The sequence below is a fragment of the Mesorhizobium sp. LSJC280B00 genome (assembly GCF_000502835.1).
In the GTDB taxonomy this organism is placed as follows: domain Bacteria; phylum Pseudomonadota; class Alphaproteobacteria; order Rhizobiales; family Rhizobiaceae; genus Mesorhizobium.
Map to the genome: position 1 here is coordinate 1 of NZ_AYVL01000029.1, position 57,671 is coordinate 57,671.

General features: G+C 60.1%; 43 protein-coding genes, 16 pseudogenes and 1 other annotated feature (1 of these 60 running past the window's edge). Of the genes and pseudogenes, 36 read left to right on the plus strand and 23 right to left on the minus strand.

The genetic code is table 11. The features are described from left to right. Positions 1–460 (minus strand): annotated as a pseudogene (locus tag X773_RS67720) (response regulator); the annotation flags it as partial. Positions 461–539: 79 nt separating this feature from the next. On the opposite strand from X773_RS67720, the gene X773_RS77605 reads away from it, so the two are divergent. Beyond that, positions 540–815, plus strand: coding sequence for an acyl carrier protein (locus X773_RS77605; RefSeq protein ID WP_023679571.1), 276 nt, complete (start codon positions 540–542; stop codon positions 813–815). A 105-nt stretch (positions 816–920) separates the two neighbouring features. Here the strand turns inward: X773_RS77605 and X773_RS67730 are convergent, their stop codons facing one another. The 3 genes and pseudogenes from X773_RS67730 to X773_RS67740 all read right to left on the minus strand — a co-directional run bounded on the left by X773_RS67730 (position 921) and on the right by X773_RS67740 (position 2,531). Then, the gene (locus X773_RS67730; protein WP_023679572.1) at positions 921–1,538 is read right to left on the minus strand and encodes a hypothetical protein; all 618 of its coding nucleotides are present in this window, start codon (positions 1,536–1,538) and stop codon (positions 921–923) included. Beyond that, entirely contained in the window at positions 1,538–1,717 is a 180-nt protein-coding gene (locus X773_RS67735) for a hypothetical protein (RefSeq protein ID WP_031194388.1), read from the minus strand. The genes X773_RS67730 and X773_RS67735 overlap by 1 nt, the downstream gene beginning before the upstream one ends. Further along, positions 1,714–2,531, minus strand: a pseudogene (locus tag X773_RS67740) (IS6 family transposase). Before X773_RS67740 ends, X773_RS67735 begins: the two are co-directional and overlap by 4 nt. Before the next feature lie 278 nt (positions 2,532–2,809). On the opposite strand from X773_RS67740, the gene X773_RS67745 reads away from it, so the two are divergent. From X773_RS67745 to X773_RS67750, 3 genes and pseudogenes are all read left to right on the plus strand, one after another. Then, on the plus strand, positions 2,810–3,187 hold the full coding sequence (locus tag X773_RS67745) for a hypothetical protein (RefSeq protein WP_023679574.1): 378 nt from the start codon (positions 2,810–2,812) through the stop codon (positions 3,185–3,187). A gap of 244 nt (positions 3,188–3,431) precedes the next feature. Continuing rightward, positions 3,432–3,592 (plus strand): annotated as a pseudogene (locus tag X773_RS0139250) (DUF1403 family protein); the annotation flags it as partial. Between the two features lie 44 nt (positions 3,593–3,636). Beyond that, positions 3,637–4,246: pseudogene (locus X773_RS67750) on the plus strand (IS6 family transposase); the annotation flags it as partial. 228 nt (positions 4,247–4,474) lie between these two features. On the opposite strand, the pseudogene X773_RS67755 reads toward X773_RS67750, so the two are convergent. Next, positions 4,475–6,468: pseudogene (locus tag X773_RS67755) on the minus strand (potassium transporter Kup). 503 nt (positions 6,469–6,971) lie between these two features. Between X773_RS67755 and X773_RS75235 the strand changes: the two are divergent. Continuing rightward, positions 6,972–7,871 (plus strand): annotated as a pseudogene (locus X773_RS75235) (IS3 family transposase); the annotation flags it as partial. Then, positions 7,223–7,339: a sequence feature (AL1L pseudoknot), on the plus strand. It overlaps the preceding pseudogene by 117 nt. Here X773_RS75235 and X773_RS75240 read toward each other — a convergent pair. Next, positions 7,850–9,266: pseudogene (locus X773_RS75240) on the minus strand (IS30 family transposase). The pseudogenes X773_RS75235 and X773_RS75240 overlap by 22 nt on opposite strands. 63 nt (positions 9,267–9,329) lie before the next feature. On the opposite strand from X773_RS75240, the pseudogene X773_RS67760 reads away from it, so the two are divergent. The 3 genes and pseudogenes from X773_RS67760 to virD4 form a co-directional block, all read left to right on the plus strand. Further along, a pseudogene (locus X773_RS67760) lies at positions 9,330–9,611 on the plus strand (integrase core domain-containing protein); the annotation flags it as partial. 478 nt (positions 9,612–10,089) lie between these two features. Then, complete coding sequence (locus X773_RS67765; RefSeq protein ID WP_023803973.1) at positions 10,090–10,683, plus strand: hypothetical protein; 594 nt, start codon at positions 10,090–10,092, stop codon at positions 10,681–10,683. 246 nt (positions 10,684–10,929) lie between these two features. After that, positions 10,930–12,675 carry a type IV secretion system ATPase VirD4 gene (gene virD4 / locus X773_RS67770; protein WP_023679579.1) on the plus strand — a complete coding sequence of 582 codons (1,746 nt, stop codon included), beginning with the start codon at positions 10,930–10,932 and terminating at the stop codon, positions 12,673–12,675. 769 nt (positions 12,676–13,444) lie between these two features. Here virD4 and X773_RS67780 read toward each other — a convergent pair. Continuing rightward, positions 13,445–13,938, minus strand: a pseudogene (locus X773_RS67780) (winged helix-turn-helix domain-containing protein). A 1,291-nt stretch (positions 13,939–15,229) separates the two neighbouring features. On the opposite strand from X773_RS67780, the gene X773_RS67790 reads away from it, so the two are divergent. The 18 genes and pseudogenes from X773_RS67790 to X773_RS75255 all read left to right on the plus strand — a co-directional run. Then, positions 15,230–16,015 carry a type IV secretion system lytic transglycosylase VirB1 gene (locus tag X773_RS67790; protein WP_023673708.1) on the plus strand — a complete coding sequence of 262 codons (786 nt, stop codon included), beginning with the start codon at positions 15,230–15,232 and terminating at the stop codon, positions 16,013–16,015. 74 nt (positions 16,016–16,089) lie between these two features. Next, on the plus strand, positions 16,090–16,395 hold the full coding sequence (gene virB2 / locus X773_RS67795) for a pilin major subunit VirB2 (RefSeq protein ID WP_245274807.1): 306 nt from the start codon (positions 16,090–16,092) through the stop codon (positions 16,393–16,395). Continuing rightward, entirely contained in the window at positions 16,395–16,721 is a 327-nt protein-coding gene (locus tag X773_RS67800; protein WP_023679584.1) for a type IV secretion system protein VirB3, read from the plus strand. The genes virB2 and X773_RS67800 overlap by 1 nt, the downstream gene beginning before the upstream one ends. After that, positions 16,721–19,090 (plus strand): VirB4 family type IV secretion/conjugal transfer ATPase, encoded by a 2,370-nt coding sequence (locus X773_RS67805; protein ID WP_023679585.1) that lies wholly within the window; start codon positions 16,721–16,723, stop codon positions 19,088–19,090. Before X773_RS67800 ends, X773_RS67805 begins: the two co-directional genes overlap by 1 nt. 13 nt (positions 19,091–19,103) lie before the next feature. After that, the gene (locus X773_RS67810; RefSeq protein WP_023673704.1) at positions 19,104–19,787 is read left to right on the plus strand and encodes a type VI secretion protein; all 684 of its coding nucleotides are present in this window, start codon (positions 19,104–19,106) and stop codon (positions 19,785–19,787) included. 58 nt (positions 19,788–19,845) lie between these two features. After that, entirely contained in the window at positions 19,846–20,733 is an 888-nt protein-coding gene (locus X773_RS67815) for a type IV secretion system protein (protein ID WP_023679586.1), read from the plus strand. A 27-nt stretch (positions 20,734–20,760) separates the two neighbouring features. Next, entirely contained in the window at positions 20,761–20,919 is a 159-nt protein-coding gene (locus tag X773_RS75250; protein ID WP_081731114.1) for a type IV secretion system lipoprotein VirB7, read from the plus strand. Further along, positions 20,916–21,629, plus strand: a complete 714-nt coding sequence (locus X773_RS67820; protein ID WP_023679587.1) for a type IV secretion system protein VirB8 — start codon at positions 20,916–20,918, stop codon at positions 21,627–21,629. Before X773_RS75250 ends, X773_RS67820 begins: the two co-directional genes overlap by 4 nt. After that, positions 21,626–22,510: a TrbG/VirB9 family P-type conjugative transfer protein gene (locus tag X773_RS67825; RefSeq protein ID WP_023679588.1), complete on the plus strand. Its 885-nt coding sequence runs from the start codon at positions 21,626–21,628 to the stop codon at positions 22,508–22,510. The genes X773_RS67820 and X773_RS67825 overlap by 4 nt, the downstream gene beginning before the upstream one ends. Next, entirely contained in the window at positions 22,503–23,642 is a 1,140-nt protein-coding gene (virB10, locus tag X773_RS67830) for a type IV secretion system protein VirB10 (RefSeq protein ID WP_023679589.1), read from the plus strand. Before X773_RS67825 ends, virB10 begins: the two co-directional genes overlap by 8 nt. Beyond that, entirely contained in the window at positions 23,626–24,666 is a 1,041-nt protein-coding gene (gene virB11, locus X773_RS67835; RefSeq protein WP_023673699.1) for a P-type DNA transfer ATPase VirB11, read from the plus strand. The genes virB10 and virB11 overlap by 17 nt, the downstream gene beginning before the upstream one ends. 716 nt (positions 24,667–25,382) lie before the next feature. After that, positions 25,383–26,069: a response regulator transcription factor gene (locus tag X773_RS67840; protein WP_023679590.1), complete on the plus strand. Its 687-nt coding sequence runs from the start codon at positions 25,383–25,385 to the stop codon at positions 26,067–26,069. A 177-nt stretch (positions 26,070–26,246) separates the two neighbouring features. Continuing rightward, a pseudogene (locus tag X773_RS67845) lies at positions 26,247–26,771 on the plus strand (IS6 family transposase); the annotation flags it as partial. An 80-nt stretch (positions 26,772–26,851) separates the two neighbouring features. Then, entirely contained in the window at positions 26,852–27,325 is a 474-nt protein-coding gene (locus X773_RS0139290; RefSeq protein WP_031212619.1) for a transposase, read from the plus strand. Further along, complete coding sequence (gene tnpB / locus X773_RS67850; RefSeq protein ID WP_023679592.1) at positions 27,306–27,659, plus strand: IS66 family insertion sequence element accessory protein TnpB; 354 nt, start codon at positions 27,306–27,308, stop codon at positions 27,657–27,659. Before X773_RS0139290 ends, tnpB begins: the two co-directional genes overlap by 20 nt. A 54-nt stretch (positions 27,660–27,713) precedes the next feature. Beyond that, positions 27,714–29,285: an IS66 family transposase gene (locus X773_RS67855; protein ID WP_023679593.1), complete on the plus strand. Its 1,572-nt coding sequence runs from the start codon at positions 27,714–27,716 to the stop codon at positions 29,283–29,285. Positions 29,286–29,365: 80 nt separating this feature from the next. Next, positions 29,366–29,531: pseudogene (locus tag X773_RS76740) on the plus strand (IS6 family transposase); the annotation flags it as partial. A 172-nt stretch (positions 29,532–29,703) separates the two neighbouring features. Beyond that, a pseudogene (locus tag X773_RS75255) lies at positions 29,704–29,862 on the plus strand (ATP-binding protein); the annotation flags it as partial. An 868-nt stretch (positions 29,863–30,730) separates the two neighbouring features. Here X773_RS75255 and groL read toward each other — a convergent pair. The 12 genes and pseudogenes from groL to X773_RS67910 form a co-directional block, all read right to left on the minus strand. Next, complete coding sequence (gene groL / locus X773_RS67865) at positions 30,731–32,395, minus strand: chaperonin GroEL (RefSeq protein ID WP_023679595.1); 1,665 nt, start codon at positions 32,393–32,395, stop codon at positions 30,731–30,733. Between the two features lie 63 nt (positions 32,396–32,458). Next, a pseudogene (locus tag X773_RS75260) lies at positions 32,459–32,653 on the minus strand (co-chaperone GroES); the annotation flags it as partial. A 1-nt stretch (position 32,654) separates the two neighbouring features. After that, positions 32,655–32,924, minus strand: a pseudogene (locus X773_RS0139295) (co-chaperone GroES); the annotation flags it as partial. A gap of 430 nt (positions 32,925–33,354) precedes the next feature. Next, a complete protein-coding gene (locus tag X773_RS67870) occupies positions 33,355–34,338 on the minus strand; it encodes a beta-ketoacyl-ACP synthase III (RefSeq protein ID WP_023679597.1) in 984 nt (327 codons plus the stop codon). After that, positions 34,335–35,600 (minus strand): adenosylmethionine--8-amino-7-oxononanoate transaminase, encoded by a 1,266-nt coding sequence (locus X773_RS67875; RefSeq protein WP_023679598.1) that lies wholly within the window; start codon positions 35,598–35,600, stop codon positions 34,335–34,337. The genes X773_RS67870 and X773_RS67875 overlap by 4 nt, the downstream gene beginning before the upstream one ends. Further along, a complete protein-coding gene (gene bioD / locus X773_RS67880; RefSeq protein WP_023679599.1) occupies positions 35,600–36,235 on the minus strand; it encodes a dethiobiotin synthase in 636 nt (211 codons plus the stop codon). Before bioD ends, X773_RS67875 begins: the two co-directional genes overlap by 1 nt. Before the next feature lie 11 nt (positions 36,236–36,246). Next, positions 36,247–37,386: an 8-amino-7-oxononanoate synthase gene (locus X773_RS67885; RefSeq protein WP_023679600.1), complete on the minus strand. Its 1,140-nt coding sequence runs from the start codon at positions 37,384–37,386 to the stop codon at positions 36,247–36,249. Continuing rightward, positions 37,383–38,381, minus strand: coding sequence for a biotin synthase BioB (bioB, locus tag X773_RS67890; protein ID WP_023679601.1), 999 nt, complete (start codon positions 38,379–38,381; stop codon positions 37,383–37,385). Before bioB ends, X773_RS67885 begins: the two co-directional genes overlap by 4 nt. 95 nt (positions 38,382–38,476) lie before the next feature. Further along, positions 38,477–39,331, minus strand: a complete 855-nt coding sequence (nadC, locus tag X773_RS67895) for a carboxylating nicotinate-nucleotide diphosphorylase (RefSeq protein WP_023679602.1) — start codon at positions 39,329–39,331, stop codon at positions 38,477–38,479. Continuing rightward, a complete protein-coding gene (locus X773_RS67900) occupies positions 39,331–40,872 on the minus strand; it encodes an L-aspartate oxidase (protein WP_023679603.1) in 1,542 nt (513 codons plus the stop codon). Before X773_RS67900 ends, nadC begins: the two co-directional genes overlap by 1 nt. Further along, a complete protein-coding gene (nadA, locus tag X773_RS67905) occupies positions 40,869–41,843 on the minus strand; it encodes a quinolinate synthase NadA (RefSeq protein ID WP_023679604.1) in 975 nt (324 codons plus the stop codon). The genes X773_RS67900 and nadA overlap by 4 nt, the downstream gene beginning before the upstream one ends. A gap of 66 nt (positions 41,844–41,909) precedes the next feature. After that, positions 41,910–42,878 (minus strand): membrane protein, encoded by a 969-nt coding sequence (locus X773_RS67910; protein WP_023679605.1) that lies wholly within the window; start codon positions 42,876–42,878, stop codon positions 41,910–41,912. A gap of 172 nt (positions 42,879–43,050) precedes the next feature. Between X773_RS67910 and panB the strand changes: the two genes are divergently transcribed. The 6 genes and pseudogenes from panB to X773_RS77610 all read left to right on the plus strand — a co-directional run. After that, positions 43,051–43,911, plus strand: coding sequence for a 3-methyl-2-oxobutanoate hydroxymethyltransferase (gene panB / locus X773_RS67915; RefSeq protein ID WP_023679606.1), 861 nt, complete (start codon positions 43,051–43,053; stop codon positions 43,909–43,911). Continuing rightward, positions 43,908–44,844 (plus strand): annotated as a pseudogene (panC, locus tag X773_RS67920) (pantoate--beta-alanine ligase). The gene panB and the pseudogene panC overlap by 4 nt, the downstream one beginning before the upstream one ends. A gap of 95 nt (positions 44,845–44,939) precedes the next feature. Further along, positions 44,940–45,674 carry a LuxR family transcriptional regulator gene (locus X773_RS67925; RefSeq protein ID WP_023679607.1) on the plus strand — a complete coding sequence of 245 codons (735 nt, stop codon included), beginning with the start codon at positions 44,940–44,942 and terminating at the stop codon, positions 45,672–45,674. Positions 45,675–45,767: 93 nt separating this feature from the next. Continuing rightward, on the plus strand, positions 45,768–46,418 hold the full coding sequence (locus tag X773_RS67930; RefSeq protein ID WP_023679608.1) for an acyl-homoserine-lactone synthase: 651 nt from the start codon (positions 45,768–45,770) through the stop codon (positions 46,416–46,418). A gap of 528 nt (positions 46,419–46,946) precedes the next feature. After that, on the plus strand, positions 46,947–47,258 hold the full coding sequence (locus X773_RS75270) for a DUF2285 domain-containing protein (protein ID WP_245274808.1): 312 nt from the start codon (positions 46,947–46,949) through the stop codon (positions 47,256–47,258). Positions 47,259–47,744: 486 nt separating this feature from the next. After that, positions 47,745–47,889: pseudogene (locus tag X773_RS77610) on the plus strand (LysR family transcriptional regulator); the annotation flags it as partial. Here the strand turns inward: X773_RS77610 and X773_RS67940 are convergent. Further along, entirely contained in the window at positions 47,876–49,081 is a 1,206-nt protein-coding gene (locus tag X773_RS67940; RefSeq protein WP_023679610.1) for a beta-ketoacyl-[acyl-carrier-protein] synthase family protein, read from the minus strand. The pseudogene X773_RS77610 and the gene X773_RS67940 sit on opposite strands and share 14 nt — an antisense overlap. Next, on the minus strand, positions 49,082–49,357 hold the full coding sequence (locus tag X773_RS67945) for an acyl carrier protein (protein ID WP_023679611.1): 276 nt from the start codon (positions 49,355–49,357) through the stop codon (positions 49,082–49,084). It lies immediately after the preceding gene. Positions 49,358–50,129: 772 nt separating this feature from the next. Here X773_RS67945 and X773_RS67950 point away from each other — a divergent pair. Then, positions 50,130–51,470 (plus strand): IS1380 family transposase, encoded by a 1,341-nt coding sequence (locus X773_RS67950; protein ID WP_023679612.1) that lies wholly within the window; start codon positions 50,130–50,132, stop codon positions 51,468–51,470. Between the two features lie 249 nt (positions 51,471–51,719). Here X773_RS67950 and X773_RS67955 read toward each other — a convergent pair whose 3' ends face one another. Continuing rightward, a complete protein-coding gene (locus X773_RS67955) occupies positions 51,720–52,010 on the minus strand; it encodes a hypothetical protein (protein WP_023679613.1) in 291 nt (96 codons plus the stop codon). Between the two features lie 643 nt (positions 52,011–52,653). On the opposite strand from X773_RS67955, the gene glmS reads away from it, so the two are divergent. Further along, positions 52,654–54,477, plus strand: coding sequence for a glutamine--fructose-6-phosphate transaminase (isomerizing) (gene glmS, locus X773_RS67960; protein WP_023679615.1), 1,824 nt, complete (start codon positions 52,654–52,656; stop codon positions 54,475–54,477). Between the two features lie 721 nt (positions 54,478–55,198). Further along, positions 55,199–55,453 carry a helix-turn-helix transcriptional regulator gene (locus X773_RS67965; RefSeq protein WP_031212627.1) on the plus strand — a complete coding sequence of 85 codons (255 nt, stop codon included), beginning with the start codon at positions 55,199–55,201 and terminating at the stop codon, positions 55,451–55,453. Positions 55,454–56,589: 1,136 nt separating this feature from the next. Here the strand turns inward: X773_RS67965 and X773_RS67970 are convergent. Beyond that, positions 56,590–56,979 carry a hypothetical protein gene (locus X773_RS67970; RefSeq protein ID WP_023679620.1) on the minus strand — a complete coding sequence of 130 codons (390 nt, stop codon included), beginning with the start codon at positions 56,977–56,979 and terminating at the stop codon, positions 56,590–56,592. A gap of 612 nt (positions 56,980–57,591) precedes the next feature. Here X773_RS67970 and queC point away from each other — a divergent pair. Continuing rightward, positions 57,592–57,671 carry the 5' portion of a 7-cyano-7-deazaguanine synthase QueC gene (queC, locus tag X773_RS67980; RefSeq protein WP_023679622.1) on the plus strand. Its footprint extends 619 nt past the window's final position, so 80 of the gene's 699 nt are visible here — the first part of the coding sequence; its start codon is at positions 57,592–57,594; its stop codon lies off the right edge, out of view.

Here is a 57,671-nt window from a genome sequence, read left to right on the forward strand (position 1 = left end):
GGTAAGCTTGACCTCGCCACGCTCCGCACAGATCAGTCGCCGCTGCTTCACGCTGAGCTTCCAGGCCCCAAAGCGAAATGAGCGCTGCTCTCTGGTTCGCGGACTAGAAATGCGCTGGCGTAGCGCTACTCGAATGCGGGCCAAGAATTCGCGCATCCCGAAAGGCTTGGGAATGAAATCGGTTGCGCCGAGCTCCAGTGCAACCACTTTTTCCGCCTCATCAAGCCGGTCGCCGCTGATCACTATGATAGGAACATCCGATTTTGTCGCCAGATTGCGGACGATCGCAAGTCCATCCTCCCGGCCTAGGTTAAGGTCAACAACCACGAGATCGACTGGCTCACGTGAAAGAACATAGTCAAACTGCTTGCTATCGTGGACTGCGGTTACCTTCAGGGCATGCATCGGCGATGAGGCGCCGCATTGCGGCATCATCGTCAATGACAAGAACATGTTTCAACGGCACACCTCGTTTTGGGGGTTGCGCCCCGATCAGGGTTGCATTACCTGAATCTGCAAGCAAAAGGCATGTATTAGTGATGACATTACTTGAAATTGAACAACTGGTTCTCAAAACCCTCAACGCTCTAGTTGCCGAAAAAGTAGAGGTGTCGATGACAACCAGAATGCGGGATCTCGGCCTCGACAGCCTCGACTATAACGAGCTTGCTACGGCGATCGAGAGCCGACTTGGCTGGTTTGTCGACGATTACAAGCTCTGGCAATACGAGTCCGTAAGGCATGTCGCCGACGCCGTCGCCAGTCAGGAGTTGCGCACCGCGGAACCACCAGCAGTGCGGCAAGTGCTGGAGTAGTGCTGTAGGCACAGGTTACGGTGAGGGCAGCTTGGGCGGCGGTAGCTATTGCCATTGCTCCGCTGTGGTTTCTATTCGTGACTGGTGTGTTTGAGAACTGTTGGGTCAGCCCGGTCCATGTCGCAGTGCCGATGCCCCCTTGGTGGCGTTGCCCGCAATTGCGATCGCTGCGCCCAGGGCACCAATGCTGACGGTCGTTGTCAGGCCACCCGTTGAATTGTTGTCAGAGGCAACAGTGCCCACCACACCATCCCAATTGGTGGTCGTATAGACCGACATGTAGTCACGGAACACGCTCTCACTATACGTGGTCACGATCGTTGCCGTCGTACCGGTTGGCACGAGGGCTGACCACACTGACAGATAGACCACACCAGAATTGAAGATGCTTTCCACCTGAGCGAGAAGGGTGGCAGCCACACCCCCAATCGTCATACTGTTGACGGTCACTGCACTTTCGGTGTCAGTGGTCTCAGTTGTCACGATGACACGACGATTAGCGTGTGGCGCGACAAGAAGCGGAATGCTGGTGTGGGTGTAAACGGTCGTGGCAGTCGAGTCTTCGTGAGTGCCATTGAAGACCAGATCTATCGGGAACATTTTCTCCCAGACGCCCGAGCTGCGCACATAGACCTGTCGAGCCTTGGTCCAGAGGCTTGAGATTTTCACCCATACGGCGCTGGCCGCCCCCCAGACCCCGGAGGCTTTGACGTAAAGGGCCATTACGGCTGCACCCAGAAATCACCGTCCACGCCGCCAGAAGGGGCAGCGGCCGAGATCGTGACGCTGCGATTTGCCATCGTGCCGACGCCGAGAAGCGCCTTGGTCTGGGCAATGGACTGCGGTCGACGATAATTGTCCCCGGTGCCGTCACTCGACACGCGACCGACGAAGCTCGTCACAGCGTCGGCACCTGTGGCGTAGGTCGAGCGGTACAAACGCGTCGTGATATCACCAGCGCCATCGCGCTGAGGCGATGAACATGTATGGCGAGAGCAGAACGTTTGGGGCGGGGCGGGACGAAGAGGTTGCGGAGGGCTGACAAGGTCGAGACGAAGCGTTGCAGGCCTCCCGGCGATCGGACCCNGGGACGAAGAGGTTGCGGAGGGCTGACAAGGTCGAGACGAAGCGTTGCAGGCCTCCCGGCGATCGGACCCCTGCATCATCCGCTCCCGTTTTCGCGGCGGCACATGGGAATTCTCCGCTCTGTTGTTCAACCCCTTGTGCGACCGGTGCTCGACGTCCGGCATCATCTGTCGCTTTGCCGCTCCATACGAGCGCAGCTAGTCGGTGATCATGCGCTTCGGCGCGAGCCCCTGCTTCTTCAACAGCCGCGTCAGCAAGCGCTTGGCGGCCTTGGTGTTGCGGCGGTTTTGCACGATTTCGTCCAGCACATATCCATCCTGGTCGACGGCGCGCCACAACCAAAGCTTTTTGCCGGGCGATGGTGACGACCACTTCGTTCAGGTACCAGACATCATTCCGGCACGGCGGCTTGCGGCGCAAGCAGCGAGCGCAGTCCAGCCCGAACTTGATGCCCCACCGGCGACTTGTCTCATACGAAACCACGATGCCGCGTTCCAGCAGCATTTCCTCAACCAGGCGCAGGCTCAGCGGAAACCGGAAATAAAGCCAGACCGCGTGGGCGATAATAGGCGGCGGAAATCGGGGGGCGTGTAGCTGACGGCGGGCGTATTCATGCCCCCCGGCGTCCATGTCGCAAATCTTGACGATTGCTTTGTGTGTCAAGCCCGCCGCAGTCTCAACGCGTTCATATGCAGACATTGTGAAAATCGCCCTATTCCGCCTTTTTTTACCGCCCCTTAAGTCCCCCGCTCGCATGCTTGTCGATGCCATTGAACTCATAGCCATCGGCCAAGGATTTTGGAAAATATGTTTCCGCTCGCAGCAGAAAACGTGAGAGTCGCTGTAGGCCTAACGTTAAGGGGAGAGAGCGGTTTGATTGGACGAAATGGGTACCGGAGTACCGAGTCATGAAGCCACGAGGTAATCTGGTCCGACTGAAGCAATTTCAGGTGAATGAGAAGCGGCGACAGTTGCACCAGCTAGACATCATGATTGCCGATTTCGAACGCATGGCGCGAGAACTGGACTTCCAGTTAAACGCCGAGGAAACGAAGGCCGGCATCTCCGATGTCAATCATTTCGCTTATCCGACGTTCGCCAAGGCCGCTCGCCTACGTCGTGACAACGTCAAGAATTCGCAATCGGACCTTCTGCGGCAGAGAACCGCAGCCGAGCCATGCCTCGCCGAGGCTGAAGCAGAGCTCTCCAAGGCGCAAATGCTAGAATCGCGCAGCGGCAGAGGCCACGACCTCGAACCCGGCAACCGAAGCGCCATGATCGGCTGAGCCGGATGGCTTCAGCGCGCCTCATTCGCGACACCCGACTGGCCGTTGGCGCGCGAGAGGCGTGCGGGCACTGTAAAGATATCAGCGTCTTGATGCAGCGATAGCTGGTCGGGACGGCTGTCATGCTGCGGCGACATACGCGATTTTGTTCCAGATTTGCATGGCGGCGTTACGCAGGTATTGGGGGAAAGTGGAACTGGTTGGCAATCGGATCTCGGTGGAAACGAACCGCTGCCGGCGGACCGGCGCCTGGCGGCAACGCCTGGCGCTTTCGGCGGCGGAGGTAACGGCAAAGCAGGCTGGCCGCGTCGAGGATGAAGCGGCACCTGCGCGATGCCGTTCTGCTCAGGGCCGGGAGACGGGGTCGGCCCCGCCGGCCGGATGCTGCTCGCTTGGCGCGGCATCGTAAAGTCAACCGACAGCTTATGAAGATGTGCGTACATTGGGCCATGTCAGAAGTTGCTGGTGATCCGCTCTATGGTCGCCACCGCTTTCCCGCCGAGATCATTGCGCACGCGGTATGGCTCTACTTTCGCTTTCCGCTCAGCCTGCGCATGGTTGAGGACATGCTGGCGGCCCGCGGCATCATCGTCACGCATCAGACCGTTCGAAGCTGCGCGGAGAAATTCGGACGGCATTTCGCCCAGGAGATCAATATCAGCCGGCTGCCTGGGTGACAAATAGCATCTCGACGAATGTGTCGTGGCTATCAGTGGCAAGAAGCAGTGGCTCTGGCGTGCCGTCGATCAGGACGGCTTCGTCCTCGAAGTGCTGGTACAAAGCCGCCGAAATGCCAAGGCGGCAAAGCGTCTGATGCGCAAGTTGCTGAAAGCTCAAGGGCGGACACCACGGATCATGATCACCGACAAGCTCCGATCCTATGATGCCGCCATGCGCGACCTCATGCCCGGCGTCGAACACCGGTCGCACACAGGCCTGAATAATCGAGCGGAAAATTCGCACCAGCCGACCCGACGACGCGAAAGGATCATGAAACGCTTCAAGTCGGCACGCCAGCTTCAGCGGTTCGTTTCCATCCATGATCCGATTGCCGACCTGCTCACTTTCCCTGCAATGCGCTGTCATCGGCTCAACATCGAGACCTGCGTAACGCCCCCATGCAAATCTGGAACAAAATCGCGTGTGTCGCGACAGCGTGACAGCCGTCCCGGCCAGCTATCGCTGCATCAAGCCGCTGAAACTTACAGTGCCGGGCGCGCTGCTACCTGAATTTCCTTACCGCTCAATCAATGTGACAGCACCGATTCTTCTCAACCGCGGCATGCCCTAAATCGTCACTTGCGTTCCGATCTCGACGACGCGTCCGGTCGGGATCTGGAAGTACTCCGTCGCGTCGGCCGCCGTACGCGCCAGGCCGATGAACAACCGGTCCTGCCACACCGGCATGCCGGAATTGGGCGAGGCCTTGAGCGAACGCCGTGACAGGAAGAACGAGGTCGTCATGATGTCGAACTTCCAGCCCTGCTTGCGGCAGATCGCCAGCGCGCGCGGGATGTTCGGCTGCTCCATGTAGCCGAAGGTCAGCGTCACCCGCATGAACAGCTCGTTGACCGTCTCCATCTTGACCCGGTCGCTGTCGGGCACCACCGGTTGCGGCGCGGTCACCACCGAAAGGATGACGTTCTGCTCGTGCAGCACCTTGTAGTGCTTCAGGCTGTGCATCAGCGCGGTTGGCGCGCTGAGTGGATCGCTCGTCAGGAACACGGCGGTGCCGGACACCAGCTGCGGCTTTTTCTTCAGGAGATTGCCGGCGAGGAAATCGAGCGGGATTTCGTTGCGGCGGGTCTTGTCGAACAGATAGCGGCTGCCGCGCACCCAGGTCCACATGGCCAGCACAATGGTGAAGGCCACCGCCAGCGAAGCCCAGCCACCCTCGAACACCTTGACGATGTTGGAGGCAAAAAAGCCGACATCGATGAAGCCGAACAGCGCCGTCATGGCGACCGCCACCCACAGCCGCCATTTCCAGATCCGGGTCATGACGACGAACAGCAGCACCGTCGTCACCAGCATGTTGCCGGTCACCGAGATGCCGTAGGCCGATGCCAGCCTGCTGGACTCACCGAAGCCCACCACCAGCAGCATCACCGCCAGCGCCAGCAACAGATTGACGCGCGGCATGTAGATCTGGCCCGACTGCCGTTCCGAGGTGTGCAGGATTTCGAGGCGCGGCAGCATATTGAGCTGCACCGCCTGCCGGGTCAGCGAGAAGGCGCCGGAGATGACCGCCTGGCTGGCGATGACAGTCGCGGCCGTCGCCAGCACGACCATCGGGATCAGCGTCCAGCCTTCGTTCATCTCGAAGAATGGATGGCCGACGACGCCGTTCTTGGCCAGCACGAAGGCGCCTTGCCCGGCATAATTGAGCAGCAGGCAGGGAAACACGATCGCCAGCCAGGCCAGCACGATCGGCTTTCGGCCGAAATGGCCGAGATCGGCATAGAGTGCTTCGGCGCCGGTGACGGCGAGGAAGATGGCGCCGATGGTCACGAAAGCGACGTCGGGCGAATTGATCAGAAACGCGACGATGTAGTGCGGGCTGATCGCCCACAGGATTTCCGGATCGGCGATGATGTGGTTGAGCCCGGAAAGGCCAATTGCCAGGAACCACACCGCCGTCACCGGGCCGAACACCAATCCTACCCCGCTTGTGCCGAAGCGCTGCACCGCAAACACCATGGCAAGAATGACCAGTGTCAGCGGCACGACATAGGGCTGGAAGGTCGGCGTGACGACATTCATGCCCTCAACCGCCGACAGCACCGATATCGCCGGTGTGATGACGGCATCACCGAAGAAAAGCGATGCCCCGACGATGCCGATGCCGAGCATCAGCGCCGAGCGCTTGGGGAAACTGCCGCGCGCCAGCGCCATCAGCGACAGCACGCCNTGCCGATGCCGAGCATCAGCGCCGAGCGCTTGGGGAAACTGCCGCGCGCCAGCGCCATCAGCGACAGCACGCCGCCCTCGCCGCCGTTATCGGCGCGCAGCACGAACATGATGTACTTGATGGTGACGATGATCGTCAGCGACCAGATGATCAGCGACAGCACGCCGAGGATATCGCCGCGCTCGGCGACATTGCCGCCCGACGACGCCACCAGCGCCTCACGGAACGCGTAGATCGGGCTGGTGCCAATATCGCCATAGACAACGCCGAGCGCGCCCAGCATCAGCACCTTGGGGCTTTGCTGTTCGATTGCCGGATGGCTCGACTGTTCGACGGGTTCTGCCTCGCTACCAGTATTGGTAAGGACCATGGACGACACTCCGATAAGGGGCGGCCCTCTACCTTTGCTGCACTGCAATATCAAGTGCCGCGAGGTAATGGCTCCGTATGCGGACCGCATTTGTTGCCGCACCGGCGGATTGTCTCATACGAAACCACGATCCCGCTCCCGGGCCATTTCCTCGACGAGACACAGGCTAAAGGGGACCTGAAGGAGGGCCAGACCGGATGGGCGATGATCTGCGGCAGGAAACGATGGCGCTGCTTGTAGCTGACGGCATATCTTTCTCCTTTGTGTGTCTGCCAGACGAGCGGGCGGGCACGGAAGTGGTCGCGCTCTGGCTGCCAGACATACTCGTCCAACCTGATGAAAACCTGACTTGTACACCCAGCCCAAACAGGTGCGAGGGGTCGGTCTATTACCAAAGGCTCTGAGGGCTGATTCTCTAGGGTTCCCGCCCAGATTGATCCGTGACCCTTGTTGTGTGCCGCCCCGGGTTGATCGGAGGCTCCAACTCCTGAGAAGGTGGAACCATGACAAGCAAGGCGACCAACAAGTTCTCTCCCGAGGTCCGGACCCCCCGCGGTGCGGCTGGTTCTGGATCACGAACGCGAGCATACGTCGCGGTGGGCGGCGGTTTCATCGATCGCCGCCAAGATCGGCTGCAAGAAAGCCGAGCGTGACGGCGGCGTGCGCGCCGGAGTTCCCACGGATGCTGCGACGAAACTGAAGGCTCTGGAACGCGAGAGCCGCGAGCTTCGCAGGCCAACGAGAGCAAGGCTTCCGCGTATTTTGCCCAGGCGAAGCTCGACCGCCGGTTCAGGCCACGATCGCGTTCATCGACGATCACCGCAAGGCGCATGGGGTTGAGCCGATCTGCAAGGTGCTGCCGATCGCCCCGTCGACCTACCACGACCATGTCGCCAAGCGCGTCGACCCCTGCCGGCTGTCGGCTCGGGCAAGATGGGATACAGCCTCGAAGGATGAGGTCCGACGGGTTTGAGGCGAACTTCCGCGTCTACGGCATTCGCAAGGTCTGGCGGCGGTTGCGTCGCGAGGGCTTCGAGGTCGCCCGCTGCACGGTTGCCCGCTTGATGAAGGCCATGGGCCTCGAAGGCATCGTCCGCGGCAAGCCGATGCGCACTACGGTGAGCGACAAGGCCGCACCTTGCCCTCTCGACCACGTCAACCGCCAGTTCCATGCTCCGGCGCCGAACATGCTGCGGGTCTCCGACTTCACCTGCGTCGCGACCTGGACGGGCTTCGTCTATGTCGCCTTTGTCATCGACACCTATGCCCGTCGGATCGTCGGCTGGCGGGTGAGCCGGACGGCGCATGCAGCCTTCGTTCTCGATGCCCTGGAACAGGCTCTCCATGATCGGCGGCCCGCGCGGGGAGGCGGGCTCATCCATCACAGCGATAGAGGCAGCCAAGGCGGATTCAACCGGATCGTCGCAACACCGGCATCATACTGTCCCCCAAGGAGCTGGTCGAGGAGTTCGGCAGGTGTTTTCCAGCCGAGCGTTTTGCGCGGTCTTGTGTTGATAGCATGGGCAACTGCGTCCAGTTCCCGGGCTGTGTGCCGACTGAGATCCGTGCCCTTTGGAAAGTACTGTCTCAGCAAGCCATTGGTGTTTTCGTTGGAGTCTCGCTGCCACGGGCTTGGGGATCGCAGAAGTAAATCTCGAGCCCGGTGTCGATGCGCAGGTCGGCTGCTGCGCCATTTCCGCTCCATGGTCCCAAGTCAGCGACTGACGCAGCTGCTCGGGAAGTTTGCCCATGGATCGGGCTATGCTCTGCGGACTGCTTCAGCGCCGTGGCCGGCAAGTGGTGGACCGTTCTTGATGCGCAGGCTCTGCTGATAGCCATGCATGCGCGGCAGGTGAAGCACGCATTGTGAAGCGTGAACTTCGTTCCACGAGCGTACCGATCGCCTAGCTTCCGAGGCCAAGGACGAGGTCGCCTTCCCAATGTCCGGGGACAGCCCGATCGGCAATTTCGGCCGGACGGTCGCTTATTATAAGGGCGTCTCCAATGAAGGACTTGTTGCGAACTCGGGCCCGTTCGCGCGGTACGCGCAACGCTCGGCCTGAACGCAGACATGCGGTCAGTCCTCGGCGCAATGCTCCGCGTCCTTGAATGTACAAGGACTGATAGATCGTCTCGTGGCTGATCCGCATGGTTTGATCCTCTGGGTAATCGATCTGAAGCCGATTTAGCGATCTGCTCGGGGCTCCAGGCTGCCGACCACCTCCGGCTCTGTCGTTTTTTCCATACCCACCTTGGGGCCCTCGAATGAGGCGCCATTGGGGTTGGTGACTTTGCCGGCCAAGCGCTCCTCAACATATTCACGCAGAGCCGGATTGACCGCCAGCTTGCCAGGAGGCCGCCGGGACTCACGATCGGCGTGCCATTGGGCGGCACTGGCCGGTAATCCAGATTGCCGCTGCGCGTCGCGGCATTGCGCCTGACCTCCCGCGAGATTGTGCTCGGCGGCCGACCTAGCTTACGAGCAATGGCCCGGATGCCGATTCCCTTGGCAAGCTCAAGCGCAATATCCTCGCGCTCCCGAAAGAAAGATATCGCCCCGAAGGCGGCTTCGCCCACGGCGCCAAATGCGTTGGCGGCATCCCTCCTGCACTCCGAAACCAGCGCGGACCAAGAGGCGTTGATGTACCGGCATCCAGTGCGGCCTCCTCGCTCGAATGTCCCAAGGCAATAGCTTGCCAGAACCGGAAGCGATTCTCACGCTGCCAGGCAGGCGGACGCCCGGGCGAATCTAGCTTCTTTCGAGTGCACCGATCTGAAGCGCGTTGGTGAACCGTCATTGCAACCTCCAATCCCTTGGTGTTGCGACGACCGGTTGAATCCGCCCAACACGTCAGCATTCATACACCGAGCGCTTGGCGGAGGCCGGCGTCGAACCCGCAGTGGGCAGTGTCGGCGACTCTTTCGATAATGCTCTCGCGGAAACGATCAACGGTCTTTACAAGGCCGAGGTGATCCATCGACGCGGACCCTGGCGCTCATTCGAGGCCGTCGAGTTCGCCACGCTCGAATGGGTCGACTGCTTCAACAATCGCTGGCTGGTGGAGCCCATCGGCAACATCCCGCCGGCCGAAGCCGAGGAACGCTACTACGCCATGTTGGATGAACCAGCCATAGCCGCGTGACTCAAACGAAACGGCCTCCGGAATGCCCGGGGCAGTTCACATCGCATTTGATGCCAGCTTCATCGTATTTTCTTCGGCTTGGACGGGCACTTGGCAGACCCACAGAGCTGGGAACCCTTTGCCATACTACAACTGTAACATCATATCGGTTTAGCAGGTCAAGCTTCGGTGGTAACCTCATTGGGTAGAATAACTACTTTGGAGGCGAGCAATGGATCGCGATAACAAACGGGCACGTGCAGCTGCAAGATCATCTCAAGGCGTGGGGAGCAGTAGCCTCCGTGATGTTCCAGAGGGGCCATTGAGCGATGTTGCAGAACGGCTGGTAACCGCTAACCCGCGCGATACAGCGCGAAATCTTGGGGGCTTTAAAGACCTCGGGACGCACGAGCGAACAGCCGTTCGGGGCACTCAACCCGGGCCAGAAACTGACCTCGCGAGATTTGAAAGGCGGACCAATCAGCTTGGACGATCAGCCATGGATCTGGCCGAGAAATTAACAGCCGGATTGGGGTACAGCCCGGATGACGTAGCATTGCAGCAAGTCAGAGCGGTCAGTACTGTATGCCATTACCTAACGCCAGGGATGCAAGATGCTATTGTTAATCGCATTGGCAACATGGAGCCGTCGTCGCAAGCTCTCGGAGCTTTTTACGTTGCGCCAAACTTCAGTAAGTTTAATGACGAAAATAAATCTCGCATTCTTGATCAGGCCATTGGATTGGCTTCTGATCCGGATGGCCACGTCAGAGAGATAGCATTCAATGCTATTTTCACCGCGTATCACCAGCTCGACGCAAATCAACAGGCCCAAGCTCACTCAGTTCCCGGCATGCAAAACATCTTGCCGCACATGCCGCCGCCGCAGCATGCAGCAGAGGAACGGAGTGCGAATCTGGACGGCCACATAGCAGGTATTGAGGCTGCAGTCCGTGATACAGTAGGCCCGCAAACCTCCTATGAACAGCTGCAGCGGGGCGCTCAAGTCGGGCAGTCCATAAGCCACACCTTCAATCACGCCCGAGAGGACCTAATGGAGGCCACCAGAAGCAGAGATCGCTCCGGCCGTTGAGGTCTCGGCCATGGTACAGTGACGCTTTCTCTCCCGAATCCGTTTACGGCCTTGCCGTTTCCAATTCGCTGGCCGTTGACGTACCTGCTTAGTGTAACTTTCAAAAACCACGTCTGCCGGGTGATGCGCTGCAAGCATCGCACCACCCGCTGCGGCATCGATCTGTCGAGCGGCGACATCGCGCGACGCCGGTTCGGTCTCTGAAGCACGCGCAGCATTAGCTACGGCTAATCCGGCAATGGAACAATGCTTTCAACAAAAACGACGCCCCCCAACATAGCCATTAGCATCGCGTGCTCACTCGCCGTGGGCTTCTGTGCGGCAAGTCTTTACGCAACCTTCCGCCACGGCGGCAGCGGCGAGGCTCTGATGGCGTTTGATGTCCGTGCCTTTTGGTTTGAGACGCCCTTCTATTTGGGTTTCGCAACCCCCGTTTTCTATCGGGGCGCGGCTATCGTGCTCTCGACGTCCACGGTCGTCTTGCTGATTCAGCAGATCGTATTGCGCCGCAAGCTCGAACACCACGGGACGGCTCGTTGGGCTCGAGTGGATGAAATGCGACGCACGGGATATCTGCGACGATACCGTGGCGTGACAGGGCCGGTGTTTGGGAAGACAAGTGGCCCTTTCTGGCCTGGCTACTACCTGACCAATGGCGAGCAGCCTCACAGCCTCATCGTTGCACCGACCCGCGCTGGCAAGGGCGTCGGCATAGTCATTCCAACGCTACTGACATTCAAAGGCTCGGTGATAGCTCTGGACGTCAAGGGGGAGCTCTTTGAGCTCACCTCGAGGGCGCGCAAAGCCGCAGGTGACGACGTGTTTAAATTCGCGCCGCTGGATTCGGAGCGGCGCACAAACTGCTACAATCCGCTGTTGGATCTTATAGCGCTGCCTCCACAGCAGCAATTCACCGAAGCCCGCCGCTTGGCCGCAAACCTGATTACGGCCAAGGGGGAGGGCGCGGAAGGTTTCGTCAGCGGCGCGCGAGATATCTTTGTCGCGGGAATCCTTGCCTGCATCGAGCGGGGCACGCCAACAATCGGCGCCGTCTATGACCTCTTCGCCCAGCCGGGGGAGAAGTTTAAGCTCTTCGCGCGACTCGCCATGGAGACCCAGAACAAAGAGGCACAACGCATCTTCGACGACATGGCGGGGAACGATACGAAAATCCTAACCTCCTACACTTCCGTGCTCGGCGATGGCGGGCTCAACCTGTGGGCGGATCCCGCTGTAAAGGCGGCTACAAGTCGCTCGGACTTTTCGGTCTATGATCTTCGCCGTCGCAGAACGTGCATCTATCTTTGCGTTGGTCCGAACGACCTTGAGGTGATCGCGCCTTTGATACGCTTGTTTTTTCAGCAAATCGTTTCAATTCTGCAGCGGTCGCTGGCCCGCCGGGATGAAAAGCACGAGGTTCTCTTCCTGCTCGATGAGTTCAAGCACTTGGGTAAGCTGGAGGCGATCGAGACCGCAATCACGACTATCGCGGGCTACAAGGGGCGTTTCATGCTCATCATCCAAAGCCTTTCGGCACTGACGGGGGCTTATGGAGAGGCTGGCAAGCAGAATTTTCTCAGCAATACCGGACTGCAAGTGTTCATGGCCACGGCTGATGACGAGACTCCGAACTACATTTCCAAGGCCATCGGTGAATACACGTTTGAAGCCAAATCGATTTCCCACAGCCAGGCGCGAACGTTCGACTGGAACATTCAGAATTCACATCAAGGTGCACCGCTATTGCGTCCCGAACAGGTTCGGCTGCTCGATGACGACTACGAGATTGTTCTCATCAAAGGTCTGCCACCATTAAAATTGAGGAAGGTGCGTTATTTCTCGGATCGCATTCTGAAACGCATCTTTGAAAGCCAGACAGGCGCCCTCCCGGAGCCGGCGCCCTTGATGGGAGCAGAGGAGGCGCTCTCCGCAGAATCTCAACTCGATGACCCGCTGTGTGAATTGGCGCAGGACTTTGACGATACAGTTTGATGTGAGGCTAGTATGGACCCGCGAAATAGTAATCCATCCCGTGTAACAGGTTTGTCGCAGGTGCAGGACGCCGGCTTGGAAGACGGGCAAGCGGTCCAGGCCCGGCGAGTGGGCTTTGAGCAGCACGTGTCCGAGGCGCTCCGGCCGCTGTTCGATGGTCGAGCTGACGAGCCGCCAACCGATCCAGAGGAGCTTCTGCGACTGGAACAGGGGGTTTCGCGAGGTGCTTCAGCGAGGGCAGGATCATCAAGCCGCCTCGTCTTTTTTCAGCAACCCAGGGATGCCCGCTGGACGGGATGACCTCAACAGAAGCGTGTCGGAGGCTTTCGCAAGCTCTGGGACGCCGGAGTTCGGGCCGCCGCCCCCAGTCTTGGCTGCCAGCCAACAGCAGATCCGCCCTTCGCCGGATGAGCTTGACCAGGGCCACCACCTGCCACCCGAGTGAGTCGTCCCAACAATGAACATTCACCAGCGCTGTTGTGGCCAGCGGAGACGCAGAGGGCCCTGAATACGCCGCAAGCCGTCGCCATTCAGCAGCAGCTGAGCGAAATCGGCAATTCAGGCGGCCGCGTGCATATGCAGAGAGGGGCTGATGCGATCTCCGGACCGGTAGCTCTCGCCGTAATTGATCAGGCTGGTACTGTTGGAAGGCTTGATCAGCCTCGTCACCCCAATCTCNAGACCGGTAGCTCTCGCCGTAATTGATCAGGCTGGTACTGTTGGAAGGCTTGATCAGCCTCGTCACCCCAATCTCCAGCATAGCTCACTGTCACGCGGCCAACGTGCCTCCGTAGCTAACATCTACGTCAGCGTTGAAGAAGTACCCTGCGCCACGGGATGTTTTGACCAGGCGAGGGTTGGCCGCATCAGCCTCCAGCTTTCGGCGCAAGCGCATGATTAGGACATCGATACTTCGATCGTACACCTCTTCTCCACGCACACGGCTCGCGAGCAAAAGCCGTTCTCTGGATAGCACGTTGCGGGGGTTCTCCAGAAATGCGATCAAGAGATTGAACTCACATGCGGTAAGCTTGACCTCGCCACGCTCCGCACAGATCAGTCGCCGCTGCTTCACGCTGAGCTTCCAGGCCCCAAAGCGAAATGAGCGCTGCTCTCTGGTTCGCNGACTGGCTCACGTGAAAGAACATAGTCAAACTGCTTGCTATCGTGGACTGCGGTTACCTTCAGGGCATGCATCGTGAGATACTCGGCGATGAGGCGCCGCATTGCGGCATCATCGTCAATGACAAGAACATGTTTCAACGGCGCACCTTCAATCTTGAATCCCCTTGTCTAAACCTGTTGCCGAGCAACCCTGGGGCACCGACCCAGAACAGCTGCTCCTTGATACCACTCGCCGTTGCGTGCGGCCAATGTGAGGCCGTGCTCGTCCTGTTCTTTTCATCCCCAGCGAATTGACCGCACCAAGGCAGCCCGTGGCCACCAGACAGGTCCAAGCGCCGACATGACCCTGCCGTGTGGTCCTTCGCTTTTTCGCTTCGAGCTCCCCCGTTGGTGCAGGCCTGCCAATATCACTCAAGTTCGACCTCATGGATGCCAAGTTTCCTGCTATGCCGTTGCATCCTGGTCATCCTGGAGTTTGCGGACCTGGATCATCTCGATATCCTCCGGCTCGTGGATCCAGCTCGGACATGGTTGAGCAGCGCGGCGTTTGGCTTGATCGGAGAGGCGGTCGGCGGAAAAAGACCGTGATTCGCTGCAGCGGCCTTGTGCAAAATAGTGTGTCTCCTGCCAAGCCGGCTTCGTCCAAGGTGGCCGGCGGCCTCAAATGCTGTTCGGCGACCGGCAGGTCGCCGGTTGCGGTGAACGTCCGGGCTAACATTTCTCAGTTACTGCAACTCCTCCATCTTGAGCGTGTCACTATGCTTGTCCATTGCGCCGTCGGACTCCGTCAATGACGTGCGGTTATCTGCCGATGGGACTGTGCATGATCCACCCTTTGGCGGCGGCGGCCGAACAGCTGAACGAGGCTCGCACCAGGATGGGCTGCGCCGCCACGTCTTCCCAGTTGACCCTCGCCGCCGCGGATTTGCGCCTTCGAGCCAGCTTCACGGACGAGCTCGCGTCTCAAGCAATGATCTGAGTGTGCAGGGCCGCGCATGGCTGCTCTTTAAGGACCGGCAGCATACCGGCAAAGTTGGGCCGCTTTATCGCCTTAGTCGATTCCCCACGGTGATCCCGAGCCTGAACAAGCCCGCCAAGCTCCCCATTTTGTCCTTGGCTTGGCGCTGACAGAAGTACCATCCATGACGCCAAAGTCGCGGCCCACACTCCAGGAGCAACGGACGGCCGGGACGAGCAATCCTGTACAGGAGTCATTGTACCAAGATGCTCCGGATGTCGCTGGCTGATCGGGCCCGCGCCACCCACGCATGCGCAAGATGCTCACCCACGCTGATACGAACACGGTCTTTGCTTCAATTGAAACCGAAAAGCTGAACTTGAACATCACACAGTAACAAACCTCCCCGATAAGCGCGTGCCGGACAGGGCCAGAACCCGTCCGGCGGCTTGGAAAGGTAGGTGATAGGGAATGTTTATTGCAGCTTGGCCGCTGGCCATCGTCCTGATGACATCCATGTCACTCCCAGCCGAGCCCGCGCCACTTTCTCCGCGTGAGTTCCGCAGCCTGTCGCGCAAATGCGCCCCCTGGGTTGCGCCGTCCACCCTCGCCGCGATTGCCAAGATTGAAAGTGGCTTTGAAACGCTGGTGGCTCATGACAACACCACAGGTGAGCAGCTTCGCTGGATAGACCACCTGGAAGCCACGCGGGGCATCAAGGAACGCCTCGAAGCACAACATTCTGTCGATGTTGGATTGATGCAGATAAACAGCAAGAACTTTGCCATGCTCAATCTCACGCCGGAAAGGGCTTTCGAGCCCTGCGCCTCGCTTTCGGCTGCCGCCCACTTGCTTGAAAGCCGGTATGCCGGCGGCACCACTGCTGTGGCACAGCAACTGGCGCTTCGCCGTGCCATCTCGGCCTATAACACGGGCGACGTCACGCATGGCTTCGCCAACGGTTATGTACGCAAGGTCGAGTCGGCCGCAAAGGACATCTCAAGTCTCCTTGAGAGAACGCTGGAGCCGACTGCTCGAGATGTGCCGCACCTTGAGGCACCCGGTCGGAAAGCCGTGCCGCCTCTGCTCCAGCAGAGCCAACAGGCCAATAGAAAGAAGCAGCCCAACCAAGATTCTTGGGACATCTGGGGCTCGTATCAGCCAGACCGCTCCGGGGCCGATCCCTCCGATCCGACAGGTAGCCAGGCTGCGAAAGCACGGGAACCCTCGAACCCGAACAAACTCGTATTCGATTGAAACATGGAGATGCAATGATGACGCCACTCAAGATACTTCGTGCGCTTAAAACGCGTGTTCCTTCGCCTTTTTCCATGCTGCGCATAGCGGCTGAATATGTACCGGCCGCTGCTGCAGGCGCGGCGTGGACGGTCTTCTACAGCGGGCCAGCCGCGGCTCAGGTGACCGGAGGGACGGATCCTGCCAAGATGGTCCAGAATATCTGCACGTTCATACTTGGCCCCTTTGGACAATCACTGGCCGTGCTCGGGCTCGTAGCCATCGGTATCTCTTGGATGTTCGGTCGTGCTTCACTTGGCCTGGTTGCGGGTGTCGTTGGAGGGATCGTCATCATGTTCGGGGCCAGCTTCCTGGGCAAGGCGCTCATAGGCGGTGGCTGATGAGCGACCGGTTGGAAGTGAGCACCCTCTATGTGGCGGCGACGCGCCCCGCACTGTTTCTGGGGGTGCCGCTGACGCTGGCCGGATTGCTCATGATGTTGGCTGGGCTTGTTATCATTATCCTTCAGAACCCGCTTTACGAAATCGTTCTCGCGCCACTCTGGTTCGGAGCACGGCTGGTTGTTGAGCGTGACTATAACGCGGCAAGCGTCGTGCTGCTCTATTTGCAGACGGCCGGCAGAAGCGTGGACGGGCCGGTCTGGGGAGGCGCAAGCGTCAGCGCCAATCCGATCAGAGTGCCGAAACGCGGAAGAGGAATGGTGTAATGTTCGGCGCCAGCGGCCGGACCGAGAGGTCTGGCGAGATCTACCTTCCGTATGTTGGTCACGTAAGCGATCAGGTTGTCATTCTGGAAGACGGATCGATCATGGCCATGGCACATGTGAACGGTCTGCCCTTTGATTTGGAAGACACTGAGATGCGCAACTCGCGCTGCCGCGCGTTCAACACTCTCTTGCGCAACATCGCCGACGACAATGTCTCGATATACGCTCATCTTGTGAGACACAACGATGTGCCGGCGCCGGCGCCGCGCCAGTTTCAAAGTGCATTCGCTGGCAGTCTGAGCGAGGCCTACGAGCGTCGTGTGCTGTCGGGAAAGCTCTTTCGCAACGATCACTTCCTCACTTTGATCGTGTCCCCCCGCACCGCAATCGGCAAGATCGGCTTGCGGATTGCCAAGTCCCGCAGACGGAATGAGCACGATCTAGCCACCCAAATGCGGAGCCTGGAAGACCTCTGGCACATCATTGCTGGCGCACTCGGCGGTTACGGTCTGCGCCGGTTGGGCATTCGAGAGAAAGGCAACGTGCTCTTCACGGAAATCGGCGAGGCGCTTCGGCTCATGATGACTTGCCGGTTTCTTCCGGTTCCGATGGTTACCGGCTCACTTGGCGCCTCGATCTACACTGACCAGGTCATCTGCGGGAAGCGGGCGCTTGAGATTCGAAGGCCCGGGGATAGCTCCGTCGGATCATTGTTTTCGTTCCGTGAATATCCGGCGACGACGCGGCCGGGCATGCTAAATTCCTTGCTGTCCGCCAACTTCCCGCTTGTCCTGAGCCAGAGCTTTTCCTTCCTCACTCGCCCACAAGCTCATGCCAAACTAAGCCTTAAGTCCAGCCAGATGACGAGTGCCGGCGACAAGGCCCTCACCCAGATCAATGAACTTGCCGAGGCAGAGGACGCACTGGCAAGCAACGAATTCGTGATGGGTTCGCATCATCTGAGCCTGTGCGTCTATGCCGACAGCCTCAATACCCTTGCAGATCGCGCAGCAAGTGCCCGCGCACGGCTGGCCGACGCGGGCGCCGTTATCGTCCAAGAGGGCATCGGCATGGAGGCCGCATATTGGTCCCAACTTCCGGGGAACAACAGGTGGCGCACGCGCCCGGGGGCGATCACCTCACACAATTTTGCCGGGCTCGTCTCATTTGAGAACTTCCCAAGCGGTTCCAGTTCCGGCCACTGGGGCAATGCTGTTGCGCGCTTTCGCACAAACGGTGGAACTTCTTTCGACTACATCCCCCATGAGAATGACGTCGGCATGACGGCAATATTCGGGCCCGTTGGCAAAGGCAAGACGACGCTGATGACCTTTGTCCTCGCGATGCTTGAGCAAAGCCTGGTCGATCGCAATGGTGCGATCGTCTTCTTCGACAAGGATCGGGGTGGTGAACTGCTGGTGCGAGCCACGGGAGGGACATATCTTGCGTTGCGCAGAGGCGCTCCGAGCGGCTTGGCCCCTCTGCGTGGACTGGACAACACCTCCGCCTCGCGAGACTTTCTACGCGAGTGGTTGATGGCCCTGATCGAGAGTGACGGCCGTGGTCCGATCTCGCCGGAGGAAAGCCGTCGGCTGGAACGCGGCATTGTTCGTCAGCTTTCGTTCGAACCCCCTATGCGCTCACTTGCGGGCCTGCGCGAATTCCTATTGCACAGCCCCTCCGAGGGCGCAGGAGCACGGCTGCAGCGGTGGTGTAGAGGGGGGGCGCTTGGATGGGCTTTTGACGGCGACGTGGACGAAGTAAGGCTGGATGCCTCCATTACGGGCTTCGACATGACGCAGCTCCTGGAATATGAGGAGGTCTGTGCACCGGCCGCCGCATACCTTCTGCATCGAGTGGGCGCTATCGTCGATGGTCGTCGGTTCGTCATGAGCTGCGACGAATTTCGATTCTATCTACTAAACCCCCAATTCTCGGCCGTTATCGACAAGTTCTTGCTCACGGTCCGCAAAAACAACGGCATGTTGATACTCGCAACGCAGCAGCCTGAACACGTTCTGGAATCGCCTCTCGGAGCTAGTCTCGTTGCGCAATGTATGACGAAAATTTTCTACCCATCACCGACGGCGGACCGCTCTGCGTATGTCGATGGCTTGAAGTGCACTGCGCAGGAGTTCGAGGCAATCCGCCAGGGAATGGCAATCGGCAGCCGCAAGTTTTTGCTCAAGCGCGATAGCGGGAGTATTGTTTGCGAATTCGATCTTGGGCAGATGCGCGAGTACGTAGCCGTACTCTCGGGGCGGGCCAACACAGTGCGCTTTGCCGACCAGCTTCGTAACCAGCACGGAGACGCCCCAAGTGGGTGGCTCGACAAGTTCATGGCCCGGTACCACGAAGTTCAAGACTGACGGAGGAATATTCATGAAATTTGCCAAACTTGCAGTAACGACCCTTGCTGCTTCCCTTCTGCTTCACGGACAGGCCCGTTCGCAATTTATCGTCAGCGACCCTGTAACAGAAACACAAGCGACCTTAACAGCGCTTTCCAATGCGGCGATCCTTGAGAGGTCAATCGAGACGCTCGCTACCACGATTGAAATGGTGACAATTCTAACGTCGTCATTCGCTGTCACGGGACTGCTAAGCTCACTGAACCAAGGAAATCACTACCCGTCGAGCAATAAGCTGGAGGAGCAGATGTTTGATGCTCGGGCGCCAGCTTCGATTATGGCCCGTAACATTGCGAAGGACCCAAATCGGATAGTCAACGGCACCGATTCAGAAGCGAAACTGTTACAGGGACAAATCGCCGGGGCCGCCAATGCCGCAGCTATTGCAGCCGACACTTTGGGCATGATGGACAAGCGCCTTAAGGATAACGCCGGCACGCTTGGTCAGCTTTCCCGCTCGGGAAATATTATGCAGGCCACCGTGACCAACGGTCTGGTCCTCAAGCAGATTCACGATGCGATGATCCAAAATGTCCAGGCCACGAGTCTGCTGACAATGGCCACTGCACAAGGGAGCCTTCACGCCGTGGAGGAGGCCGCCACGCAGCGTCGCGAACATCAGGACACCGCTAATATGTTTAGCATCCTCCCGTAAACCACACAGAGTTCATCCTGCTAAGCTGCGCTGATCAGGGACACATCAGGCTCACGCCATGAATTTCAAAATTCCCGCGCCATTCACGACTATACACACGATCTTTCATGGGGCCTTCACGTCCGGGCTGCACAAAGTGCTTGAAAACATCCAAGAGGCGGTCAGTGCGCCTCTGGTTGCGTGTGTCACGCTCTGGATAATAATCCAAGGCTGTCTGGTCATGCGTGGTCAAGTCGATGCGCGCGGGGGTATCTCGCGCGTAATCATGGTGTCGATTGTCGTTGCCCTTATCTTAGGGCAGGCCAACTATCAGCAGTACATTGAAGCGCTCTTCGACGACACGATTCCGAGGTTGGCTCACGACATCAGTGGCAGCGACTTGCCCTTCATCGGAATCCCCCAGAAGCTCGATCTCATGTTTGCTTCAAGCCAGTATGTCTTTCAGCTGATTGCTTCCGAAATTGGGCCTATGAACGGCCAGGACATACTTGCTTTCGAGGGAGCGCAATGGATTTTCTACGGCGCGCTGTGGACAGCGTTCGAGATCTACGATGCCGTTGGAATTCTGACGAAGGTGCTCTTGACGATCGGCCCCCTGGTCCTTGTAGGCTACCTTTTTGATCACACTCGAGACATAGCCACCAGATGGATCGGCCAACTGCTCTCGTACGGGCTGCTGCTTCTCCTCCTCAACATCGTTGCAACGATAGTAATCGCTGCCGAAGCAGTCTCGCTGGCAGCCATGCTTTTGATGATCAAATTCTCGGGCACGACAGCAGCCAAGATCATCGGGCTTTACGAGCTCGACATGCTTTTCCTAGCTGGTGACGCTCTGATCGTCGCGCTTCCGACGATCGCCAGCAGCATCGCCGGCGGCTCTTGGGGAGGTGCGAACCGACCTCTTAACAGCCTCAATCGCCACTTTGCCAAAACGGCGGGTGGTTAATCAATCGACAAGCTCGGTGCCAAAAACATGAAATATTGCCTACTTCTGTCAATCCTCGCTTTGGCCGCCTGCAAGACGAGCCATGGGCTTGCGACATGCGCGGGTGCCCCATTCCAACTGAACGTGGGACAATGGGAAACCACCCCTGAGGATCTTCAGGTCGAATGCGCGGAAGAGCCAAAGTGAAAGTTCCTGAACATGCCCTTCTGGTGGAGAGAGAAACGCTAGCCGCCCACTATAAGAAGGTGGAAGCGTTTCAAACTTCACGAGCGAAGTCTGCGCGGCGCCTGTCAAAGGCCCTGATAGCCTTTGCCGCAGCGGCGGTCCTAGGAAATGTTGCCCAGGCATTTACCATTGCTGCCATGGTCCCGTTGGCCAAGCTCGTACCTGTGTTCCTCTGGGTCCGGCCGGATGGGACCGTCGACAGCGAAGTGTCAGTCTCTCGACTGCCGGCAACCCAAGACCGAGCCGTCATAAATGCTTCGCTGTGGGAATATGTACGCCTGCGCGAGGGGTACACAGCAGATACAGCCCAATACGCCTATGACCTCGTATCCAGTTTCAGCGCGCCGGCTGTGCGACAGCAATATCAAGATTTCTTCAACTATCCGAATCCCACCTCGCCGCAAGTCACGGTCGGCAAACGCGGCAAGCTCGAGGTCGGGCATATTTCTTCAAACGACATCAGTCCGGACGTTCAACAGATCCGTTACAAACGTACGCTTGTTGTCGATGGGCAGATGCCGATAGTGACCACCTGGACAGCTACCATCCGCTACGAGCGCTTGACGGGTCTGCCTGGGCAATCGAGGCTCACCAATCCGGGAGGTCTACTCGTCACTTCCTATCAAAGCTCGGAAGATAGCGTATCGAACCTGGGCTATGTGCAGCCATGACAAAAAGAGCGTTTCTCGCGCTGGTCTGTTCACTCTTCTTAACGATGGAAGCGTCCGCGGAAGACACACCACTTGCCGGCAAGCATGATGCGCGCATGCGCTACCTGGCTTACCGTCCTGACGAAGTGGTGCGCCTGTCTACCGCAGTGGGGGCAACGCTGGTTGTCACATTCGCGGCCAACGAGACAGTCGCAGCCGTGGCCGTTTCCAATAGCAAAGACCTGGCTGCGCTCCCGCGCGCCAACTATCTCTTTTTTAAGGCTAGCCGGATGCTCCCGCCGCAGCCGGTCATCGTGCTGGCCGAGAGTGAGTCCGGTACACGGAGATACGTCTTCAGTATTTCAACGAGAGCGATGCCAAAACTCGATGAGCAGCAACCTGACCTATACTACAGTGTGCAGTTCACCTATCCTGCTGATGAGGCTGCTGCTCAGAGAAAGGACGCAGAAAGGCGCTCGATTCTTGGTCAGGCCCGGGCGAAAGTGCTGCGCGACGAGAGAGTTCAGGATTTGTTGAATCGGCCCGCCGCAACTACCAGTCCGGACGAAAGCAATTTTCACTACGTCGCAAAGGGCGATCGATCGCTGGCGCCGCTGGAAGTTTTCGATAATGGCTTTACCACCGTATTTGGCTTCGCAAGCAATTCCCGCATACCCTCCCTCTACATTATCAATCCCGACGGCAAGGAAGCCGCTGCCAATTACACGGTCAAAGGAGACTATGTTGAAGTATCCGCAGTCGCCCGGGAATGGCGTCTGAGAGATGGCAATACGGTCTTGTCCATTTTCAACAGGGCTTATGACCCTGTGGGACGAGCGCCAGGGACCGGTACAGTGACACCCGACGTGTGGCGCGTTTTGAAAGGCCCGGCCGATGAATGAAACCGGCCCACAGTCGGGACATGATGTCCATGCCTCAGGATCGATGGTCTCGGAGCCGGCCCGCCGGCATGTTTCGGGATTGCAGAAGTTGGCCGTCGCTGCTCTTGTTCTCATCTCATCTCTATCGCTCATCTGGCTCGGCGGTCGTCCCAGCACACAAGACGAGCCAACTCAGCCAAAACCTCCAATTGTCGCCGACGCCGAGCCATTCCGCCCCGTGCCGATTGAGATTGCTCCCGAAGCTCCAGCACCCGTACAGGCGGCGCAGGCAGGAGATCCTGCGCCATCCACGCCGCCTCCGGCGCCAGCTGATCCGCCGCCGGAGGAAACACCAATTTTCGCCTACAGTGGCAGCGGTCAAATGCCCAACGACGGTCAGCGGAGCGAAGACAACCATAGGGATGCTCCCGCGACCTCGCATGAGATTTCAGACGCTGGCGATCTGACGGGGCGATTGAAGCCAGATATACAGGAGCCAAGCCGGGCCACACTTTTGCCGCACCCTGATCTCGTGATTACCCAAGGAACGATAATTCCCTGCATTTTGCAAACGGCAGTCGACACAAATTTACCGGGTTATGTGAAGTGCGTCTTACCTAAAGACGTCCGCGGCGCCACCAACAACGTGGTGCTTTTGGATCGCGGGACGACCGTGATTGGCGAGATCCAGCGTGGTCTCCAACAGGGGGATGCGCGTGTCTTCGTGCTGTGGACGCGCATCGAAACGCCTGACCATGCCCTCGTTTCGCTAGCGTCGCCGGGCGCTGACGAGCTCGGCCGCTCCGGAATGCCTGGCACGGTGGATAATCACTTCTGGCAGCGCTTTGGCGGAGCAATGCTCATGAGCGTCATTCAAGGCGCGTTTCAGGCCGCCGGTCAATACGCTGGCAGCTCAGGTGGAGGAAGCGGCATCAACAGCTTCCAGAGCAACGCCGGACAAGCCGTTGACACGACCCTTAGAGCAACGATCAACGTTCCGCCAACTCTGAAGAAAAACCAGGGAGATGCTGTATCGATCTTTGTGGCTCGGGACCTCGATTTCTCAGATGTATACGATCTTAGACCGATCGCCGTGGCGCCAGCCCCCCAACATCGCCAACGCCGGAGAGACAACAATGCGACCGGAGGCTGACCCTCAATTGCGTTTGCTTCTCAACCCTGTTTTGAAATGGCTTGAGGAGCCAAGGACCGAAGAGGTCGCTATCAACCGGCCTGGGGAAGCCTTTGTCCGACAGGCCGGCGTTTTCACGAAACATCCGCTACCGCTATCTTATGACGATCTGGAGGACATCGCGATCCTCGCTGGAGCGCTGCGCAAGCAAGATGTCGGACCGCAAAGCCCCCTCTGTGCGACTGAGCTGCCGAACGGAGAGCGGCTGCAGATCTGTTTGCCGCCCGCTGTTCCCTCAGGAACAATAAGCCTGACGATACGGCGTCCCTCAAGTCGTGTGACCGAACTCAAGGAAGTTTCTTCTCGCTACGAATACTCGCGTTGGAATCAATGGCGGTCACGAAAGGAGCGCCAAGAGCGGCAGGACGAAACGATTCTTCAGCACTACGACCATGGTGACTTGGAGCAATTTTTGCGAGCATGCGTTTGCGGGCGGCTCACGATGCTGCTTTGCGGACCTACTGGAAGCGGCAAAACGACAATGAGCAAGACTTTGATCAACGCTATACCCCCGCAAGAGAGGCTGATAAGTATCGAGGACACGCTCGAACTTGCAATCCCGCACGAGAACCATGTCCGGTTACTCTATCCGAAGGACCGAGCAAGCGTAGGTGCGGTGACAGCCGAGCAACTGTTGCAAGCCAGCTTGCGCATGCGCCCTGATCGAATATTGCTTGGCGAGATGCGCGATGATGCTGCTTGGGCCTACCTTAGCGAAGTCGTCTCCGGCCATGCGGGATCAATATCAACGATTCATGGGGCGGATCCGGTCCAAGGCTTTAAAAAGCTCTTTTCACTCGTCAAGAGCAGCCCGCAAGGAGCTGCTGTGGAAGACCACACGCTTCTTGACCTGCTGTCGGCTGCCATTGACGTCATTGTGCCGTTCAGTACCCACGGCGACGTGTATGAGGTGGGGGAGGTGTGGCTCGCCGCCGATGCCCGGCGACGCGGAGAGACAGTAGCCGACCTTCTTAACAAGCACTAAGGCTAGAGCACGTCGGGGATCGGTAAGTCGTTTGTGATACGATGGCGTAATTTGTTCAGATTGAACGTCCACTTTGATTTGAGGGAGGTGGATAATGGGAGGAGGACTGGGCGTAGACCTTCGGTCACAAGTCTGAAGTCTTCGGGCGCCCTGTCGGCGCGGCAAGTTGCGGCACGATTCGACTGGTGTATCGAGCGCGTCCGCTGAATTGCGCGGGCGACGCTCACCGAGCTGGTGCCGATGCCTGCTTCAAAAGCGGCATCGACACCCGGCAGGTCGTACCCTTGATTTACCTAGCCGCGCTCAATGAGTGTCTTCAAAGCCGCCGAACGTGGTTCGGAATGACCGGTGGTAAATCGGGAAGTGCCATATAGGGAATCCTCCTGGTATTGCCTCCAGGGGGTCCTCTCAATGAACAAAGCCGCAACCTGCCTTGCGACCTCAGCTGGAGTTTGCGACGCAACTCATAGGAGGATCGATGCGCAGAGAAATCGCAGGCAGAGTCGGTGGCATTGTGGGCTGGCCGACCGACGGTTTCAGCCCGTCAACAGGTCTTCACGTGTTCCATCCCCGACTATTGCAGGCGTGCGGCTTGCATGCTCCCGCGATCACCCATCGGAAAGAGCGTTACGAACACTACGAAGAGTTGCGCGACTTCCGCTGTCGCCCCGGTCTTACAGCGGACGGTGACCTGTCCGACCTTGATAGGACGTGAAATGCGAACGCTGCTCATTGATCATCATGTGGATCTTACGCGCGCTGTGCGAGTTGCGCTCGGGGATAGCGGTTTTGCCGTTGATGTAGTTGGCAACCTGGAACAGGCGTCGAGGGCATTTTGTTGCGCAACCTATGAAATTCTCCTGCTGGAGTTGGCTCTGCCAGATGGCGATGGCTTGGGCTGGCTGAGACAGCTAAGGAGCAACGGGCATTCAGTTCCAACCCTCATTATGAGTAGCATCAACGATCTCGAGAAGCGGATTGCAATTTTCAACGGTGGCGCGGACGACTTTCTGCTCAAGCCCGTCTCTTTCGATGAGCTCATCGCCAGAATGAGAGCCATTCTGCGCCGGTCGACACAGGTGACCGACCCCATCGTTGTATTTGGCAATCTCAATTTCGATCCGATCGGCCGACAGGTTTCCGTCTCGGGTCATCCTCTGAAGATCGCACGCCGCGAACTATGTATTTTAGAGCATCTGCTTATCCGTGCAGGCCGCATCGTGCCTCGTGCGCAGTTGGAAGATCACCTCTATTCGTTCAACGACGAGGTATCTGCCAACGCGCTTGAAGTCGGAATCTATCGCTTACGTGGACACCTGAGTAGGTCAGGTGCAACGCCACGTATCACGACCATGCGCGGCATTGGTTACATTCTTGAATTGACTGAGGCGGCATCCGCATAGTTGGTCTAAATTGAAAGAACAGACTGCCTGCCCGTCGTCAGGTTGAGCTTGTGGCCATAATGGACATCGCGGCCGCCCTTGACGATGGTGTCGGCATGCGGTTCGAACGGCTCTGTCGCAAACCTTTTTGTAAGCGAGCATGGCAAGAAAAACGCCTCAGCTGTGGAGGAGCACGTGATGTTCAAGGGCCGCCATTTCGACCAGTCGGTGATCCTGCTGTGCGTGCGCTGGTACCTGGCCTACACTCTGAGCCTGCGCGATCTGGAAGAGATGATGGCCGAACGCGTTGAAGGTCGACCACTCCACTGTGCATCGCTGGGTCGCCCACTTCTCGCCGCAGCTGCTGGAGCGCTTCAACCGGCGCAAGCGTGTGGTCGGCAGCAAGTGGCATTGGACGAGACGTACATCAAGGTCCGCGGCATGGATGTATCTCTACCGCGCTATCGACATCCTCGGCGATACGGTCGAGTTCTTCTTTAGCGAAAACCGTAACCTGGTGGCGGCCCAACGCTTCCTCCGCAAGGCGCTGACGCGCCATGGCCGGCCGGAGCGCATCGTCATCGACGGCAGCCAGACCAATTACGAAGCAATCCTTTCCTGCGACGCTGAAAGCCGGCTGCGGCAGCGATCGCGGCGACCGCTGAAGCCGATCCGCTCCGCAATAGCCGGCATCTCAACAATCGGATCGAACAGGATCACCGTAAGCGCGAATTTCCCCGCACCTTTTGCTGTTGAGTGCTCTGATGCATGAGGTGTCCACCAAAATAGGTGGACACCTTGTGATGGAAGAAGATGAGCAGAAACTGCGGGTGAGGCTTGTCGGTCGGGATGGGCGACGCCGATACGACCCGGCATCGAAGGACCGTCTTGTCTCGGCCTGTCTTGAGCCTGGCGTGTCGGTATCGAGGCTTGCGCTCGAACATGGGGTCAATGCGAACCTTCTTCGGAAGTGGATAAAGAAGCGGGCGGAGACCCAGTCCGTCCCACAGCCCCCACCATCGGCGTTCATCCCGGTTCAGATTGAAAGCACTTCCGATCGGGCCTTGCTGCGACAGAGCAGCATGGCTGCGGTGGATTTGCCGGGGACTTGCGATGGGGCACGTAGGTCGGCACCGAAAAGGACGGCGCCTTTTTCCTCTCCAGCCAAGGTGAGCGCGTCGCTGCCGAACGGCGTGAAGTTGACGCTGGAATGCGGTGATGTGGATGCGTTGACGGCGACCATCGGAGCACTGGGTCATGTTCAGACTGGGCGCTGACCTGAAAGTCTACCTGCACCGCGAGCCGATCGACTTCCGGGCCGGCATCAACAGCCTTGCGGTTCTGGTCCAAGAGACGATGGCGCTCGATCCGTTTGCTCCGGCGGTTTTTGCGTTCTGCAATCGCCGTCGCGACCGGATGAAGCTCCTGTTCTTCGATCGGTCGGGCTTTGTGCTGGTCCTGAAGCGGCTGACCGAGGACAAGTTCCGGTGGCCGCGCGGGGAGGCAGCGGTGGTCACGCTTACGACCGAGCAATTGCACTGGATCCTCGACGGCATCGACATCGATGCGATGGTCCGCCATCCGGTGCGGCAATATCAGGTTGCGGGTTGAGGGCTCTCGAATTGAGCGGTTGACGCGGCGGCATGCTTTCGATTCAAGAATCTGATGAATCGACCCGGCGAACCGACTGTTGAAGCGTTGATGGCGCGTATTGCTGCGCTGCAGGCGCAGAACCGTCAACTCACCGAACGCGTCGTCAAACTCGAGGAAGAGCTGGCGCTTGCACGACTGCATCGTTTTGCGCCGCGCAGTGAAAAGCACATTGACCGCCTCTTCAATGAAGCCGAACAGGCCGCGGATGAGGACGCCGCCGACAACGAAGATGGCGGCGTCGTTGTCCTGCCGGACACGGGCTTGCCGGCGAGCGAAGGGGCGACGGGAAAGAAGCGCGGCCGCAAGGCCTTGCCGGAAAACCTGCCGCGCGAGCGCGTCGAGTATGACCTTCCCGACGATCAGAAGGCTTGTCCTTGCTGCCGTCACCAGATGCATCGCATGGGCGAGGCCGTTACCGAGCAACTTCATATCGAGGTGAAGGCGAAGGTCCTGCAGAATGTGCGGTTCAAATATGCTTGCCGTCATTGCGACCGTACCGGCATCAACACGCCGGTCGTGACCGCGCCGATGCCCGCGCAACCCTTGCCGGGCAGCATCGCCACGGCCTCGACGCTGGCCTTCGCGCTCGTTCACAAATACGTCGACGGCACACCGCTCTACCGCCTGGCGCAGGCCTTCGAGCGCGCGGGCGTTCCTGTCAGCCGTGGCGCTCTGGGTCACTGGGTGATCGGCTCGAGCGAAAAGCATCTCGCCCGCATCTATGACGTGCTGAAGCTGCGGCTCAGATCGCAGCCCCTCATCCATGGCGACGAGACGACGGTCCAGGTGCTGAAGGAAATGGACAGAGAGGCCACCAGCACCTCGTACATGTGGGCATACCGGAGCGGCCACGACAGTGACGAGCCGATCGTGCTGCTCGATTATCAGCCGGGTCGCGGCCAGATACACCCGCAGACCTTCTTGGGCGATTACCGCGGCATCGTGATGAGTGACGGTTATTCCGCCTGGCGCACGCTGGAAGGAGCAACGCATCTTGGCTGCATGGCCCATTCCAGGCGGCGCTTCGTCGATGCCCTAAAGGCGAGGAAGAAAGGCGGCGGCCCGCCGGAACAGGCACTCCGGTTCTTCGAACAGCTCTATCGGGTTGAAAGGCAGGCGCGGAACGAAATCCCCGATGACGGCGAAACGCGAGATCACTGCATTCGCCACTTCCGCCAGCAACATAGTGTCCCGATCCTCCATGCTCTCAAGGCATGGCTCGACGACATCGCCCCAAAAGTCTTGCCGGACAGCAAGCTCGGCGACGCCGTCTCCTACACCCTGAACCAATGGGGATATCTAACTCGTTACACCGAGGACGGCAGCATGCCGATCGACAACAATCTTCTCGAGCGTGACATCAGAATCTTTGCCACTGGCCGGAAAAGTTGGCTGTTCAGCGATACCGTCGACGGAGCCAGGGCCAGCGCCGTCATCTACAGCCTGATGTTGACCTGCCGCGCCTGTGGCGTCGAGCCGTTAGCGTGGCTGCGCCACGTCCTCACCGAATTGCCCCAACGCAACGAGGACGCTGATATCTACGATCTGCTGCCCTTCAACTTCGCCAAAGCAACAGCAGCCTGATCAGACCAGATACCGTTCCCGATTCGAAGGCCATCCGTCGAAAGCGCCCGCGTCAAGGTGCAGCGAAAATAGCGCTTACGGATCACCGGCGTATCAAGCCGCATTCGATCCATGCTCGGCTTCAAGTCGCATGCGAACGACGTGGTTATCCTCTCCGGCATCGAGATGATCCACATGATGGGCAAGCGACAGGCGAGGTATGCCTACAAGTCTGTCGATCGCTGTTTCGATCTCCTCGCTGCCTGACGGACAGGCCGAAATGGCCGTTCACAACCCCATTTCCAGGTTTGCGACAGAGCCTTTTGTCGGCGTTGCCGGCTTCGAAGGGCCGGTGCGCGCCGAGCGGATCAAGATCACCCCCGGCCACCTTGCTGCGGCCACTCGCCGAGTACGAAGCGGTGGCCGGAGGGAGCTGGTGATGACGACCCTAGATCATGACCTGCTGATCGCAATCCTGGATCGGCTGAAGTTGACGGCGATCCGCGACCAGCTCGACACGCTCATGTCGAGCAAGATCGCGCAGTTCCCGTTTGTCCGCGAACTCGACGGCTTCGGCTTCGACGCGCAGCCATCGGTCTGCTTCAGCCAAACGTATTCATAGGTATGGGACAGGCTGCTATGTCCGCCACCCACGCCTGCTCCGAGGCCCTCCAGGGCAATGGTCTGAGACCTGGGCTCAAGCCCTTCGGCGAGGAGGATGAGACGCCGCTGGAGCTCGGGTGCAAGCGCTGCCACGCCCGCTCCGAGGCCCCACAAGGCCGAAGCGCAGTCGTCGGGGTCACGAGGCCCCTCGGCCACGACGACGAGACGCTGCTGGAGCCCGGTTGCAAGGGCTGCCACAGATGGCCTGAACCTGAATCCGCCTTTCTTGAGGCGTTGCGACTATCATCGCGGCGACACGCAGCTCTTGATTTGTGTGCGAAATCCTCAGCAGATCCATCGGGCTGAGCCGCTCAGCAATATCAACGAGAATGTCCAGCGGCAGATCAAGGATACTCAGAGGAGGAAACGCTTGATCTTGAGGCTCAGAGCGCGTCTGCTCCACTATAGAACAGGATGATTCACCGGGTCCTTCAACGCCAGCCGCCGGTTCCGATGAGAGAATTGTCCCTGATATCACGCTCGATGGAGTTAAATGCCGAGATGGGCGCCTTGCCACGCTCCTCAATGCCCCTCATGATTCATCGCCTATAGCTACCAACTGAATGAATCATCGTGATTGTCGCGCAGCGGAATCCTCAAGGATCGGGCAGTTCGTAGGGGGCGCCGGTTTGACCAGGTTGAGCCCGCGAATTGCTCGATCGGACAAGATCCTAATTCTCGACCATGCGGTGAGGCTCGAACGAGATCCTCGGGACGCACTCCAAGGTTTCGATCATGTTCGGCACACAAGGAAAGGGCGGCATTGCTGCCGCCCTGTCCGCTGTAAGTTGATAGGGGCTGGATTAAAAATCCATACCGCCCATCCCGCCCATGCCGCCCATACCGCCGCCGCCCATGCCGCCAGGCATGCCGCCGCCAGCTGACTCCTTCTTCGGAGCCTCCGCGATCATGGCTTCGGTGGTGACGAGCAGGCCGGCGACCGAGGCCGCGTCCTGGAGGGCAGTGCGCACGACCTTGACCGGATCGACGATACCCATGGCGATCATGTCGCCATATTCGCCGGTCTGGGCGTTGTAGCCGTAGGTCGCGCCCTTGTTGTCGAGGATCTTGCCGGCAACGATCGAAGCTTCCGCACCTGCGTTCGAAGCGATCTGACGGGCCGGAGCCTGCAGTGCACGACGAACGATGTTGATGCCGGCAGCCTGGTCGGCATTGACGCCGGTGACCTTGATGTTGGCCGAAGCGCGCAGCAGTGCGACGCCGCCGCCTGCAACGATGCCTTCTTCCACGGCCGCGCGGGTCGCGTTGAGGGCGTCGTCGACGCGGTCCTTCTTTTCCTTGACTTCGACTTCCGTCGCGCCGCCGACGCGGATCACCGCGACGCCGCCCGTGAGCTTCGCCAGACGTTCCTGCAGCTTCTCCTTGTCGTAGTCCGACGTGGTCTCTTCGATCTGCTGCTTGATCTGGGCAACGCGGCCCTGGATCTCGTCCTTCTTGCCGGCGCCGTCGACAATGGTGGTGTTCTCCTTGGAGATCGACACCTTCTTGGCGCGGCCGAGCATGTTGAGGCCGACATTCTCGAGCTTGATGCCGAGGTCTTCCGAAATGACCTGGCCACCGGTGAGGATGGCGATGTCTTCCAGCATGGCCTTGCGGCGATCACCGAAGCCCGGCGCCTTGACGGCGGCGATCTTCAGGCCACCGCGCAGCTTGTTGACGACCAGCGTGGCCAGAGCCTCGCCTTCGACGTCTTCCGAGATGATGAGCAGCGGCTTGGAGGTCTGCACGACGGCTTCGAGAACCGGCAGCATCGCCTGGAGGTTGGACAGCTTCTTCTCGTGCAGGAGGATGTAGACGTCCTCGAGCTCGGCAACCATCTTGTCGGCGTTGGTGACGAAGTAGGGCGAGAGATAGCCGCGGTCGAACTGCATGCCTTCGACGACTTCCAGCTCGGTCTCGGCGGTCTTGGCTTCCTCAACCGTGATGACGCCTTCATTGCCGACCTTCTGCATCGCTTCGGCGATCATCTTGCCGACCGACTCGTCGCCATTGCCGGCGATCGTGCCGACCTGGGCAACTTCCTCGGAGGTCTTGATCTTCTTGGCAGCGTTGCCGAGAGCCGCGACGACTTCGGTCACGGCCAGGTCGATGCCGCGCTTCAGGTCCATCGGGTTCATGCCGGCGGCAACCGCCTTGTTACCTTCCTGGACGATCGACTGCGCCAGAACGGTCGCGGTCGTGGTGCCATCACCGGCGATGTCGTTGGTCTTCGAAGCAACTTCGCGGATCATCTGCGCGCCCATGTTTTCGAACTTGTCGGAAAGTTCGATTTCCTTGGCGACGGTGACGCCGTCCTTGGTGATGCGCGGTGCGCCGAACGACTTGTCGATGACGACGTTGCGGCCCTTGGGACCGAGGGTCACCTTCACCGCGTCGGCGAGGATGTTGATGCCGTGAAGCATGCGCTCGCGGGCGTCGCGGGAGAATTTTACGTCTTTGGCAGCCATTTTTTAGCTCCTGGCAGGGGCTTGCGATCAAGCCCGAAATTCAGTTGACGGTGAGGCCGATAATCAGCCGATGATGCCCATAATGTCGGATTCCTTCATGATCAGAAGGTCTTCGCCATTGAGCTTGACTTCGGTGCCCGACCACTTGCCGAACAGGATGCGGTCACCGGCCTTGACGTCCAGCGGGACGAGCTTGCCGGCTTCGTCGCGGGCGCCGGAACCGACGGCGATGATCTCGCCTTCCTGCGGCTTTTCCTTNTTCCTTCATGATCAGAAGGTCTTCGCCATTGAGCTTGACTTCGGTGCCCGACCACTTGCCGAACAGGATGCGGTCGCCGGCCTTGACGTCCAGCGGGACCAGCTTGCCGGCTTCGTCGCGAGCGCCGGAGCCGACGGCGATGATCTCGCCTTCCTGCGGCTTTTCCTTCGCCGTATCCGGGATGATGATCCCGCCGGCGGTCTTGGATTCGGATTCGACCCGGCGTACGACCACGCGGTCATGCAGCGGCCGGAAATTCGACTTTGCCATTTTTGGATTTCCTTGGTGCGGATGTTGAACGGTGCTCCGTTGCCGGAGCATGCCTAGCACTCAGCCGAAGCGAGTGCTAACGCGGCAATGAGATAAGCCGCAGGCTCCTGCTAGTCAAGACGGAAGAGCAAAGAGCAAAGAGAAAAGAGAAGACAGCAAAGAGCAGCCAGCAAAGAGCGTGTAAGCATCGAGCCTTTTATGTGAACAATGTCGGGTATCCGACATATATGGGGCGGCTCACCCTTTGTAATTGAGCTTTATTCAGATGGTACGATTGGTGCAACGGGTGTTGCATTTGAACTCATCCAGAGGCTCGCACGGGTCGTGCTGCGTCAGCTTGGTCATGTCGAGCTTCAGAAGGCCATTTTGGCATTGGTTCTGTTGCTCCTATTGCCATTCATGACCGATCCTGCGCGCGTGAGCCGGCCGGCTAGATTCCAACCACGAGAGCGCCGCCGCTGAGACCCGCACCCGCCGCCGCCAGAAGGATTTTCTCTCCTGGCTGGAATGGCTTCATCTGGTTGGCGAGCGAGAGCGACAGCGGGACCGTCGCGGCCGAAGAGTTGCCGTATTCGGCAATCGTCTTGACAATTGCTTGGTCCGCAATGCCGAGGTTTCTTCCGACCGCGCCGAAAATGCGAGCATTGGCCTGATGCGGCACGAACCGGCCGACATCCTGTGGTTGCACTCCGGCAGCGGCTAGCGCGCTTATCGAGCAATCGGTCATCATCTCGACGGCCTTTGCGAACACTTCGCGGCCGTCGGTCATCGTCATTCGGGTTTGCGCGAGGTCGAGGTCACCGTGGAACGGCTTGTTGCTTCCTCCTGCGGGAATCTGGATCAGCCCGTATCGCGAGCCGTCCGAATCCACCGAGGCACCGAGGATCCCCCGATCAGTATCCTCGCACAGACCGATCACCACGGCGCCGGCGGCATCGGCAAACAGCACGGCGCTGGCGCGCTCAGCGGGATTGATGCGGCGGCTGAGGATGTTGGCGGCAATAACAAGGCTCGCTTTGCCGTGCAGGCGGGTAAATCCGTCCGCGAACATCAGCGCATAGATGAAGCCGGCGCAGGCGCCGGTCAGATCGACAGCGCCGGCGCGGCCCAGCCCCAACCGATGTGCGACCAGGGGCGCGCTGGGCGGCAGGAGGTGATCGGGCGTCGAGGTGGCAAGTAACAGCAGACCGATGTCGTGGCGCGCAATGCCGGCGTTCGCCAAAGCCATGTCGCCGGCTTGCGTGGCCAAGCCAGACAGCGTGTCTTCGTCCGTTGCCCAGAAGCGCGAACGAATTCCGGTGCGCCGCTCGATCCAGCCCGGTTCGAGGCCGAGATTGTTCTCGATTTCGGCATTGGCCACCTTTCGCCCAGGCGCATGATGGCCAAACCCGAGAAGGCGCGACGACCTGCTCATGGCCTCGAACCGAAGCGTTCGCCGGCTTCCTCGATGGCGTCATAGAGCCCGTCCAGCTCCTCGCCGGTGATGCAATAAGGCGGGAGAAGATAGAGGACATTGCCGAGCGGGCGCACAAGGAGCCCGCGCTTGAGGAAAAAAGCGCGCAGTTTCGGGCCGATTTCGGCCAGATAACCGGCTGAGCCGGCGCGAAGATCGAGCGCCGCAATCGTGCCGGTCGTCCGCTTGTCGGTGAAGTAGGGATTGTCGCGAAAGCGTCTAAGCCCGGCGGCCTGCTTCGCGCTCAGGGCCGCGATCCGCTCGGCCACCGGCTCGTCCTGCCAGATCTCGACATTGGCGAGTGCTGCCGCGCAGGCAATCGGATTGGCGGTGTAGGAACTCGAGTGGAAAAAGGTCTTCTTCCTGTCCGTCGAATAGTGAGCCTGGAAGATGGCATCGGTGGCGAGTGTGGCCGCCAGCGGGATGGTGCCACCGGTCAGGCCCTTCGAGGTGCACAGGATATCCGGAGAAATCGATGCCTGCTCGCAGGCGAACATGCTCCCGGTGCGGCCCCAGCCGGTCATCACCTCGTCGGCGATCAGCAGCGTGCCGGAGGCTTCGGCGATCTTCTTCAATCCGGTCAGAACCGAGGCCGGATACATCCGCATGCCGCCGGCGCCAAGCACCAGCGGTTCGATGATCAGCGCGGCGGCGCGCCGGTCGCGGCTGACGGCCTCGAATCTATCCAGCGTTTCCTGCTCGCGGCCGGCGGCCGGGAAGGGAATGGTGTCGACCTCGAACAGCAAGGGTTCGTAGGCGGCGTTGAACACGCCACGGGCACCGACGCTCATCGTGCCGATCGTGTCGCCGTGATAGCTGTGCTCCATGACGACGATGCGCGAGCGCGGCGCGCCGATGTTGCGGAAATAGCCGAGCGCCATCTTCAGCGCGACTTCGACGCTGGTCGAGCCGCTGTCGGAATAGAACACCCAGTCGAGTCCGGCGGGAGCGAGTCCGACAAGCGCCTTGGCCAAGCATTCGGCAGGCTCGTGCGTGAAACCTGCGAAGATGATCTGGTCGAGGCTCGAGGCGGTCGTCTCGATTGCCTTTATAATGCGGGGATGGCGGTGGCCATGTGTGACGACCCACCAGGAGGAAATGGCGTCCAGAATGCGCACGCCATTGGCTTTGTGGAGATAGGCGCCTTCAGTCAGGACGATTTCAGGGATTGCCGGCTCGAGCGCGTGCTGGGTGAAGGGATGCCACACACGGGAATGCGGCATCATTCGCCTCCGGCAATCAAAGCGAGGTCGAAGCCGGCAATCATCGCTTGTCTCAGCGTTTTGTCCGTTAGCGGATCGAGGTGCGGCAGCCTGCCGAGTTGCGGCACGTCGCCGAATTCCACGATCGTCCGTTGCGTATCGGTCATCTCATCGCCGATGAAGGCGATGCCAGCCAGCGGGATAGCGCGCGCCCGCAGGGCCTCGATCGACAGCAGGGTGTGATTGATTGTTCCGAGCGCGGTGCGGGCGCACAGAATGACCGGCAACTGCCATTGCTCGAATATGTCGATGAACCTTGTCCGGCGGTTCAGCGGCACCATCAGCCCGCCGGCGCCTTCGATGACGAGCGGTGTCGGCAGGACCGGAAACGAAAGATCGGCAGCCTCGATCGAAACGTCGTCGATTTCGGCCGAACGATGCGGCGAAAGCGGGCTCTTCAAGCGGTAGGCTTCCGGCAGCACGCGCCCCGACGGCAGCCCGGCAAGTCGCGCAACCGCCTCGCTGTCGGTCTCGCCGTCGAGGCCCGATTGCACCGGCTTCCAGTAGAAGCCGTCAAGCAGGCCGGCAAGCCCGGCCGAAAACACCGTCTTGCCAATTCCGGTGTCTGTTCCGGTGATGACGATGCGCTTGGTCATGTCGCCTCCGGTCATGTCTGCGCCAACACCTCGACGAGCGCCTCGACCATGGCGGAAATGTCGGCTTCGCCGATATTGAGCGTCAGTGAGATGCGCAGCCGCGACGTGCCCTCGGGCACGGTCGGCGGACGAATGCCGCGTATGTCGAAGCCGCGGGCCTGCAGGCGCGCCGCCATTGCCATGGTGCGCCTGACATCGCCGATCACCAAGGGCTGGATCTGAGAGCCACTTGGCATCACACCGCAGCGATCGACCAATTGGCGGCCTGCGAGGGCAACGCGTTCATGCAGCTGAACACGCCGCATAGGCTCGTCGGCGAGCATTGCGAGCGCTTCGCGCGCCGCGACCGCCATCAGCGGCGATGGCGCGGTGGCGTAAATGAATGGCCGGCAACGGTTGATCAGATACTGGCACAGTGTCCTCGGCCCGGTCACGAGCCCACCAGATGCGCCGAGCGCCTTGCCGCAGGTGTGGAGCGCGACGATGTTGTCGCGGCCCTCGAAAGCGGCGGCCAGCCCCCGGCCGTCCGGTCCCCAGACGCCGGTGGCGTGCGCCTCGTCGACGACGAGGAATGCCTCGTGCCGATCGGCAAGCGCGACCAGGCTCTCCAAAGGCGCGCAGTCGCCATCCATGCTGTAAAGGCTTTCCACCGCGATCCAGACGCATCCCATGCCGCCTTCGGCGCGCCAACACGTGATCGCATCCTCGACAGCATCGACGTCGTTGTGCGCGGCCAGCTTGAACTCGGCGCGCCCGGCCTGCGCACCCTCATGCATGCTGGCATGGGCGAGCTCATCGAGGACCAAAAGGTCGCCCTTCTGCGGCAGCGCAGTCAGCAGAGCGAAGTTGGCGATGTAGCCGCTGCCGAAGAATAGCGCGCCGTCGGCTCCAAAGAATGCTGCCGCGTCTGCCTCGAGCTGCTCGTGTTCCGGTGCATTGCCGCGCAACAGCCGCGACCCGGTGGCGCCAACCGGCGTGCCCCGCGCAATCGCCGCCACAACCGCTTCGCCAAGTCTTTTGGAGGCGGCAAGCCCGAGATAGTCGTTCGACGAGAAGTCGAGCCCGGCGCGCGGCTTCAGCGTCCGCAGCCGGTCCTTGCGCGCCAGTCCCTGCAAGGTCGCCTCATAGCGGGCAAGCGGTGCCCCGTTCATTGCGCCTCGAGGTCCATCGGCTCGATGCCGAGACGCCGGAACAGCAGGGTATCCTTGTCCTCGCCGGGATTGTCCGCCGTCAGCAGCGTGTCGCCGACGAAGATCGAGTTGGCGCCGGCAAAAAAGCACAGCGCCTGCATCTCGTCGGTCATGGCCGTGCGGCCGGCGGAGAGACGGATATGCGATTTCGGCATCATGATGCGCGCCAGCGCGATCACGCGCACGAATTCGATCGGCTCGATGGGCTTGGCGTCGGCAAGCGGGGTGCCGGCGATCGGGATCAGCATGTTGATCGGAACGCTTTGCGGATGTTCCGGCAGGTTGGCCAGCGTCACGAGCATGTCGATCCGGTCCACCGGCTCCTCGCCCATGCCGACAATACCGCCGCAGCAGACCTTGATGCCGGATTGGCGAACGTGCTCGAGCGTCTCCAGCCGGTCGGCAAAGCTCCGCGTGCTGATGATCTCGCTGTAGTAGCGTTCCGACGTATCGATGTTGTGGTTGTAATAGTCGAGGCCAGCCTGTTTGAGGCGAGCCGCCTGCTCAAGATCGAGCATGCCGAGCGTCATGCAGGTTTCCATGCCCAGCGCCTTGACGCCTTCGACCATCGCCACGACCGCATCCATGTCGCGCGCCTTGGGGTTTCGCCAGGCCGCGCCCATGCAATAGCGGGTTGCGCCGGAGTCACGCGCTTTCTCCGCCTCGGCGACGACGCGCCGGACCTCCATCAGCTTCGACGCCTTCAGGCCGGTCTCGTGATGCGCCGACTGGCTGCAATAGCCGCAATCCTCCGGGCATCCGCCCGTCTTGATGCTGAGAAGCCGGCTGAGCTGGACCTTGTTGGGATCGAAATTCTGGCGGTGCACGGTTTGCGCGAGGAAGAGGAGATTGTTGAAGGGGGCATCGTGAAGTGCCTGAGCCTTCTCCAGGGTCCACGCTCCAGGGTCAGGGGATTGAGCCTGTGGCGATGTCTGCGTTGGACTGGCTGTTTGCATGTCCATGCTGTTCCTCCGGTTCTGCCTTGCTTTGCTGTCTGATTGACGACGATCGGAAAGGACAGTTGATTCGATCCTGTTCGTTCCTCAGGCAATCATGAGCCCCAATAGTCGAGGCCGATATCCAGGATCGGCGCGCTGTGGGTCAGTCGGCCGACTGAAATCAGATCAACGCCGGTCGCGGCAATCGCTCGCGCTGTATCGGATGCGATCCCGCCAGAAGCCTCGGTGATAGCACGGCCGCCAACGATTGCGACGGCGCGGCGAAGATCGGCGAGGCACATGTTGTCGAGCAGAACCGCATCGGGAGCGAAGCCAAGTACCTCCTCCAACTGGGCCAGCGTATCGACCTCGACTTCGATCTTGACGAGATGACCGGCCCGTCTTCGTGCTCGCTCGAGCGCCGGGCGAACGCCGCCTGCGATGGCGATGTGGTTGTCCTTGATCAGAATTGCGTCGTCGAGGCCGAAGCGGTGATTGGATCCGCCACCTGCGCGCACCGCATACTTTTCGACTGCCCTCAATCCGGGCGTCGTCTTGCGCGTGCAGACGATCTTCGCGCCATATCCACGAACCGCAGCGACGATCGATGCCGTTGCTGTAGCGATGCCGCTCAGATGGCACAAAAAATTGAGTGCCGTCCGTTCGGCTGTGAGAATGGCCCGGGCAGGGCCAACCACTGATGCAATGACCTCTCCATCCATGACATTGCAGCCGTCTGCCCGCTCCACCGAAATTTCGACATCAGGATCAATCAAGCGGAAAGCGAGCATCGCCAGATCGAGGCCGGCGACAACTCCGGACTGGCGCGCCGCCAACACGGTTCCCGCTTGGTGTTCCTTCGGGACGATGGCCTCCGTGGTCAAGTCGCCGGCTCTGCCAAGGTCTTCAAGAAGAGCTGCCCTTACAAGCGGCTCAAGCATGACCGTGGGAAGCGGTGAGAGCGTCATCACTTTGCCCCTTCGAGGCTTGGGGAGTTTCCGAGTTCCCGCGCAGCGGCCAAGGCGGCTTCGAGGGTGATTTCGGACCGTCGGGCGACAGTCGCATGATGAGGAAAATCTGTCCGGTAATGAGCGCCGCGGCTTTCTTGGCGCAACAAGGCGGCAACCGCGATCATTAGCCCGACAGCCGCCGCATCCGAGGCCGCGTCCTTGCTTTCGGCGAGCGGCAATAAGGCACGTGCGGCTGCTTTCAAACCTTCACCATCCCGGACGATGCCGAGTGCGCGCGACAGGAAAACACGCACGGGTGTCGGAGCGGGCGATGGGTAAACGTCCGCAAACGCAGGCTTTGTTCTGCGAGCAGGCGTTCCGGCGACACTTTCAGCGACCCAGCGGGCGCACACGACGGCCTCGGTCAAGGAATTGCTGGCGAGCCTGTTGGCGCCATGCAGTCCTGTCGAAGCGACTTCGCCGCAGGCCCACAGCCCCTTGACGGACGTCCTACCGGAGCCGTCCACGGCAACGCCACCCATGTGGTAGTGTTGGGCCGGACGAATGGGGATGAGATCGCGCGCGGGATTGATGCCGGCTCCACGACAGGCTGATGCGATTGTCGGGAAGTGTCGAGCAAATTCCGGGCCAGGCCGTTGCCGCGCGTCGAGAAAAACACGGTGGCCGTTGGCAAGATGGTTCCAGACGGCGCGCGCCAAGACATCACGAGGCGCAAGTTCCGCCCCTGGCACGCTCTGGAGAAAAGCCTGGCCGGTTTCGTCGATCAGGGCAGCACCTTCGCCGCGGACGGCCTCGCTGACCAGCACCATAGGGCGTTCCGGGCCGTCAAGCGCGGTCGGGTGGAACTGGATGAACTCGAGGTCGGCAAGAACAGCTCCAGCGCGGGCCGCAAGCGCCAGGCCCTGTCCGCAACTGCCCCAAGGATTGGTGGTGTCGAGAAACAGTCCCCCGATCCCACCGGTGGCGAGGACGACCCGCCGTGAGCCGAAGAAGACAGGTCCTATCGAACCGCTCGCCCAGACGCCTCGGATCGCGTTCTCTCGCACCGCCAGCCGGCGCGCTTCCATGCCCTCCACGACAACAATCGACGGAGTGGAACGCACAGCCGCGATCAGGGCACGCATGATTTCACGCCCGGTGCCGTCACCATGCGCATGAACGATGCGACGTCGGCTGTGTGCGGCCTCCAATCCGAGGCACAGTGATCCTTTCGACGTACGGTCGAAGGGAACCCCAAAGCCCGCAAGCCCCTCTATCGCCTTGGGCGCGGCTTGGAGGATGCGGCTCGCCACGTCTGTGTCGCAGAGACCATCCCCGGCGGCAAGCGTATCGGCCAGGTGCAGTTCCGGATCGTCGTCTTCGCCGAAACTTGCAGCCAGACCACCCTGTGCCCAGGTGCTCGAATTGTCAGCTCCCAGCAGCGTCCTGGACAGAAGAAGCACCGGCTCCGGCGCCAGTTGAAGCGCGGTCATCAGTCCGGCGATGCCGCCGCCGACGATGATGGGCCGCCCGAAGAAGCTGCGGATATCGGCGCTCAAATTGCCAGCATCCGTTCGACCGCAAGCCGCGCGCGCCCGGCGATCCCGGGTTCGATGGTTACGACATGGTGGTTCTGCTCGAGCGCCATGCGGATGTTGGCAAGCGTGATCCGCTTCATGTGCGGGCACAAATTGCAGGGCCGGATGAACTCGACCTCTGGGTGCGCTAACGCGACGTTGTCGCTCATCGAACATTCCGTCATCAGCACGACACGTGCCGGCCTTTGCCTTTCGACATAGTCGGACATGGCAGCGGTCGAGCCGGAAAAATCTGCTTCAGCCACGACGTCGGGCGGGCATTCGGGATGCGCGAGCACGATCACGCCGGGATGGCTTTCGCGCAACTCGCGGATGTCGGCCGGTGTAAAGCGCTCATGCACCTCGCAATGCCCTTTCGAGGCGATGATCTGCACATCGGTCTGGGCGGCGATATTCTGGGCCAGATATTCGTCCGGCAACATGATCACCTGGGGAACGCCAAGGGATTGGACGACCGCCTTGGCGTTGCCGGATGTACAGCAGATATCCGACTCGGCTTTCACTTCGGCCGACGTGTTGACATAAGTGATGATCGGCACGCCGGGATAACGCTGGCGCATCAAGCGCACGTCTTCTGCCGTGATCGATTCCGCCAACGAACAGCCTGCCCGCAGGTCGGGAATGAGCACCGTCTTTTGCGGATTGAGCAGCTTGGCCGTTTCGGCCATGAAATGTACGCCGGCCAGCACGATGACTTGCGCCTCAATCGTCGCAGCCTTGCGGGCCAGTGCCAAACTGTCGCCGACGATGTCGGCCACGCAATGGAAGATCTCGGGCGTCTGATAGTTGTGCGCCAGGATGATGGCGTTGCGCTCGCGCTTCAATGCAAGGATCGCCTCGATATCCTCGACGAAAGCCGGCCATTCGATCGGCGGGATCACTCGTCGGACGCGCTCGTAGAGAAACGCGGCCGTCGGCAGCATGGCGCTCATCGACCCCTCCAGCTTATACTCTAGTTGAAAATAACCAGCATATACTTGCTGTGAGTATAAGGGATGTCAACCCCGCGCCAGCGGCAATTTTGTCCCGGCGATGACCCTCTCGTCGAGAGCGGCGTGGCGGAACCGGTAAAGCTTCGCTGGCCGGCCGCCGGTCTCCGTGGTGGCCTCTCCGGTCTCTTCGACCAGCTCCTGCTGCTCGATCAGGCGGCGAAAGTTCGGCTTGTGGATGAGCCTGCCGGCGAGCGCCTCCACGGTTCGCTGCAGCTGCAAAAGCGTGAAGACCGGCGGCATCAGCTCAAAGACGACCGGCCGGTATTTGATCTTGGACCGCAGCCGCGCAATGCCGGTCGCCACGATGCGGCGATGATCGGCGACCATAGACTTGCTGGGCACCAGCGGAGGCAGCGTCGCGTCCCGTCCGCTTCCGGCCTCTTGGACCAGGCCTGCTTCGTAGACCAACTCATAGCGTTGAAGCGTGAGTTCCTCGTTCCAAAGGCGGTCGTCGAAGCCGAAGGCTATCGTCGCCCGCTGCCAGCGTTCACGTCGCGCGGCCGCGTCGCTGACGCCGTCTGCCCATTCAATCAGGCGCGGTCGCAGAACGTCCAGCACGACCGGAGGCGTGCCCGAGCGGTGGTCCTCCCATGGAAAATATTCATACCAACTCTGCCAGCCGCACTTGGGCGAGCCAGCTGCCTGTTCCTTGCGGGTCAATGCGAGATAGCTGATGGAGATGACGCGCTGCTGGCGCTCGGCGCCGATGCGATCTCGATCCGCGAAGGTGTAGAGTTGCTCAATATACCCCAGCGGATGGCCGGTCTGCTGCTCGACCCACCCCCTCAAACCGGATTGCAGCGATCGGTGCTCAAGCGCAAATGGTCCGGAGGGCAGGGTGTCCGCCTGGCCGATGGTGAGGACACAGGGTTCACTGTCGTTTACGGCGACGACAAAGGCGATCAGGTCCACTTTGACTTCGTCGGCCTTGACGGCGGCTCTGTCTTTCCTGGGTCCTATTGCCTGATCGTCCATGTTCGCGAAAGTGGTTGGCCAGCTCGGGGCGCCTGAATCGATTTAAGTGTAAGCGCGCCTGTCCGCACGTCAACACCGCACAGCTGCACGGCCATTTTTAGCTCTTCGCACTTGCACAAAAATGTGGCAAACGCGACACCGGCGGTTGGTAACGTTGGGGAAGGAGGGTCCATTGAGTGCGTTTGGTGACACCAAGGCGATCACACCGCCGGATATTCGTTCGCGCAAAGGTGGGACGCCGCTCGTCTGCCTTACCGCCTATACCACCCCAGTCGCGCGGCTTGTCGATCCCCATTGTGATGTGGTGCTCGTCGGCGACAGCGTCGGCATGGTTCTCCACGGTCTGCCCTCGACGCTCGGTGTCACGCTGGAGATGATGATCACGCATGGCCAGGCGGTTCGCCGTGGCATCAAGCAGGCGCTGATGGTCGTCGACCTGCCGTTCGGTTCCTTCGAAGAAAGCCCAGAGCAGGCTTTCCGAAATGCTGCGCGCGTCATGTCGGAGACCGGCTGCACGGCCGTCAAGCTCGAAGGCGGCGAAACGATGGCAGAGACGATCGGCTTCCTCGCCGCGCGCGGCGTGCCGGTCATGGCCCATGTCGGCTTGACGCCGCAGTCGATCAACACCATCGGTGGCTACCGCGTGCAGGGCAGAGGCGGGGATGCCGAGCGCATCAGGCGCGACGCGCTTGCGGTGAGCGAAGCGGGCGCCTTTGCGGTCGTGCTGGAGAAGGTTCCCGAGGCGCTCGCCCGCCGGATTACCGGGGAGGTGGCGACCCCGACCATTGGCATCGGTGCCTCGGCAGCCTGTGACGGCCAGATTCTCGTCGTCGACGACATGCTGGGCCTCTTCGGCGACTTCCGGCCCAAATTCGTCAAGCGCTACGCTGAACTGGGGGAGGCCGCTGCGGCTGCGATCGCGGCCTATGCGCGGGAAGTGAAGGAGCGCCAGTTTCCGGCCGCCGAGCACGTGTTTGCCGATGCGCCCAAGCCCGCCGACGCGGACGCCACCAAGAGCGGAGAAGCAGCGTGAGCGTGCCGATCGTCAGGAGCGCTGACCAGCTTCGCGAAATTGTCGCCGCATGGCGCCGCGAGGGCGTGAGGATTGCCGTCGTGCCAACGATGGGTGTCCTGCATGAGGGCCATCTCAGCCTGGTGCGCGCGGCACTCGAGAAGGCAGACCGTGTGATCGTGACGCTCTTCGTCAACCCGAAGCAATTCAACAGCCAGGCCGATCTCGCCGCGTATCNAGGCAGACCGTGTGATCGTGACGCTCTTCGTCAACCCGAAGCAATTCAACAGCCAGGCCGATCTCGCCGCGTATCCGAGCACCGAGGACGAGGATGCCGCCAAACTGGCACCGCTTGGCGCGCACCTGCTTTATGCGCCGGATGCAGAGGAGATGTATCCGGCGGCCTTCGCCACGACCGTTTCGGTGTCCGGTGTCAGCGAGGGCCTGTGCGGTGCCTTCCGGCCGGGACATTTCGATGGCGTGGCGACCGTCGTCGCCAAGCTCTTCCTGCAGACCAGCGCTGACTTCGGCTTCTTTGGCGAAAAGGACTTTCAGCAAATTCACCTAGTCAGGCGTATGGCCCGGGACCTGGATATTCCAATCACCATTGTTCCTTGTCCGACAGTCCGCGAAGCCGACGGTCTTGCACTATCATCGCGCAATGTCCGGCTCTCGCCAGCAGAGCGTGCTGTTGCCCCCAAGCTCCCATCGGTATTGCTCCAGACGGCTGAGCGGCTTGCCCGCGGCTCGCCCGTCCTGCCAACGCTTGCCGATGGGCGCGCAGCAATTCTGGCTGCGGGCTATCGCGAGGTCGAATACCTGGAACTTCGCGACGAGGCAGATCTGCGACCGATGACAAGCCTTGACCGACCGGCACGCTTGCTTGTCGCGGCCTGGCTCGGCGGCACACGGCTCATAGACAACGTCAGAATATCACGGGTTTCACCAGATTAACGGGGTTCTCGGCACGCGCTGTATCCGTCCGGGGATCGTTTAAAACAAGGTCTCTGCCTGGCATCGAGCGATCACGGAGGTTACGCAAAGCGCAAATGCATCGCGTGTTTGAGAACTTCGTCGAGCAACTGTCTGCGAGTGTTGATGCTGCCGATCTCCGTGAGGCAATGGCATTCGCTGCAGCCGGCTTCGATTTTCCGCTATTCGCCTACTTCACTTACCCGTCGGCCCCCGGCGACGCCCCGCAATTGATCTCAAACTATCCTTCATCCTGGACATCACGTTATCTGCAACAGCGGTACCACAGTCTTGATCCGGTCATCCTGCGCGGGCNGCGCGGGCTGCAAGGCTGGGATACCTTCGATTGGGGTGTGGATCGCGCTCGGCACTGTCTGCCGAATTCGCAGCAACAAATTCTGGAGAGTGCGGCTGAGTTTGGCATCCGCGGCGGCCTGACGATATCCATGCATGATCATCGCGGCCGGTTTGCTGCCCTGACCTTTGCTTCCGACGAGTCCCGCCCGCCTCTGTTGCGGTCACTGACACGTTACGAAAAAGCATTGCAGCTGGTGGCCATCAACTTTCATAGCCATGTCCGGCGCAGGCTCGCCGACGATCGCGTGGTGGACGGTGTAACGCTCACCCCGCGGGAGTTCGAGTGCCTGAAATGGGCGGCGCGCGGCAAGTCGGCTTGGGTTATCAGCCAGCTTCTCGGCGTCTCAAAGCGCACCGTGACCTTTCATCTGGAAAACGCCAAGGCAAAGCTTGGCGTTCGAACGATCAACCAGGCCGTTGCACGACTGGTTGCCTCAGGCCAGGCGAGATCCTGATTCTTCTGCCACGATAGCTGTAAACCTCTACAGGCTGCATCGTTGCCAGCTTTGCCCTTCGATGGCGGGAACACATCCCGCACGGAGGCGACCATGATGCAGCTGATAACACCAGACCTTTACAACGAGTTCGCAAGCGAGCTCAAAGAGATGCACGGGCTCAGGTTTCGGGTGTTCAAGGAAAGGCTCGATTGGGAAGTTGATACCGAAGACCAGATGGAAACAGACCCGTTTGATGGTCTGAAGCCTGTCTATCTGCTCCTCAAGGGATCCGACTGGCGAATTCGCGGTTGCGTGCGTCTTTTGCCCAGCACCGGACCCACAATGTTGCGCGACACGTTCCCGGTGCTGCTGGGTGCTGACGTCATGCCCTCGACTGCCGACATATGGGAGAGCAGTCGTTTCGCGCTCGATCTCCCTCCGTCGGCGCCCAAGGCAGCGGGCGGGCTGGCCCAGGCAACCTACGAGCTCTTCGCGGGCATGATCGAGTTCGGCTTGGCCAAGGATCTGACCCGGATAGTAACGGTGACGGATACGCGCATGGAACGGATCCTTCGCCTCGCGACGTGGCCATTGTCGCGCATCGGACAACCCAAGTCCGTCGGCAAAACGGAGGCGGTGGCCGGGTTTCTCGAGATTTCCCGCGCGAGCCTTTTGCGCATCCGCAGCAGGGGACGTCTGAGCCGACCGGTACTGTGGCAACCGGTTCTAGGCCCGTCGGCATTGTGGACACCTGAGCCGTGAAGGATGCTGGTCTGCCCAAGGAAGCGACGGTCGGTCTTGAATGCTGGCCGGACTGGCGTCGTCACGAAGCTTACCACTACGCCAGACGACTGCCGCGCACTGCCTGGGCCTGGGAGTTTCTTCGGCGCAATCCACAATTCCAGCGCGACCACGCCAAAATGGCACCGTCCGCCTGCATTGTCGGAGCCCAGGCCGACATGAAGATAATCGAGTTGACGACAGGATCATCTTTCCTAAGACAATGGAGCCTCCTTTTTCGCGGACGCGCCACAGTCGGACGCTACGTCGGCAAGGGTCTTTTGGGATCCGCGCGACTGCGCCCGTATCCTACGAGCGGCCGCGGAGCCGGTTGGGCTCGACCACGATTTTGAACCGCTTGATCTTTCTTCGCTCTCATGCTGCAAGGACATCCTGCTGACACCTGCCGGCGTGCAGCACGTGCTGCTGAGGGAGGACTGCCGGAGTCTGCAGATCGCCCTTTCCGGTGCATCCGTTCTCCGCCCGTTGCGGCTATATGTCGACGCGATCGTGCAGCCGCAGCACCTGAAGTTCCATGTCGCTGCCCTTCAGTTCCTGAACGACATCAATGGTTGCGGCCGCCTGGCAGCTGCTTGCTTTCCGCCGGAGCCCCGCGGAGCGCGTCTGCGTCTCGTGCTCCAGGCTTTGGATGGCTCGCTTGCGGGAGCATCTCATCAGGAGATCGCCATTGCCCTGTTCGGGAGACGCCGTGTCGAAGAAGATTGGTCTCATCCAGGTAGCCATCTTCGCGATCAGGTGCGTCGCGCCATCCAACGTGGCCGCTACCTGATGGGCGGCGGCTATAGACAATTCCTGATGTAATTCGGGTGACAGCTTAGTGATTGTCTTATTCGAAAACGCGCAGGCATCAATCTCCATTTCTCACTGCTATTGTGCCTTATACAAAACGTGACACGCGCCTAGCTAGCTGAACCCTTCTAACCCTATCGGAGAGGGCGCCGCGCGGACTGGCTCGGCCACATAACCACCGACGGGAGTTCCCCACCGTGGCTCCGCCCCCGGCGCTGTGCCGCACGTTGGTTCGAGACCGCTATGATGGTGAAACCTCTCGCCCGATGGTCCACAAGAAGGGGCCATCTCATGCACGATCTCGGCCATGACCACCGGTGGCTTCTTGCCGGCAGCACTCAGGCGACTATAACGGGCGCAGAGCCGACCCTGCGGCTTCCAGACATTCGTGTACAGCTTCAGACCCTCAAGCCGAGCCCGCAGGGCCTCGCTTACCTTTTACGGGGCGGCGGTACGTCCAAGCCGCTTCAACAGTTAAGAATTTCGCAAAGACGATACCCCCGGATCGTCGAGCTTCCGCTGCCACCTCCCGCATTCGCCGAGGCGGTCAATGACCGCCCTTCACAATAGTTATCCGGCAAGCATCTGGATGCGAGAGATAATGTTGCCGGAGGCATCTCTCGTGGCTTCTACACCTGCCTGAACGCCAGAACCGCGTTCGTGCCGCCAAAGGCGAAGGAGTTGCTCAGTGCCACGCGCACCTTGCGCTCGCGTGCCACATTGGGCGTGACGTCGAGATCGCAATCGGGGTCCAGCTCACGATAATTGGCAGTCGGCGGCACGACGCTCTCGCGGATAGCCATCACGCAGGCGATCAACTCGAGCGCGCCGGACGCGCCGAGGCAATGCGCGTGCATGGACTTGGTAGAAGAAATGGACATTGAGAAGGCGTGCTGACCGAAGACGCGCTTGATCGCCGCCGTCTCGATCTGGTCGTTGGCCTTGGTGCCGGTGCCGTGCGCGTTGAGATAGTCGACATCCTCGGCGTCCAGCCTGGCATCGGCAAGGCAGGCCCGCATTGCTGCCTCCGGCCCCTCGACAGTCGGCGCGACGATGTCGGACGCATCGGCGGAAAGGCCGGCACCGGCAATTTCGGCAAGGATGGTGGCGCCCCGAGCCAGGGCATGCTCGTAGCTTTCCAGCACCGCCATGCCGGCGCCTTCACCAAGCGACAGGCCCTGGCGATCGGCCGAGAATGGCCGGCAAGTATCGGGCGAAAGCACGCGGATCGCTTCCCATGCCTTCAGCACACCCCATATGAGCGGCGCTTCGCTGCCGCCGGCAAGCATCACGTCGGCCCGGCCGAGCCTGATCTGGTCCACCGCGCAGGCAATCGCATGGTTTGCCGAGGAACAGGCGGACGTGACGCCGAAGACCGGCCCGCGCAGGCCGAGACTCATGCTGACCTGGCCGGCAGCGGCACCCGGCATCGCCTTGGGTACAGTCAAGAGAGCGGCACGCTTACCGCCCAGAAGGATGGCGCGGTAGGTTTGCTCGATCGCATCCCACCCGCAGCCGCCAACGCCCACCGTCGCACCGAAGCGATAGCTATTTCCCTCTTTGGAGGAAAGTCCGGCCTGACGCATGGCTTCGCGCGCCGCAAGCACAGCGAGCAGGCTGAAGCGGTCCATGGAGATGAGTTGCTTGCCGTCGATGTCATGCTCCGGCAGCGCCTTGATCTCGGCACCGATCCTGACCCTCAATTCATGGAGCTCGGAGTTGACGATTGGGCCGATGGCGGAGCGGCCTTCTCGCATCTCTCTCCAAATGGCGGCGGCGTTGGTCCCAAGCCCGCAAATCCCGCCAATCCCAGTAATCACGACGCGCCTGTCCATTCACACCCCCTTAGCGAGCAAGCTGCGCACGGCTTCCACCATGTCCCCAACATTCTGGAGATCCGACCATGCCTCGGCCGTATTCATCTCGATCTCGATGCCGTAGGCCTGCTCCAGGTCCCAGAGAACGTCCGCCAATCCCAGTGAATCGATACCGAGCGAAGTCAGTCCCGTGGCAGCCGTTATCTCGCCGCCCGTGGCAGGCGCTATGCCGCCCTCCGACGCGGCGCGCTTCTTGATCATGGCGATTATTTCGTTGGCGAGTTGATCTGCCATCTTGTTCCTTTCCAGCTTGCGTTTTCGGCGTCGTTCAAAACCCGAGTCGCGTCGCGTTGCCAAAATTGCCCCTCATAGAGCCTGTGCGACCGACCAAGCCCAATGCCCATAGGAACCGGACGAGTTCCGGCTTCTGCGGCGTCAGCCCGATGAGGAAGAAAAGTCGCCGGCCTCCCGCTTTTGCGCCAGCACATCAAGAATCTGCGTGTAAATGGATAGGAACCGTCGTCAAACGTCAGCTAAACGCTGCGACGGTGGGTGCTGTGAGCGTATTCACTCGGCACCTCATATGTAATCGAGATGTTTCATAGCTCCGGACCATTGCGATCAACTATTGTACCGGTCCACCATTCGTCGGAGAGTTCGACATGATCGGAGCGCTGCCTCTCATTCCCAGTTCAATCTCCACCGCACGCGACAGATTTCCTCTTTCGGGCTCTTCTCAAGGGACTCGCCACGCGATAGAGGCAGTGATCGGCGCACGTTAGGTCCTGCCAAGTCCATGCGACATTCCGGAAAATTGGTAAAATCGTTTGTTTCAATCAAATGCATCCTCGCTATGGATAGCTAAGACATGCGTTTCAAGGGCTCGATCTGAATCTTCTCGTCGTTCTCGACGCGCTGCTGAGCGAGCGCGGCCTCACGGCGGCGGCACGCCGCATCAACCTAACCAAATTCATGGGGGTTGGTGGATGTGGCGCAAGCCGTTGAAATGACGTAGGATTTGGTTGCTTAAGCCGATCCGAACCATTTCCCAGAGACCACACCTACCATGAACGATCTTGCGCTGCCGCTGAGCGGTTTGTCATCAGTCGGCGGCAAGTCCGTCGTCGCCCGTTTCGACGGCGGCATGCTGTCGTCCAACAGCGGCGTTCTGGCCTTGGCCGAGGTGGAAAAGCGGTTGCGGGTGGCCGAGCGTCTGGCGCGTTGCATCGACGATCCGCGCTGCCCGGACCAGGTCGTCTACAGCCTGGCGGACATGATCGGCTTTCGCATGAAGATGATCGCCGCCGGCTACGAGGACGGCAACGACGCCAACCGGCTGCGCCGCGATCCGGTCTTCAAGATGGCCCAGGATGCGCTGCCGCCGGGTCGGGATCTGGCGTCGCAATCGACGCTGTGCCGGCTGGAGAACCTACCCGGCGTGCGGGAGCTGGTCGCGATGGGACGGGCGATGGTCGATCTCTATTGCGCCTCGTTCCGGCAGGTGCCGAAGCGGATCGTACTCGACATTGACGATACCTTCGACGCTGTGCACGGAGGCCAACAGCTTCGCCGGTTCAATGCCCACCATGACGAGTACGGCTTCCAGCCGATCGTCGTGTTCGATGGTGCGGGACGGTTCGTCAGCGCGATCCTGCGACCGGCCAAGCGGCCGAGTGGGGCTGAGATCCGCCCCCACCTGCGCCGTCTGGTGCGGGCCATCCGGATCAACTGGCCGAACATTCGAATCCTGCTCCGCGGCGATAGCCATTATTGCAACCCGCAGGTCATCGACTGGTGCCGCGCCAACGACGTCGACTTCATCTTTGGCCTCGCGCCCACCACGACCCTGCGCAAGCATGTCGCGGATCTGGACGCCAGCACGACGGCGCGCTTCGAAGCGTCGGCCAAGACAGGCAAGGTCCGCAGGTTCAAGGAGTTCGTTGACGGCGCCGCTAGTTGGAGCCGCGTCGGGCGCATCATCGCGCGGGTCGAGGTCGGCGCCCAAGGTGGCGATATCCGCTTCGTCGTCACCAACCTTGCCGGTGGGAAGGCCAAGGCGCTCTACGAGGATGTCTACTGCCGGCGCGGCGCGGCCGAGAACCACATCAAGTCGTGGAAGACGCATCTTGCCGCCGACCGCACATCCTGCACCAGAGCGACGGCCAACCAGTTCCGGCTATTCCTGCATGCCGGTGCTTACTGGTTGATGTGGGGCTTGCGGGCCGCGATGCCGAGGCGCTCGAGCTTTGCCGTCGCCCAATTCGACACGCTGCGATTGCGCCTCATCAAAATCGCTGCGCGGGTGGTCGAGATGAAATCGCAAATCCGCCTGCACCTGCCGACATCGTGCCCCGACCAGCGCATCCTGCGCATCCTCCTCGATCGCATCCCCCAACTCGCGACATAACGATGGGGGCAGACGCCCCGAAACGAACCCGTCGACCGCAACCTGCAAACCCCCGCCTGCCATCACAACGGAGCAATCCCGGCGCCTGACGAGGCGCGTGGAAAAGCACCGCAACGACGACCACAACGTCGCTTCAGGCCGTCAAAAGCTTATCGCCGTGCATCAAGGCGGCTAGTTCTTCCGCTGCGGGAATCGGGTTTGAGTAAGACGGACGAAGCACTGAGAACCAACGCTTTCGTGATAGTGCATTCATGCCCCGAGAATCCTGTTGACCGTTACGAACCCCAAGAAAGCCGGCGCTGAGTGAAACGGTCGCTGAACGTGCTCTGTGGCGTGCGCCGCCTGACTCTCGGTTTCGGCCATGCCGACTAACAGCGTATTGATAGGCCATCGCGGGCTAAGCTCTACCGGCGAAAGCCGCGTCAACAGCGGCAGGCAATCAGAAACTGGATCGGCGGCGACGATCATTATGATCAACGTGACGAACACGTGAATCATGCCGACGGCGCCGACGCTGCCGATGATGATGATGCCGATCATGCGTCGCTGATGCTGCCTAACTACAGTGCTTGTGATCATGCCGATCACCGCGTGATCACGAGCGGCGGCGCTTCGTGTCAGGTGCGTAGCCGGGATGGTCGCGCATGGCCGATTGTTCCTTCGTGCCGCGGGGTGTGGGCTTGCGTTCGGTCATGAGGGCGTCAGGCGCAACGAGAAGTTTAGATCAGGGGCTCATCCATGGGCTGGATGATAGTTATCCCTACAATCAATTGTACCAATATTACCGAATACTACTACAAGATCCCCAATGAAAGCGGCCGGATGGGTATCCGTANCTACAATCAATTGTACCAATATTACCGAATACTACTACAAGATCCCCAATGAAAGCGGCCGGATGGGTATCCGTAGATCAGGGGCTCATCCATGGGCTGGATGATAGTTATCCCTACAATCAATTGTACCAATATTACCGAATACTACTACAAGATCCCCAATGAAAGCGGCCGGATGGGTATCCGTNGTTTAGATCAGGGGCTCATCCATGGGCTGGATGATAGTTATCCCTACAATCAATTGTACCAATATTACCGAATACTACTACAAGATCCCCAATGAAAGCGGCCGGATGGGTATCCGTCTCGCGTGGGCTGAAGCTGCCGGCAACAATGGGAAGACGAACATGTGCGGGATTGTTGGCATCGTTGGGCAACAGCCGGTGTCGGATCGGTTGGTCGACGCATTGAAGCGTTTGGAATATCGCGGCTATGATTCCGCCGGCGTTGCGACGATCACCGAAGGTGCCTTGCACCGCCGGCGCGCCGAGGGCAAGCTCGTCAATCTCGAGAGGAGACTGAAGGAAGAGCCGCTGAGCGGCAACATCGGCATCGGCCATACGCGTTGGGCAACCCATGGGGCCTCGACGGAACGCAATGCGCACCCGCACTTTACCGACGGTGTCGCCGTCGTCCATAACGGGATCATCGAGAATTTCACCGAGCTGAAGGACGAATTGGCGGCGGCTGGCGCCGAGTTCCAGACCGACACCGACACCGAGGTCGTCGCGCATCTCTTGGCAAGACACCGCCGGGAGGGCATGAGGCGGCAAGAGGCGATGCGTGCCATGCTGAAACGCGTCAGGGGCGCCTATGCGCTTGCCGTCCTCTTCGAAGATGATCCGTCGACCATCATGGCGGCGCGCAACGGACCACCGCTGGCGATCGGTCACGGCGACGGCGAGATGTTCCTGGGCTCCGACGCGATCGCGCTCGCTCCCTTCACCAATGAAATTACCTATCTCATCGAGGGCGACTGGGCCGTTGTCGGCAATTCGGGCGCCCATATCTTCGATTTCGACGGCCACCCCGTCGAGCGTCCGCGCCATACCTCCACGGCCGCGGCCGATCTGGCCAGCAAGGGCAATCATCGCCACTTCATGGAGAAGGAAATCTGCGAGCAGCCCGAAGTCATCGCCCATGCTCTCCGTCACTATAGCAACATCATAGAGAATCGCGCCGACATGGTTTCTGGCATCGATTTCGCCAGGATCCCGAGCTTGGCGATCTCGGCCTGCGGGACCGCCTATCTCGCCGGACTGATCGGAAAATACTGGTTCGAGCGCTACGCGCGCCTGACGGTTGAAATCGACGTTGCGTCCGAATTCCGTTACCGCGAGATCCCGTTGTCGCCGCAGTCGGCGGCTCTTTTCATTTCGCAGTCCGGCGAAACCGCCGATACGCTCGCATCGTTGAGGTACTGCAAGGAGCGTGGGCTGAAAATTGGCGCTATCGTCAATGCCTGCGAATCGACCATCGCTCGGGAGGCCGATGCGGTCTTCCCGATCCTTGCCGGACCGGAGATCGGCGTCGCCTCCACCAAGGCGTTTACCTGCCAGCTTGCCGTTCTAGCCGCACTCGCCATCGGCGCCGCCAGAGCCCGCGGGACCGTAACCGAAGACGAGCTGCAGGCGCTCGTCAGGAGCCTCGCCGAAGTGCCGCGCGTCATGGGCCAGGTACTCAACAGCATCCAGCCGGAGATCGAGTTCCTGTCGCGCGAACTGTCAAAGTGTCGTGACGTCCTGTATCTCGGCCGTGGCACCAGTTTCCCGCTAGCGATGGAAGGTGCGCTGAAGCTCAAGGAGATTTCCTACATCCATGCCGAGGGCTATGCGGCGGGTGAATTGAAGCACGGTCCGATCGCATTGATAGACGACAACATGCCAGTGATCGTCATCGCGCCCCATGATCGCTTTTTCGACAAGACCGTCTCCAACATGCAGGAAGTGGCTGCCCGTGGAGGGCGGATTATCCTCATCACCGATGAAAAAGGGGCAGCCGCATCGAAACTCGACACTATGCACACGCTCGTGCTGCCGGCTGTCGACGAGATTATCGCGCCGATGATCTTCTCGCTGCCGATACAGCTTCTTGCCTACCACACGGCGCTCTTCATGGGCACAGATGTAGACCAGCCGCGCAATCTCGCAAAATCGGTCACGGTCGAATGATCGAACCTTTATAGGTGGCGATGCTCGTCCATCGAAAGCGCTACCCCCTGTCTGGATCCGAAGCCCGGATGAACCAGATGACCATTGTTTGCTGCAATTTCGGGAAACTCGCCGTCGCCGCATCATGACAATCGCCATCCTTTTTTCGGCCGGTCGGGCGATTGCACAGGGCAGCCGGATCGAGCTTGCTCAAGCCGACGTCAGCACAAAAGCGCGCGGCCCTTTCGGCTGTTTCCTCGGGCGCCCCATCCTTTCGGTCTCCGAACAAGCATCGGCGGCTTAAAAAATTTCGTTAACAGCGGTGATCGATGTGTGATTCAAGCACAAGCGCGTCTTTCGCTGCATCGGCGGTGGAAATTGGTCGAAGGTATCAGCGTCCGCGAGGCTGGGTGGACGGTGCCGCGAATAGCCACTGGAGGCGTCAGGGGGAGTTCGAGTTGCTGTTCAAGAAAGCCATCGGCGAGAGTGAGTCGTGTAGGATCGCAGGTCGAATGCGCTACAGCCGATCAGGCCATCTCAGGGTGGGCAGGTTCTTAGAACTTGATCAGAAGCAGGTGAGCCGCCATATTCCGACCCGGCTGCCAATTTCAAGTGGCCCATTCCATGGATGAGGCCGGTCCGGCCGAATGGACGTCCATTTTTTTGATTTGCTGGGTGTGCGCCAGGGTCGGGGAGGAAATCTCCCGATTTGTCAGGCGCTCCCATCTTCTTGGAGATGTTTATGAAGGATTCGCGCATTCCCGAGCCAGTCTTGACGGCTATGTCGCAGGGGACCCACATCATCCGCGCTTATCGTGAGCACCTTGGGTATTCAATCGAGGACCTCGCGGTGGCGTGCGGGCTTGCCGCTGAGGAAATCCAAAACATCGAGCGGGGTGTGAGGTACAACAAGGGCTATCGGGATCGGATAGCAAGATCGCTGTCCATACCTGTGGGAATTCTTGAGGCAGAGGCGGACATATCGGACGCCGCCTGATTAGTCGGATAATCTGCAATGGGTGGAAGACCGCTCTTGTGATGTGAAGTTTGCGGCTGATAGTCGTCGCTTGATTCCGTTGGACGCGAATGCCTTCTGGCGCACTACCGCCAAGAGAATTCTCGTCCACTGTCCGATGGAACTGCACACGGGCTCGCCGAACAGGAAGTTGGAACGCTTCGTCATGCTGTCTTAGGCGATATAGCCGCCCGGAGTGCTGCGACAGCACGATAGCATCGGCTCGCGACGATGGATTGCTAACAGCGGACTCATGCTGGTCGGCAAGGCGATACTGGCTGGAGCATCAACTCGGCCGACGAGAGTGGCCCCCCATCCTAGACTAGGCAGGATCGGCCAGACATGGCCGGCATCGCGCGCCGCTCTGAAAAGAGCACAGCGGGCATCCAGACGCTGCCGGGTTGACTATGGGTGTCGGAACAGCAAAAAGGGGCCGCTCTTCATGAGTGGCGTGCGCCGGCAGTCTAACCCCAAGCCCCCCCGCCAGGCTGCCGGCGCGCTTCTAGGAACATCGAGGTAGGGCACTACGCTTCCTTGTCCGACTACGCCTCGATCAGATCCCGAGCAGCCAGCCAGTGTCCGACCGTCGCTTGCGCCTCTGCCCGCTGAGCCTTGTGCTTCCTCCAGCGAGTCAAGCCGATCACCATGGGTGTCGCCAGTTCTGGTGCTCACCCATGTGCCATTTGCGATCTCGTGTCGGTGAGAGCACCGCAAGCACCTCCCCTGCTACGGCAAGGCGGCTTGCGTCGCCCGTGTTGTTACTATTCTTCGCTGTGATCGGAGTTTTTTCGTGGCTTCGGAATCGGGACATTCGGCTTTGCAAAAAAATAGGCCGTCGTGGTCGATCGTCACGCCCCCGAGTTCGGCGGCACGATGGAATGACAACGGCAGCGCAAGCTCCATTTGCGCGAGGGGCTCGTCCCTTCAAATACTTGATGCATTTGCGCTTTGCGTCCTCCGTGCATGTTGCTCGATGCCAGGCGGAGACCTCTGTCTAAACGATCGCGCATCGATGCAACGCCCGCGCGTTGATCGCCATCATCGCGGCGATCGCTTTGCCGCGACCGCCGCGGCAGCGATGCGCATGCAAAAATTCACAGATGCATTCTAGCCAAATGCTAGCTGCCCAGCAAATGACCGGCATTTCGCAAGGCCCCTAGGAAGAGACTGGCATGGCCGTTGGCATCGATCTTGGCCTGCATCGACAGGGGCATGCTGTGCCAGTTCTCCAAGGGCGTAGTGAAATGTGAGAACGTACCGTTGACGATGCACTGGTGGGTAACAAGACCCTGTCTGTCCAACGCCAGCACGCCGATCTGGTCGCCCTGATATCGGATGGCTGCGACCCGCTGGACCTCCGCGTCACCGTCGACCCGCACGTCGAAAAGCAGGATGCCGCGGCTCCTGGTGGCTACCTCGGCGGCCTTTTCAGCGAAGCTTAAGGAGAGCGAGCGGACGCTTTCGACCGCCAGCCGTAAAACCATCAAATCCAGTTCATCCACTGCCATAAGGTACCTGCGCGCAACACATGGGTGATAGCAATCGACCACACCGCTTGTTCACAGATGTCGGCTCACGACCGATCATTCAGGGTTTGCCGGTCAGTCCATTGACCGAGGGCGTGCTCCGGTTCGAACCGATCCTGAAGCGGAATGCGCTGGATCTACGGAACCCGAGGAGCAGGCCAGCCAAAGTTGCCGCGACAATTGATGTCGTGATCATTCCAGACATCTGCATCGGCGTCGCTGAACATCCCACTGGTAAGTCCGTTCTCTTGCGGCAAGCCCATCCTCGGGCCGTCTTGTACCTGAAACCCTCGCGGTGGCGTCCCTCGAAGCTCGGGACCGCCGGGCGCTTGATCGTCGAGAACTTTGTTTACGAAGGTCCGGACCTCCTGCAGAGCATATTCCGGTGCGCTCGCCTTTGAGCATTCCGCTGAAGCGTGACGTTTCGCTAGTCCGTGTTCCTTGCAGGCTCACCGCGAGGGCGCCTTGCACACAGCGGCACGTCAGCGCATGAAACTCGTCCCCCGTTCACTTCACAAAATGGATTTCCTGAAGTACTGGGAGCGCAGAGAAATCTCCGGTCGCAGCCTACCCGGTTAAAACAAGGACCCAACAATGAAGACTCTCGTCGTCTGCTCCGGCGGATTGGACTCCGTCACCCTTGCTCACAAGGTGGCAGCGGAGCACGAACTCGC

Bases quoted from the DNA above. Each gene is read 5' to 3' on its own strand.
- X773_RS67885 (WP_023679600.1), bottom strand. From the start codon at position 37,386: ATGAACGGGGCACCGCTTGCCCGCTATGAGGCGACCTTGCAGGGACTG.
- bioD (WP_023679599.1), bottom strand. From the start codon at position 36,235: ATGACCAAGCGCATCGTCATCACCGGAACAGACACCGGAATTGGCAAG.
- groL (WP_023679595.1), bottom strand. From the start codon at position 32,395: ATGGCTGCCAAAGACGTAAAATTCTCCCGCGACGCCCGCGAGCGCATG.
- X773_RS67745 (WP_023679574.1), top strand. From the start codon at position 2,810: ATGAAGCCACGAGGTAATCTGGTCCGACTGAAGCAATTTCAGGTGAAT.
- X773_RS67945 (WP_023679611.1), bottom strand. From the start codon at position 49,357: ATGGCAGATCAACTCGCCAACGAAATAATCGCCATGATCAAGAAGCGC.
- tnpB (WP_023679592.1), top strand. From the start codon at position 27,306: ATGTTCAGACTGGGCGCTGACCTGAAAGTCTACCTGCACCGCGAGCCG.
- X773_RS67815 (WP_023679586.1), top strand. From the start codon at position 19,846: ATGAATTTCAAAATTCCCGCGCCATTCACGACTATACACACGATCTTT.
- X773_RS67970 (WP_023679620.1), bottom strand. From the start codon at position 56,979: ATGGCAGTGGATGAACTGGATTTGATGGTTTTACGGCTGGCGGTCGAA.
- X773_RS77605 (WP_023679571.1), top strand. From the start codon at position 540: ATGACATTACTTGAAATTGAACAACTGGTTCTCAAAACCCTCAACGCT.
- X773_RS67955 (WP_023679613.1), bottom strand. From the start codon at position 52,010: ATGATCGGCATCATCATCATCGGCAGCGTCGGCGCCGTCGGCATGATT.
- X773_RS67790 (WP_023673708.1), top strand. From the start codon at position 15,230: ATGTTTATTGCAGCTTGGCCGCTGGCCATCGTCCTGATGACATCCATG.
- X773_RS67870 (WP_023679597.1), bottom strand. From the start codon at position 34,338: ATGAGCAGGTCGTCGCGCCTTCTCGGGTTTGGCCATCATGCGCCTGGG.
- glmS (WP_023679615.1), top strand. From the start codon at position 52,654: ATGTGCGGGATTGTTGGCATCGTTGGGCAACAGCCGGTGTCGGATCGG.
- nadA (WP_023679604.1), bottom strand. From the start codon at position 41,843: ATGAGCGCCATGCTGCCGACGGCCGCGTTTCTCTACGAGCGCGTCCGA.
- X773_RS67825 (WP_023679588.1), top strand. From the start codon at position 21,626: ATGACAAAAAGAGCGTTTCTCGCGCTGGTCTGTTCACTCTTCTTAACG.
- X773_RS67930 (WP_023679608.1), top strand. From the start codon at position 45,768: ATGATGCAGCTGATAACACCAGACCTTTACAACGAGTTCGCAAGCGAG.
- X773_RS0139290 (WP_031212619.1), top strand. From the start codon at position 26,852: ATGGAAGAAGATGAGCAGAAACTGCGGGTGAGGCTTGTCGGTCGGGAT.
- X773_RS67800 (WP_023679584.1), top strand. From the start codon at position 16,395: ATGAGCGACCGGTTGGAAGTGAGCACCCTCTATGTGGCGGCGACGCGC.
- X773_RS67855 (WP_023679593.1), top strand. From the start codon at position 27,714: ATGAATCGACCCGGCGAACCGACTGTTGAAGCGTTGATGGCGCGTATT.
- X773_RS67910 (WP_023679605.1), bottom strand. From the start codon at position 42,878: ATGGACGATCAGGCAATAGGACCCAGGAAAGACAGAGCCGCCGTCAAG.
- virB10 (WP_023679589.1), top strand. From the start codon at position 22,503: ATGAATGAAACCGGCCCACAGTCGGGACATGATGTCCATGCCTCAGGA.
- X773_RS67765 (WP_023803973.1), top strand. From the start codon at position 10,090: ATGGATCTGGCCGAGAAATTAACAGCCGGATTGGGGTACAGCCCGGAT.
- X773_RS67840 (WP_023679590.1), top strand. From the start codon at position 25,383: ATGCGAACGCTGCTCATTGATCATCATGTGGATCTTACGCGCGCTGTG.
- virB11 (WP_023673699.1), top strand. From the start codon at position 23,626: ATGCGACCGGAGGCTGACCCTCAATTGCGTTTGCTTCTCAACCCTGTT.
- X773_RS67730 (WP_023679572.1), bottom strand. From the start codon at position 1,538: ATGGCCCTTTACGTCAAAGCCTCCGGGGTCTGGGGGGCGGCCAGCGCC.
- virB2 (WP_245274807.1), top strand. From the start codon at position 16,090: ATGCTGCGCATAGCGGCTGAATATGTACCGGCCGCTGCTGCAGGCGCG.
- X773_RS67940 (WP_023679610.1), bottom strand. From the start codon at position 49,081: ATGGACAGGCGCGTCGTGATTACTGGGATTGGCGGGATTTGCGGGCTT.
- X773_RS67805 (WP_023679585.1), top strand. From the start codon at position 16,721: ATGTTCGGCGCCAGCGGCCGGACCGAGAGGTCTGGCGAGATCTACCTT.
- X773_RS67950 (WP_023679612.1), top strand. From the start codon at position 50,130: ATGAACGATCTTGCGCTGCCGCTGAGCGGTTTGTCATCAGTCGGCGGC.
- X773_RS75250 (WP_081731114.1), top strand. From the start codon at position 20,761: ATGAAATATTGCCTACTTCTGTCAATCCTCGCTTTGGCCGCCTGCAAG.
- X773_RS67810 (WP_023673704.1), top strand. From the start codon at position 19,104: ATGAAATTTGCCAAACTTGCAGTAACGACCCTTGCTGCTTCCCTTCTG.
- nadC (WP_023679602.1), bottom strand. From the start codon at position 39,331: ATGACGCTCTCACCGCTTCCCACGGTCATGCTTGAGCCGCTTGTAAGG.
- X773_RS67965 (WP_031212627.1), top strand. From the start codon at position 55,199: ATGAAGGATTCGCGCATTCCCGAGCCAGTCTTGACGGCTATGTCGCAG.
- virD4 (WP_023679579.1), top strand. From the start codon at position 10,930: ATGCTTTCAACAAAAACGACGCCCCCCAACATAGCCATTAGCATCGCG.
- bioB (WP_023679601.1), bottom strand. From the start codon at position 38,381: ATGCAAACAGCCAGTCCAACGCAGACATCGCCACAGGCTCAATCCCCT.
- X773_RS67875 (WP_023679598.1), bottom strand. From the start codon at position 35,600: ATGCCGCATTCCCGTGTGTGGCATCCCTTCACCCAGCACGCGCTCGAG.